Origin of the sequence: Agromyces sp. Soil535 (assembly GCF_001428255.1) — a bacterium.
Classification (GTDB): Bacteria; Actinomycetota; Actinomycetes; order Actinomycetales; family Microbacteriaceae; genus Agromyces.
Window position 1 is genome coordinate 1 of sequence record NZ_LMRW01000029.1, and the last position, 56,754, is coordinate 56,754.

Sequence of the window (56,754 nt, forward strand, 5' to 3'; positions counted from 1 at the left end):
CGCCAAGCCCGGTCGACAAATCGAACGAAGGACACCGTGGTCAATTCTTTGCCAGGGTCAGACCAGGCCCAGCGCAGCACCACGATAAGTCTTCACAGTTCTTTCCTTGCGTGGTCGGCTTGTAGGGTTTCCCGGTGATCGGTTCGACGCCGAGCGATCGCAGGTAGGCGACCAGCTGGCCCCGCACGCCGCGGCGGGACGGGTTCAGCGCCGCCCCGTTGTCGCTGAGCAGCCGCTGCGGGACACCGTGAGCGGCGACGCCCTTCTTCACGACGGCGATCGCCGCTTCGGAGGTTTCGCCCCAGGCGACGTGGGACGCGACGGCGAGGCGGGAGTGGTCGTCGATGAGCTGGAAGATGACGCACTTGCGGCCGCCGGTGAGGACGTATTCGGTCGCGTCGAGCTGCCAGCACGCGTTCGGCGCGGGATAGACGAATCGCCGGTACGAGGACCGTGGCTTCTTCCGTGGTTCGACCTTCGCAACGCCGGCGTCGCGGAAGATGCGAGACAGCGACGCCGTGGACGGCACCGGCTCCATGCCGAGCGCTCGCATCTTCTCGTGCACGCTGATCGGGCCGTGGTCGAGTCCGGACTGTTCCAGCGCGGCCCACACCGCGACSGCCTGCGCGGCGATGTCCTCGGGGAGCTTGCCGGRGCTGTGATTCGGACRTCTCGAGCGCGGCTCCAACGCTGCCGCGGGCCCCTCCATCGCGGCGCGTCGGCGGATCGCATAAAACGTCTCTCGCGAGATCCCGTGCTCCAGGCAGAACGTCGTCACCGATCCCCGCGGCGCGTCCGGCGGCCACTGCGTGATCNCTCGCCACTACTCACGGAATCACGGTTGTTTTCTCTTCCTGTGGGTACTGAGATGTTTCACCAGCGACGCCGTGGACGGCACCGGCTCCATGCCGAGCGCTCGCATCTTCTCGTGCACGCTGATCGGGCCGTGGTCGAGTCCGGACTGTTCCAGCGCGGCCCACACCGCGACGGCCTGCGCGGCGATGTCCTCGGGGAGCTTGCCGGGGCTGTGATTCGGACGTCTCGAGCGCGGCTCCAACGCTGCCGCGGGCCCCTCCATCGCGGCGCGTCGGCGGATCGCATAAAACGTCTCTCGCGAGATCCCGTGCTCCAGGCAGAACGTCGTCACCGATCCCCGCGGCGCGTCCGGCGGCCACTGCGTGATCRCGAGGCGGACACGAGGATCAACTGGCTCAACACGGCTCATCCCTCACATATAGAGGGAGAAGTGTCAGGACCAACCGACCCCGAAACGTCAGAGATCTATTGATCCGGAAACGTCAGAGATGTCCTGATAGATCGCAATTTCGACCGCGGGTCTAAAACTGATGGAGGTTGTTGACAGTTGGGTCTTCCGATTGGGAGGAAGATTCCATGTCACTACGAGAGCTCGAGCGTCGGGCGAAACACAAGCTCGCGGTGCTGCGGCACGTCGAGGAGATCAGCGGGAACGTCGCGGCGACCTGCCGCTACTACGGCATCAGCCGGCAGGTCTACTACAAATGGCGAAGACGGTACGAGGAAGAGGGCTTCGAAGGGTTGAAAGACCGGTCGAGCATCCCGCATCACCAACCCACCAGGACCGATCCTGAAGTTGTCGAGAAGATCCTCTGGCTGCGCCAGCAGTATCACTGCGGCCCGCACAAGATCTCGATGTATCTGGCCCGCTATCACGACATCACCGTCAGCCCGTCCGGGATCTGGCGCATCCTGCACAAGCTCGGCCTCAGCCGGCTGCCGGCGTCGCAGCGTTACAAGCGCACTCAGACCCGGTGGAAGCGTTACGAGAAGCAACGCCCTGGGCACCAGCTGCAGGTCGATGTGAAGTTCATCGAGCCGCTGGGTCAGACCGGACGGAAGAAGCGCTACTACCAATACACCGCGATCGATGACTGCACCCGCCTCCGGGTGCTGCGCGCCTACCCCCGAAACGACCAGAAGACCGCGATCCAGTTCATCGACCACGTCCTCTCGAAACTGCCGTTCCAGGTCGAGCAGGTCCAGACCGACAACGGTCAAGAATTCGGGCAAGCATTCCACTGGCACCTGCTCGACAAAGGCATCGGCCACGTCAAGATCCGGCCCAGGACACCCCGGCTCAATGGCAAGGTGGAGCGCTCGCACCGGATCGACTCGGAGGAGTTCTACCGGCTCCTCGAAGGCGAAGTCATCGACGACGCGAACCTCTTCGCCGAACGCCTCCAGCAATGGGAAGACCACTACAACTACGATCGACCCCACGGCGGCCTCGCAGGCCAAACACCCTACGAACGCCTCAGACAGAAAGCACGCGACCCACTGTCATAGGCCTCCGTCAGTTGCACAGTCGGAGTTCGATTTAGGCAGTGCGGCCCTCGACCAGTCGTGCCGCTGGGACGCGCTGTGTTTCGACCGGCACGTCGTACGAGATCGTGCGCAGCGGTCTGCGCCCGCCGGGAGCGTCATCCGGTCGACGCAGGCCCTGTGGACTGCGACATCCGGCTCATCGAGGAACTGCGATGTGTGATGCCGCGCTTTCCCGCGCGTCAGACGACCAGGTCAGTGCGACGAGCGCCGAATCATCGATGCGATGAGTTCATCGATCGAAACGGAGAACACCTGGATGCGCGCGTCCCCAACGCCCACGGGGATCCACAGGACGCCGCGGTGGGCGATCGCACCGCACGAGTACACGACACGCGGCACGTAGCCATCCTGCAGTGCGCCGGTCGGCTCCAGCAGCGGTGTGGTCGAGCGCGCGATCACCTGCGACGGGTCGTCGAGGTCGAGAAGGAGCGCGCCGAGCGAGTAGGTGCGCAGGGGTCCCACTCCGTGGGTGAGCACGAGCCACCCCGCATCGGTTTCGATCGGGGAACCGCAGTTGCCCAGTTGCACGAGCTCCCACAGCTCCGTTGGGCGATGCACGATTCCGAGGTCGTCCCAGATCACGCCGTCCGCCGACCGTGCGAGCGAGATGTTCTCACCGTCCGTGCGGCTGAGCGCCAGATGGTGGCCGGCGACGAGCCGGGGGAACAATGCCATGCCCTTGTTGTGAGCGCCGGTGCCGGTCAGGCGATGGACGGCGAACGAGGTCAGGTCGGGAGAGGTGATGAGCCTGGGTGCGACGTCCCTGCCGTCGTACGCCGTGTAGGTCGCGCGGTACCCGATGGTCCCATACACGTCGGTGAAGCGGACGAAGCGGGCATCCTCCATGCCATGGTCCTCTTCGGTGGAGACCGGGAGCAGCACGCGTGCACTCAGCGGCACGGATGCGGGGAAGTCGGCGCGATACGCCGATGCCGCCATGTCGCGCAACGCCTGTGTCGGCTCGCGGCTGTCGGGACGGGTGGAGAGCTCGTCCGGCAGCGTGAGCAGCGCCTGCTCGAGCTCGACGCCTGTGAACCGTTCGGGCAGGTTGCCCACGACGGCGTTCGCGAGATCGCTGAGATGACCTTCGTGCTCGAGCGCGCGACCGAAGTGGTGCCGGGACCAGTCTCCTCCCGAGATCATGGGACCGGTGATCGGCGCCGCCCTCGGCACGAACGTCCACGTGTCGTCGGCGCCGATCACGGCCTCGGCGAAACCGATCGACGAGATGTGTCCTTCGCCGATGCAGCGAAGGGCGATCGCTACCCTGAGCTGGTCGGGATCGAGATCCTCCTGGGATGGATGCACGATTGCGCTCGGGTTGCAGAGCGCGGCTCCCTCGACGGCATACTCCGCCGTGAATGCCGCACCGAGCACGAGTGCCTGAGACTCCGTCAGCATGGCGGAATCCCGGACGCGACTGCCGACCGCCCTGGCGTTGGCGAGGATGAGGTCGGCGGCATCCGCGTGTCGTTCCGCGAGATCGGCAACGACACGATCGGCGGTCTCCTGCGTGAGCCGAGGGGGGCTGTCGAGCACGCGAGCGACGATCTGCGTGACGCGCGAGTGCGACGAAGGGAGCCCGTCTCCGGGGAGGAAGAACCTGGCGACGACGCGTGAGGGATCGTATTCGAGGTGTGCCGGGTGTGCGCGGATCATCGCGAGGGCACCACCTCGAGGACGCCGAGACGCCGGGCCTGCTGGTACGTGCTCAGCGCCGCGAGCGTCGACTCGGCCCCTCGGTTCTCGTTGCGCCCGTCCGACTCCAGTCCGTCGAACCCGGCGCCCGACTCCGAGTCGAACATGGGGGTCGACGCATCGTTGTCCCCCATGAACCACGCCCAGGTCGTGGCGACGGCGTCGCGCCACGACGGGTCCTCCGTGATGTCGAACGCGCGTGCGCAGGCATCCGCGATGGCGGCCACCTCGATCGGCTGCTGGTCGAACTGGGCCGCCGTCTGCGCGGGGCCACGACCGCCGGTTCCGGTCACGGAGAGGTGTCCGCCGGCCGTCTCGATACCGACGAGGAAGCGCAGCATCCCGAGCCCGTGGCTCACGACACGAGGGCTCTCCAACGTCATCCCGGCGGCCAGCAGGGCTTCTGGGAGCACCGCATTGGCGTACCGGAGGCGAGGTTCCGGCCAGGCCCATGGGTCGTCTCGCGGGATCACGATCGTCGACACCCCGTCGAGCAGCAGCGTGTGCGCGACGAGGTCGTCCGGATGCGCGGCCAGCAGGTCGGCGGCCCCGAGCGTGGCGAACGCCATGGCCCGTCCGTGAGGCGATCTGGCGGATGCCGCACGGTGGAACGTGCTCAGTGCGCGCGAGCGCGCGGTCTCCGTCGGAGCGCGGGCGGCTGTCACGCCGAGCGCCCACAGCGCGCGACCCCACCAGTCGCCGAGGGCCGGGTCGTCGGTCCAGCCGCCGCCCGCTGCCATGCGGTTGTGCACGCGGCCGTCGGCGTCGACCGCATCCTCCAGGAACCGGAGGCACGTCTCGGCGAGGGTGCCGAGTTCGGGCGTCTGGTCCGGTTCGCGCACCATCACGATGAGCGCGCGAGCCACGTCGTCGACGCAATAGCCGTCGCCGCGGCGCGGGACGTCGAACAGCGCATGCTCGAAGATGCCGTGCTCGTCCATGAGCGCGACGAGGTGGGCGTACGACGGCGAGCGGCCCGGCATGATCACGCGGCTCGCGCCTCGGCGATCCGGTCCGCGAGCTCGCGATAGCGCTCACCGACGACCGGCCACGATGAATCGTGCGCATCGCGGAGGGCGGCTTCGTGCATCCGCCGGGCCGTCTCCTCGGTCTCCACGATCGAGCGGATCGCGGCGGCCATCGATTCCGGGTCGCCGTGACGGGCGATCAGGCCGGCCCCGCCGCCGAGCAGCTCGACCGCATGGGGGAACCCGGTCGCGACCACGGGAACCCCGGCCGCGATCGCCTCGACCAGGACCCCGGAGGTGGCCTGGTCGCGAGAATCGTAGGGCAGTAGCACGACGTCCGCCGTCGTCACCAGGTCGGCGAGCTGCGCCGCATCGAGATACCGGTCGTCCATCGTGATGGTGTCGTCGAGCCCGAGGTCGGCGATGAGCCGCTGGAGTGCCTCGCGATACCGCTCTCCTTCGAGTGCGAGCACCTTCGGATGGGTCTGCCCGGCGATGACGTACTCAACCGGGGACGCGAGCTCGCCGAGTTCGGCGATCGCGCGGATGCCCCACTCGAGGCCCTTGCCTGGCGAGATCAGCCCCCACGTCAGCACCCGCTTCGTCGAGTTGCGCCTCGGCTCGGACGCCGCATGCTGCACCGGGACTCCGTGGGGGATGACGCGGACCTTCATCGGCGTGACTCGATACGTTCTCATCAGGATGTCGCGCGCGTTCTCGGTCATCACCACGACGGCTGCGGCCGACTCGCAGACCGACTCCAGGACCGCGCGCTGATTGCGCGTCGGCGCGGAAAGTACGGTGTGCAGGACGACGATCGTCGGCGTGCCGAGCATCCGGAGCAGCGTGACGACCTCGTCGCCGTCGCGTCCGCCGTAGATGCCGTACTCGTGCTGCACGATCGCGACGTCGCACTCCTCGAGGACGCGAACCGACGCCGCGACACTGACCGCGTCGCCCGCGATGAGTTCGCGCGTCGCGGGAATGCGGCCGACGACGGTCGGAGCGGGTCGTTCGATGGGCGAGTCGAGCACCCGCACGATCGTGGCATCCCGGGTTCCGTGGCCGCCGAGGGCGCCCGCGAGGGCCTCGGTGAATGTCGCGAGCCCGCAGCGGGTGGGCGGGTAGGTGGACAGGAATCCGTAGCGGGTCATGGCGACTTTCTCTTCCGACCCGGCATCATTCGATGCCTGGTGCCTTCGAGACGTCTGCCAACGGCAACCCCCGTGGAACTGCGCCTGCGCTGCCGCGGTCCGGTTCACGCGGCCCGAGAGCAGGGCGCGCTGTGCTCCGCACCATACACCACGGCTATGCGAGACTCCCGGGGCGCTCGAGCACCGAGCGGTACACCTCGAGGTAGCCGTCGACCATTCGCTCCACATCGAAGCGCTCGCGCGCGCGCCGCCGTACGACGGTGCGATCCAGGGCGGCGGCGCGAGGGACAGCGTCGACGGCCTCGGCGACGCAGTCGACGACGAAACCGGTCAGGCCGTCCTCGACCACCTCGGGCATCGAGCCGCGCCGGTAGGCGACCACAGGTGTTCCACACGCCATCGCCTCGATGACCGAGAGGCCGAACGGCTCCGCGAAGTGGATCGGATGCAGCAGCACGGCCGCCGACGCCAGCACCTCGGTCCGCTCCGCAGGTCCCACCGATCCGCGATACACGACCCGGTCGCCGTCGATGCGCGGTTCGACCTGCTCCGCGAAGTACGCGGCATCCTGAACGATTCCGCAAATGACAAGTCTCCGTTCCGCCCGGGCGGCGATGTCGATCGCATCGGCGATGCCCTTGTCGGGGTGGATGCGGCCGAACACGACGAGATCATCGCGCGCTCTCGACGCCGTGTCGACATCCGGGGTGTCGAACTCGGTCATGTCGATGCCGTGGTGCACCGTCGCCGCGTACGTGAGCGCGGGCGAGCGGTCGGCGTCCGAGATCGAGACGAACGTCGAGCGCGCGCGCTCGTACGCCGGCAGGATCGACTCACCCGAGAAGCCGTGGATCGTCGTGACCATCGGCGCACCCCACTGGGCGTCGAAGGCGAGCGGGAGCCAGTCGAGTTGGTTGTGCACGAGGTCGAATCCCGACGAGAGGTCCATCGCATGCGCGATGTGCAGCGCCTCCCATACCCGGCCGTCCATGTCGGCGTCCTCGGCATAGCCGTGCGGTGCCACCGACTCGAGCGTCGCCGACGTCACCGAATCGGCCGTCGCGAAGAGGGTGACGTCGACGCCCCGGCGCACCAGCCCCTCGGTGAGCAGGCTCGTCACCCGCTCCCACGGGCCGTAGTGCCGCGGTGGCGTGCGCCACGCGATCGGCCCGAGCATCGCCACCTTCATCGCCCAGGCCGCTCACGTCGCGCGCAGGCGCCACTCTCGACCGTCACGGAGTCACCGGCTCGAGCACTCCTACGACCGACACGCGAGCACGACGAACCGTGTCACCGCTGAGCCAGGCCGGAGCTGTTCTCGTCACGTTGAGACACTACGCCCCATCCCCGTGTCGTCCTCCAGCCGGGCGTCGAGGGACGCTCGAGCTCTCGTTGTGACATTGACGGCGGTCACTGATATTCCCCACTTTCGCTCACCGAAATTCCCCACCCTGGGTCGCTCCGTCGCATGAGACGGGCCTCCCTCGATGCTGGTGGTCACTGACCACACACCCTTCGAGGGAGGCCCACGCGCGGTGCAGAGTGCTCCGTCCGCAACGAACCGTCCCGTTCAGTGCTGGCGGGACCGTTAGGCGTGGGCAATTGTGGGCAAACGATACGAATGCATGCGTCGGCGAACCGCGCGCCCGACGAGAAAACCCCTGGCTAGCCGGGGGTTTTCGATGTGGCTCCGACCGGCATCGATCCGGTGACCTTTCGATTTTCAGTCGAACGCTCTACCAACTGAGCTACAGAGCCTCGGGGCATCCGGCCGATTCGCATCGGCATGGGTACCTCGATAAGGAGAAAGCCCCTTCTCTCGTAAGGGAAAGGGCTTGTCGCCTGAGCGACCCTGACGGGACTTGAACCCGCGACCTCCGCCGTGACAGGGCGGCACGCTAACCAACTGCGCTACAGGGCCTCGATTGGTGTTCGTTCGAACACCGAGCTGTTCAATTGTAATGCCTTCGCGGTGACCCCAACGGGATTCGAACCCGTGCTGCCGCCGTGAAAGGGCGGTGTCCTAGGCCACTAAACGATGGGGCCGGGTGGCCGTGCTTTGGGGCATGACCGCCGACAGCCAAGCATACGGAACATCGCCCTCGATGGCAAAACGACGGCGACGGATGCCACGAGCCCCTGCCTGCGGCATCCGCCACACGCGCCGAAATGCCCGGAAAGCGCGCAGCCCGCGCCTATCGTGGGGCTGCCACTGCCCGCACGAGAGCGAGGAGCGCGGGGCGTCGAGCCCCCGTGGACGGGGAACCATGGACCGCACCACCGACCGCATGCCGACCGCCCGAGTCAGAACGACGACCCCCCGCTGGAGCCGCCGCAGGCTCGGAGGACGGCACCTGCGCGTGCGTGTGCGGCACCTGATGGCGGGCCTCTCGATCGCGACGATGGCGATCGTCGGCGCCGTGGTCGCGCCGGCGGGTGCGCAGGCCGCGACCTATCCCACGTGGGACGAGCTGCAGGCCGCCAAGGCGAACACGGCGGCGGGCGCTGCGGCGGTGGAGCAGATCACCGCGCTCATCGCCGAGCTCGAGACGAACGTGGCGGTCACGCGCGCCGAGGCGGAGCGCCGCACCGACGAACTCATGATCGCGCAGCAGAAGTTCGACGACGCGGTGGTGCGCGCGAACCAGATCCAGGCGCAGGCCGACGCGTCGGCCGCCGAGGCCGCGGCCGCCGAGCGGAACGCCGGTCAGGTCGCCGCCCAGCTCTACCGCGCCGGCTCGGGCGACGTGGGCGTGAACCTCTTCCTCGACGCGGGCAACGCGGCGGCCACCGAGGCACTGCTCGCGAAGCTCGGCAGCATGGAGAAGATGGTCGAGCGCACGTCGGGCATCTACAACCGCGCGAAGGAGAAGCAGAACGCCGCACGCTCCCTCGCCGACCAGGCCGAGGTGGCGCGGGCCGAGCGCGAGAGGCTCCGCATCGCCGCCGAGGAGGCACTGGTGGTGGCACAGGCCGCCCAGGCCGCGGCGGAGGCCGCGCTCGCCGAGTCGCAGGCGAAGAAGATCGAGCTCGAACAGCAGCTGAAGTTCCTGCAGGACACCGAGACGAAGACCGCCGCGGCGTACCAGGAGGGCGAGCGCATCCGCAAGGAAGAGGAGGAGCGTCGCCGTCAGGAGGCGCTCCGGAACGGCTCGCCCGGCGCGGTCGCGTCCTCGGGCTGGGCGCTTCCGGCCGCGGGTTGGATCACGGCGGGCTATGGTCCGCGCGGCTCGATCTGCACGGACGGCGGCTGCTCGAACTCCTTCCACTACGCGGTCGACCTCGGCACCGGATGCTCCGCGCCGATCTACGCGGCGAACAGCGGCGTCGTACGCTTCGCCGGCTGGTCGGGCACCTATGGCAACTACGTGCAGATCGACCACGGCGGCGGCGTCTGGACCGGCTACGCGCACATCCGCCCCGGCGGCACGTTCGTCGGCACCGGCGAATGGGTGGGGGCCGGCCAGAACATCGCGTCGAGCGGCACCACGGGAGCGTCGACCGGGTGCCACCTGCACTTCGAGGTGTTCGTCGGCGGCAGCCGGATCGATCCCGTCCCGTTCATGGCGGATCGGGGCGTCTCCCTTGGCTGAGCACCGCACGCGCCCCGTCTCGCGCGTGAAGCCAGTGACCGTGTTCTCGACGGTCGCGGTGGGTGCGGTCACGGCGTCGGTCGCCGCCGCGGGCGGTCCGGCGATAGCGGAGCCCGACTATCCGTCGTGGAGCGAGATCGAGCAGGCCAAGCAGAACGAGCAGACGAAGCAGGCCGAGATCAACCGGGTCGGCGAACTGCTCGCGGGCCTGCAGCAGGCAGCGGATGCCGCGGTGCAGACGTCGATGATGGCCGACGAGGCCTGGCGCATCGCAATCGGCGAACGCGACCGGGCGGCCGAGCGGGAGCGCACCCTGGGCCGGCAGGCGGACGAGGCCGACGCGGTCGCCGAGATCTCGAAGATGCGCGCGGGACTGCTCGCGGCGCACCTGGCCAGGACCGCCGGCGCCGGGCTCACCGCCGAGCTCGTCTTCTCGGGCGACGACACGGCGGCGCTGCTCCAGCAGCTCGGCATGGCGTCGAAGCTCGGCGAGCAGTCGAACGCCGTCTACGAGCAGGCCGTAGCCGACCGCAACACGGCCGACTCGCTCCGAGAGCAGGCAGCGGATGCCGCGGCGGAGCGCGAGCGGCTCGCCGCGCTCGCCGAGCAGCGCGCCGACGAGGCGCGGGCCGCCGCCGATGCGGCCAACGCCGCGGTCGCCGTGCAGGAGCAGAAGTCGACCGAGCTGTACGCGCAGCTCGCGACCCTGAAGGACACGACCGCGGAGCTCGAGCGGCAGCGCGCTGAGGGCCAGGCGAGGGAGGCGGCCGAAGCAGCGGCTGCGGCGGCTGCGGCGGCGGCTGCGGCGGCTGCGGCGGCTGCTGCCGCTGCGGCGCAACCCCCGCAGCCGGCGCCGGGCGGCGACTCCGGCGGCTCCGGCGAAGGGGACGGCGGCTCACCCGCCCCCGAATCGCCCGCGAGGCCGGACACCGGTGCGGTGGAGACCGCGATCTGGTTCGCGAGCCAGCAGCTCGGCGAGCCCTACCGCCTCGGCGGCGCCGGGCCCGACGTCTGGGACTGCTCGGGCCTCACCAAGGTGTCGTACGCGAACGCCGGCATCTCTATCGGCACGCACTCGGCGACGAACCAGTACTACACCCTGGCCGCCCGCGGCCTCGCGGTGCCGCTGTCGCAGATCCAGCGCGGGGACCTGCTGTTCTGGGGTTGGGGCGGCGACTACTACCACGTCGCGATCTACCTCGGCGGGGGCCGCATCCTCGAGGCGCCGCGCGATGGCGTCCCAGTGCGCGAGTACTTCATCTGGGGGTCGCCCTCGGCGGCCGCCCGTCCCGCCGGCTGAGCACGGCAGACGCGAGAAAGGGGCGAGCCGGATGGCTCGCCCCTTCGTCGGTGTCGGATGCCGCATGCTCGCGGCATCCGTTCCCGGTCGTCTGCAGGAAGAAGAGCGGGACACGCAGGGTCGGATGCCCCGACAGGCCGCCGGCAGGCGGGTTCTTCCTGCAGTCCGATTGATGTTCGGATAGTCCGGGCGAGCGCGTGCGTTCCTCACCCTGCGGAGGCTGGACGAATCCAGGAACGGAGCGCTGGAGGAGTGCAGGAGAAAGACTGGAGGAGTGCAGGAGGAAAAGCGGGACAGGCAGGGTCGGATGCCTCGACAGGCCGCCGGCAGGCGGGTTCTTCCTGCAGTCCGATTGATGCTCCGGGGGCGCGGCGGCGCCGCGGCGCCCCGAGACGCGAGAAAGGGGCGAGCCGGATGGCCCGCCCCTTCGTCGGCGTCGGATGCCGCGGGCTCGCGGTATCCGCTCGGCTCGCGCTCAGATCAGTAGTGACCGGGGAACGCCTCGATCGCCTTCTGGATGAGCGACTCGGCCTCGGCCACGTCCGCCCAGCCCTCGGTCTTGACCCACTTGCCAGGCTCGAGGTCCTTGTAGTGCTCGAAGAAGTGCTCGATCTCCTTGCGGGTGAACTCGGGGATGTCGGCGAGGTCCTGGATGTGGTTCCAGCGCGGGTCGCCGGCGGGCACGCCGATGATCTTGGCGTCGCCGCCGCCGTCGTCGGTCATGTTGAACACGCCCACAGGGCGCACCTTCACGCCCACGCCGGGGAGGAGCGCGTACTGGGTGAGCACGAGCACGTCGAGCGGGTCGCCATCGTCGCCGAGGGTGTTCTCGAAGAAGCCGTAGTCGGTCGGGTACGCGAACGACGTGTAGAGCACGCGGTCGAGGAACACGCGCCCCGTCTCGTGGTCGACCTCGTACTTGTTGCGGCTCCCCTTCGGGATCTCGATGATGGCGGCGTACTCGCCCATGCTGGTTCTCCTTGTCTGGAAGCTTCGGCCGCGGCCGGTGTGACGGAACCCGGCGCGATCGGCGGAATAAGGTTACTTGATGCCTTCCGAGCAGCCTTCAGCCGAGCGTCGGCCGCGACTGACGCCGCCGATCGCCGACATTCGCCGTGCGGTGCGTGCGGTGCTGCCCGACGGGGGGCTCGTGCTCGTCGCGCTCTCGGGCGGCGCCGACTCGCTCGCGCTCGCCGCGGCCACGGCGTTCGAGGCGCCGCGCGCGGGCCTCCCCGCCGGCGCGGTCATCGTCGACCACGGCCTGCAGGATGCCTCCGCCGACGCGGCCGCCGCGGCATCCGACGTCGCGAGGGCGCTCGGGCTCGACCCCGTGATCGTGCGCCGCGTCGAGGTGACGGGGGAGGGCGGGCCCGAGGCATCCGCTCGCCGGGCCCGGTACGCCGCGCTCGACGCGGTCGCGGCAGAGACGGGCGCGACGCTCGTGCTCCTCGGCCACACGCTCGACGACCAGGCCGAGACGGTGCTGCTCGGCCTCGCCCGGGGCAGCGGCACCGCGAGCCTCGCGGGCATGCCCGCCCGCACGGGCCGCTACGCACGACCGCTCCTCGGAATCCGGCGCGCGACCACCCGGCAGGCATGCCTCGACGCCGGGCTCGCGCCGTGGGACGACCCGCACAACACGGATGCCGCGTACGCACGCGTGCGGGTGCGCGACCGGGTGCTGCCCGTGCTCGAGGCCGAGCTCGGACCCGGTGTGGCCGAGGCCCTCGCGCGCACCGCCGAGCAGCTCCGCGAGGACGACGAGGCGTTCTCCAGCCAGATCGACGAGTTCATCGAGGAGGTCTGCGAGCCCGCCGAGGCGGGCATCGCCGTGTCGGTGGGCGCGCTCGCCGCGAACCCGGCGGCCCTGCGGCAGCGGATCATCCGGCACGTCGTGGCGAGCGAGTTCAGCGTCTCGCTCTCGCGCACGCAGACCCTCGAGGTGGCCCGGCTCGTGACCGACTGGCACGGGCAGGGGCCGCTCGACCTGCCGGGCGGCATCCGCGCCCGACGCGAGCACGGCCTCGTCGTCTTCTCCGCCGCCGACGCGGGTTGAGGAGCCGCGAAGCGGCGTCTCGAAGCCCGATGGGCCCACGGCGGTAGGCTCGTGGCATCCGTTCGCCCACGACACCAGGGAGCAGGCATGGACGCGCGCGAGATCGACGCCGACCTCACGGAGGTGCTCGTCACCGAAGCCGAGATCCACGCGAAGCTCGGCGAGCTCGCCCGCCGCATCGAGGCGGACTACGTGGGCAAGGACCTGCTGCTCGTCGGCGTGCTGAAGGGCGCTGTCATGGTGATGGCCGACCTCGCGCGCGAACTCAAGCCGCACGTCAACATGGACTGGATGGCCGTGTCGTCGTACGGCGCAGGCACCCAGTCGAGCGGCGTCGTGCGCATCGTGAAGGACCTCGACACCGACCTGACCGGGCGTCACGTGCTCATCGTCGAGGACATCATCGACTCGGGCCTCACGCTCAGCTGGCTGCTCGGCAACCTCGAATCCCGCGGCGCGGAGTCGGTCGAGATCTGTGCCCTGCTACGCAAGCCGGATGCCGCGAAGGTCGACGTGACCGTGAAGTACCTCGGCTTCGACATCCCGAACCAGTTCGTGGTGGGCTACGGGCTCGACTACGCCGAGCGGTATCGCAACCTGCGCGACGTCGCGATCCTCGCACCGCACGTGTACACCTGAGCTGCGGCGAGCCGAGGCCCTAGAGTCATCTCATGGGCGACGTTCGGCGCCGGAGCAGGGTGCGCGACGCTGGCGCTGCCTTCACGAGCAACTGGCGCAACCCCAACCTCCGCCGTGCCCAGCTCAGCTTCCTCGGCGCCTGGACCGCCGAGTGGGCCTTCACCGTGGCGCTCGGGATCGTCGCCTACCGCGACGGCGGCGCAGCTGCCGTCGGACTCGTCGGGCTGCTGCGCATGGTGCCGTCCGCCATCCTCGCCCCGCTGCTGTCGCCGATCGCCGACCGTGGGCGCCGGGAACGGGTGCTCATCCTGGTGTCCATCGTGCGCGGCGCTGCGACCGCCGCTGCCGCCGTGGTCGTCGCGGTCTCCGGTCCCTCGGCGGTCATCTACGCGCTCGCCGTGCTGTCGACGATCGCCGCCACCCTCTATCGCCCGGCGCACTCCGCGCTCCTGCCGTCGCTGTGCCGCACCGGGCACGAGCTCGCCAGCGCCAACATGGTGCGCGGGCTGCTCGACTCGGCGGCCACCCTCGTAGGCCCACTGCTCGCGGCGGTGCTGCTCCAGTTCACCGGGGTGGACGTCGTGTTCTGGGTCGCTGCCGGCGCCTCGTTCGTGGCGGCCGCCCTGCTCGTGCGACTGCGGTACGACGCCCCGCCGCGACCGCCCGCACCGAGCCGTCCCAACCTGGCCAGGGAGGCGGTCGAGGGTGTGCGCGCGGTCATGCAGGACCGCGACCTGACCCTCATCCTCGGCCTCGCGGCGGCGCAGGCCCTCACGCGGGGCGCGCTCACCGTGTTCTCCGTCGTGGTCGCGATCGAGCTGCTTGGCACCGGCGAGCCGGGCGTCGGCGCCCTGATGGCCGCGGTCGGGGTCGGCGCGGTGCTCGGGTCGCTCTTCGCCTCACTGCTCGTCGGCTCCGGCCGACTGGGCGCCTGGTTCGCCGTCGGGGTCGGCCTGTGGGGACTTCCGCTCACGCTCGTCGCCCTCGTCCCCCAGCAGTCGGCGGCGCTGGGCCTGCTGGCGTTCATCGGCGTGGGCAACGCCCTGGTCGATCTCGCCGGGTTCACCCTGATCGCCAGGAAGGCTCCCGACGAGGTGCTCGCACGCGTCTTCGGGGTGCTGGAGAGCCTGGTGGCCGTGTTCATCGGGATCGGCGCCGTCGTCGCGTCGTCGATGATCGCGTGGGTCGGGATCCAGAACGCGCTGATCGTGATCGGGCTGGTGTGCCCGGTGCTCGCGGTAGTGTCGTGGCGGCGACTCCGGGGCCTGGACCGATCCGTGGACGTCCTCGACGGGGACATCGGGCTGCTCCAGCGGGTGCCCATGTTCCGCACCCTGCCGCTGCCCTCCGTCGAGCAATTGGCGCGCGGCCTGGAGCCTGTCGTGGTTCCCGCAGGCAAGGCGGTGTTCACGCAGGGGGATATCGGCGACCGCTATTACGTGATCGAGTCGGGCGACGCCGACGTGGTGGGCGACGGCCGGGTCGTGGCGACGCTCGGCCCGGGGGAGGGCTTCGGCGAGATCGCGTTGCTGCGCCGTACGCGACGAACGGCCACCGTGGTGGCTCGGAGCTTGCTCCGGCTGCGGGCGCTCCGCTCGGAGCGGTTCCTTCCCGTCGTGCTCGGGTACACCGCGAGCGCTCGAGAGGCGGCGGTGGTGATCGACGACGAGCTCGACCGGTACTCGCCGAAGGAGCCGTTCGAAGAACCGCCGACGTCGTCGTGAGAGCCTTCCCGGTTGAGAACCCCAGGCTTTGGTGCGAACCTAGGGCATGGAATCCGGCCGTGCCGTCCTGCTCATTGCCGACATCGGTGGCTACACCGACTACATGAGCTCCCATCGGATGAGTCTCGCGCACGCCGAGGTCAACACCGCGCGGATGCTCGAGAAGATGATCGATGCCGCCCCCGACTTCGACCTCATCGAGATCGAGGGCGACGCGGCGTTCCTCTCCCGCCAGGCCGACGAAGGCGACAGCGACGCCGCGATCGCCGAGATCCTCCAGGCCGCCGCCTCCATGCATCGGGCCTTCCATCTCGAGCGGCAGTACGTCGCGGCGAACCTGTGCCCGTGCGCAGGGTGCAAGGGGGCGGCCGATCTCAAGCTGAAGTTCGTGGCGCACATCGGCGACGTGGCCATCCAGACCATCCGGGAGCGGATCAAGCTCGTCGGGATCGACGTCATCCTCGTCCATCGCCTGCTGAAGAACCCGGTCGGCATCCCCGAGTACGTCCTGCTCTCCGAGGAGCTCTACCGCACCGGTGAGGAATCGTTGCCCGATCCAGTGCACGAGGTATCGCCGGAACTCGAGGGCTTCGGAACCGTCCACGCATACTTCGTGGACGTCGGAGACCTCGACGGCTCGCCCCCATCGCTGCCCGCGCCGTCCTGGCCGGGACGCCTCGGGAGGACGGGCGCGGCGCTCGGTCTGGGACTGCCGTACATGATCGGCCTTCGACGCACCCGCCGTGCCGCATCCGCTCAGTGAGGCGGTATGAAGAGGGAGGCGATGACATGCGGGCTGCGCCGACGCGCAGGCCGTGCAGCAGCCCTCAGCGAACAGGGAGCCGACGCTCAGCACCGTCGAGGTAGCCTTGCAACACCATGAACATCAAGAAGATCCTGCGCGGGCCGATCATCTACATCCTGCTCGCGATCGTCGCCGTGTGGATCGGATCCAGCCTCATCACGGCCTCGGGATTCCGCGAGGTGTCGACCCAGGAGGGCCTGCAGCTCCTGAAGAACGACAAGGTCGCGTCCGTGAAGATCGTCGACGGCGAGAACCGCGTCGACCTCACCCTCGCCCAGCCCGACGACGAGCTCGGCTCGCAGGTGCAGTTCTACTACGTCACGCCGCGAGGCGCCGACGTGATCGCCGCGGTCGACGCGGCCGATCCTGAGGACGGCTTCAACGACGAGGTACCGCAGCCGAACTGGTTCCTCTCCATGCTCGGCATCCTCCTGCCGCTCGTGCTCATCGGCCTCTTCTTCTGGATCATGCTCTCGGGCATGCAGGGCGGCGGCAACCGGGTCATGCAGTTCGGCAAGTCGAAGGCGAAGCTCGTCACGAAGGAGAGCCCGAAGGTCACGTTCGACGACGTCGCCGGCGCCGACGAGGCGATCGAGGAGCTCCACGAGATCAAGGACTTCCTGAAGGAGCCCGCCAAGTTCCAGGCGGTGGGCGCTCGCATCCCCAAGGGCGTGCTGCTCTACGGCCCTCCCGGCACGGGCAAGACGCTCCTCGCGCGCGCCGTCGCTGGTGAAGCGGGCGTGCCGTTCTACTCGATCTCGGGTTCCGACTTCGTCGAGATGTTCGTCGGGGTCGGCGCCAGCCGGGTGCGCGACCTCTTCGACCAGGCCAAGCAGAACGCGCCGGCCATCATCTTCGTCGACGAGATCGACGCGGTCGGCCGCCACCGTGGTGCCGGCCTCGGCGGCGGGCACGACGAGCGCGAGCAGACCCTGAACCAGCTGCTCGTCGAGATGGACGGCTTCGACCCCAAGACGAACGTCATCATGATCGCGGCCACCAACCGCCCTGACATCCTCGACCCGGCGCTGCTGCGTCCGGGCCGGTTCGACCGCCAGATCGGCGTCGATGCGCCCGACCTCAAGGGCCGGCAGAAGATCCTCGAGGTGCACTCGAAGGGCAAGCCGCTCGCGAAGGGCGTCGAACTCGAGGTGCTCGCGCGGAAGACCCCCGGCTTCACAGGTGCCGACCTCGCGAACGTGCTCAACGAGGCCGCGCTCCTCACGGCGCGCTCGAATGCGCAGCTCATCGACAACCGCGCCCTCGACGAGGCGGTCGACCGCGTGATCGCGGGCCCGCAGCGCCGCTCGCGCGTGATGAAGGACAAGGAGAAGCTCATCACCGCCTACCACGAGGGCGGCCACGCCCTTGCCGCGGCGGCGATGAACTACACCGACCCCGTGACGAAGATCACGATCCTGCCGCGCGGCCGGGCCCTCGGCTACACGATGGTGCTGCCGCTGGAGGACAAGTACTCGGTCAGCCGCAACGAGCTGCTCGACCAGCTCACCTACGCGATGGGCGGTCGCGTGGCCGAGGAGATCGTGTTCCACGACCCGTCGACGGGCGCCTCGAACGATATCGAGAAGGCCACGTCCACCGCCCGCAAGATGGTCACCGAGTACGGCATGAGCGCGAACGTCGGTGCGGTGAAGCTCGGGCAGTCGCAGGGCGAGGTGTTCCTCGGCCGCGACATGGGCCACCAGCGCGACTACTCCGAACGGATCGCCGAGAAGGTCGACGCCGAGGTGCGCACGCTCATCGAGCAGGCGCACGACGAGGCGTGGCAGGTGCTGAACGACAACCGGGAGATCCTCGACAAGCTCGCGGGCGAGCTCATCGAGAACGAGACGCTCGACCACAAGCAGATCGCCGAGATCTTCAAGGACGTGAGGCGGCTGCCCGAACGCCCGCTCTGGCTCTCGAGCGGCAACCGCCCCGTCTCCGACCGCCCGCCGATCGCCTTCCCCACGCAGAAGGCGCCGATCGACCAGGGCGCCGTCGACGGTGGCGTCGACTCGGGTCAGACGCCGGTCGAGGAGCCGGCCGCCTCGCGCGCGCCGCGCTCGAAGCCGCGGCCCGCGACGGCCTAGCCGCCGACCGACCCGAAGAGGGGGTGCCATGGCCGGTGTCGACACCGGGCGCATCGAGCGCGCCGTGCACGAGATCCTGCTCGCCATCGGCGAGGACCCGTCGCGGCCCGGGCTCGAGCGCACCCCCCAACGCGTGGCGGAGGCGTACGCTGACTTCTTCGGCGGCCTCACGGTGGATCCGCTGAGCCACCTGGCCGACGCGGTGCCGCTCGGGGATACCGAGGCCGGCGTGCCGGCGACATCCGACGCGGTGGTCCTGCGCGACCTCGCGTTCCGGTCGGTCTGCGAGCACCACCTGCTTCCGTTCGTCGGCACGGCCCACGTCGCCTACCTTCCGCGCGACCGGGTGGTCGGCCTCGGCCGCATCCCAGCCGTCATCGAGACGCTCGCGGCGCGCCCCCAGCTGCAGGAGCGGCTCACCGAGGAGATCGCCGACGCGCTCGAAGCGGGCCTCGACCCGAAGGGCGTGCTCGTGATACTCGACGCGCAGCACCGGTGCGTGACCACGCGCGGGTCGCGCCAGGAGCGCAGCTCGACGATCACCATCGCGAGCCGCGGCGCCCTCGCCGAGCCGGCGGCGCGCAGCGAGATCATCGCCCTGATCGGGACTCCGGAACGTGGCTGACGCGGTGCCCACGCTGGTCATGGGCGTCGTCAACGTCACGCCCGACTCGTTCAGTGACGGCGGGCGCTGGTTCGACGCCGACGCGGCCATTGCGCACGGCCTGGAGCTCGTCGCCGACGGAGCCGACATGCTCGACGTGGGCGGAGAGTCCACCCGCCCGGGCGCCGCACGCGTCGAGCCCGACGAGGAGCTGCGCCGCGTCGTGCCCGTGGTGCGCGAGCTCGCTGGCCGCGGCATCCGGGTGAGCGTCGACACCATGCGCTCGGCGACCGCGCTCGCCGCCGTCGAGGCGGGCGCCGAGATCATCAACGACGTGTCTGCAGGGCTCGCGGATGCCGCGATGGCGCCGATCGTCGCCGGGACCGGCGTGCACTACGTCGCCATGCACTGGCGCGGGCACTCCGACCGCATGGACTCCCTCGCCGAGTACGCCGACGTCGCGGCCGAGGTGCGCGACGAGCTCGCCGTCCGGGTGGACGCGCTCGTCGCGGCGGGCGTCGCGCGCGAGCGGCTCATCCTCGATCCCGGGCTCGGGTTCGCCAAGCGCGGCGCGCAGAACTGGGAGCTGCTGGGGCGGCTCGACGTGCTCGCCGACCTCGGCCTGCCGATCCTCGTGGGCGCGTCGCGCAAGCGATTCCTCGGCGCACTGCTGCCCGACGACGCCGCGATGGAGGAGCGCGACCTGCCCACCGCAGTGGTCAGCGCCCTCTCGGCGCAGGCCGGCGTGTGGGGCGTGCGCGTGCACGACGTGCGGGGCACCCGTCGCGCGCTCGACGTCCTCGGAGCGTGGCAGAGTGGACGACGTGCATAGGACCCCCGACCGCATCACCCTCACCGGCGTGCGCGTCCGCGCGCACCACGGCGTCTTCGACTTCGAGCGCGAGCAGGGGCAGGAGTTCGTGATCGACGTGTCCGTGGCGGTCGACCTCGCCGCCGCGGCATCCGGAGACGACCTCGACCGCACCGTGCACTACGGCGAGCTCGCCGAGGCGGTGGTCGCCGCCGTCGAGCGCGACCCCGTCGACCTCATCGAGACCGTCGCCGAGCGGGTGGCCGGCGTGGCCCTCGCCTACCCGGCGGTCGAGGAGGTGGAGGTCACGGTGCACAAGCCAGAGGCCCCCATCTCGGTGCCGTTCGCTGATGTCGCGGTCACGATCGTGCGGAGCCGAGCATGACCCGCGCCGTCATCGCCTTCGGGGCGAACCTCGGCGATCGTGAAGCCACCATCGCCTCGGCGACGCGTGCCCTCGCCGAGACCCCCGGCGTGCAGCTCGTGGCAGTCTCGCCCGTATACGAGACGGCCGCGATCAAGCACTCCGGGGTCGACCCCGTTGCGCCCGGCTACTTGAACGGGGTCGTCATCGTCGAGACCGCCCTTGCGCCGCTCGACCTCCTCGATGTGCTGCAGGCCGTCGAGGCGGAGAACGGTCGGGTGCGCACCGAGCACTGGGGGGATCGCACGCTCGACCTCGACCTGATCGACTTCGGCGGGGTCGTCTCGGCCGACGAGCGGCTCGAGCTGCCCCACCCGCGTGCGTGGCAGCGGGCGTTCGTGCTGCAGCCGTGGCTCGACGTCGACCCCGACGCGGTGCTGCCGGGGCGGGGGACCATCGCCGAGCTCCGCCGGGTCGCCCACGACGAGGTGGTGCGACGATGAAGCGCACGCACACGTCGACCGTCATCGCGTTCGTGCTGGCGGGCATCGTGGGAGGCTACCTCGGCGACCTCGCGATCGTGTCGGCCGGCGCGAGCGCGATCGTGCCGCCGCTGTCGCTGCCGATCACGCTCACCGGCGTCGCCGTCATCGTGGTGGCACTGGCCTGGCCGGTCCGCCGTGCGGTGAAGGGAAAGTCCACGAAGCACCTAGACCCGTTCCGCGCCATGCGCACGGCGGTGCTCGCCAAGGCGTGCAGCCTCAGCGGCGCGCTGGTGTTCGGCTTCGGCCTCGGCATCACGCTCTTCCTGATCACCCGCAGCGTCGTGCCCTCCGCGGACACCATCTGGCTCGCGTTCGCCACGGCGATCGGGGCGGGCCTCCTGCTCGCCGGCGGCCTCGTCGCCGAAGCCTTCTGCACGCTCCCGCCGGACGACACCGAACCAGAGAAGGAAGAGCACGCGCATGCCTGAGACCCGTGACGACGCGGGCGGTTCCGAGCACGGCGAGACGGATGCCGCGATCATGACGCCGGCGGCCGGTTCGGCGGATGCCGCGGCCGTGACGCCGCCGGCCGCGCCGCTGGGGGATGCCGCGCCGGCGGTGCCGGCCGCGCCCGCTGCGCCCGCCGCGCCTGCCGCGCCCATCGACTCCGGCTGGATGCGAGTCTCGCCGAAGTACATCGTGGTCGAAGTGGTCGGCTCGCTCATCGGCATGGTCGTGTTCGTCGGCGTGTTCCTCGTGATGTACGCGCTCTGGGCCCAGTGGTGGGCGCTCTGGGCGGCCATCGTCATCGGAGTGGTGTCGCTCATCGGCATCGTGCTCGAGCCGCGGCGGGTGCGGTCGATCGCCTACCGCCTGCGTGAGGACGACCTGCTGTTCCGCCGGGGCATCATGTTCCAGCGCCAGGTCGCCGTGCCCTACGGCCGCATGCAGCTCGTGGACATCACGCGCGGGCCGGTGGCGCGGGCGCTCGGCCTCGCCGACCTGAAGTTCGTGACCGCCGCGGCATCCACCGCGGTCACGGTGCCCGGCCTCCCGATGGAGGAGGCCGACCGGCTGCGCGATGAGCTCGTCGCCCTCGCCGAGACCCGTCGGGCGGGGCTGTGAGCGCACCCGTGCGCCCCACGCGGGTCACGAACCTCGCCGATGGCGAGTGGCACCGGCTGCACCCGGCGAGCCCGCTGCTGCGCGGCGGCCTCGTCTTGATCGCGGTGCTCGGGTTCATCATCGCGAACCTCCGCGAGCGGCTCGTCGACATGTTCCTGGTGATCTTCGCTCCCGACTTCGGCGAGGACTTGGACGTCGAGATCGAGACGTGGCGGGGCGACTGGGCGAACGACCCCATCGGCGGCATCGTCACGCGCGGCCTCGTCGGCTGGGCGATCGCGGGCGTCGCCGTGCTCATCGTCCTGCTCATCGTCGGCTTCTGGTTGTCGTGGCGGATGCACACGTTCCGGATCACACCGGAGGCCGTCGAGGTTCGCAGCGGCATCCTGTTCCGATCGCATCGCAGCGCGCGACTCGACCGGGTCCAGGGCATCAACGTGAACCGGCCGCTGTTCGCCCGCCTCTTCGGCACGGCGAAGCTCGAGGTGTCCGTGGCCGGGCAATCTGCGAACGTGCAGCTCTCGTACCTCGGCTCGGCCCTCGCCGACGAGCTGCGCGCCGACATCCTGCGCCTCGCATCGGGTGCGCGCGCAGAGAAGGCCGCCACTGCAGCGGATGCCGCGGGCGCCGCGAAAGGCCCGGCCGGTCGCGCGCACGTCTCCGCGGTCATCGGCCAGCGCGTCGACGAGTTCCTCGCACCCGAACTCGACCCGTCGCTCGCCCCGCCCGAGTCCGTGGTGCACCTGCCGCTCGGACGCGTGATCGGCTCGACGCTCCTCGGCGGCTCGACGGTCTGGGCGATCGTGCTCGTCGCCATCATCGCGGTCGGCGTCTCGACGGGACAGCTGTGGGTGCTGTTCTCGTTCGTGCCTGCGGCGATCGGTCTCATCAGCTACGTCTGGTCGCGCATCACGAAGTCGCTCCGCTACTCGATCGCCGGAACGCCGGACGGCGTGCGGATCGGGCACGGCCTGCTCTCCACGGGCAACCAGACGATCCCGCCAGGGCGCATCCACGCCGTCGAGGCCCACCAGTGGATCCTGTGGCGCCCGTTCGGCTGGTGGTCGATCCGCATCAATGTGGCCGGGCAGTCGGTGAGCGCCGGCAACGAGGCCGCGCAGCGCACGCTCGTGCTGCCGGTGGGCACCGTCGCCGACGTGCACCGCGTGCTCGCCCTGCTGATGCCGGATGCCGCGGCCGCTGTCGACCCGTTCGTCGAGGCCGGCCTCACCGGCCGCGACGTCGCGGGCGGATACTCCCGCACCCCGCGCCGCGGCGCGTGGCTGCGCCCGTTCTCGTGGCGCCGCATCGGCTGGGCCGCCACCGACGGCGTGGCGTTGATCCGGCGTGGGTGGCTGTTGCGCCGGCTCGTCTTCGTGCCGCTCGCGCGAATGCAATCGGTCGCGGTGAGCGTGGGCCCCCTGGAGCGGATGCTCCGGCTTGCGACCGTGCGGATCCACACCGTTGCCGGGCCAGTGATCCCGACACTCCCGGCCGCGGATCGCGACGAGGCGGTCGTGCTCTTCGAGCGGCTCGCCGACGAGGCGGTCGAGCGCGCCGCCCGTGACACCTCGCACCACTGGGGGGCAGCCCCGACCCGATCGCAAGAGGGCGCCGATGCCCACTGAGCGCTCTGGACGGCTCGGGGTCGGCACGATCGGCGCCGGCCGGGTGGGCGCCGTGCTCGCGGCCGCGCTCGCGGGGGCCGGTCACGCCCTCACCGGGATCGCCGCGGTGTCCGAGGCGAGCCGCGAGCGGGCGGCGGCGATGCTGCCCGCCGTTCCCGTGCTGCCGATCCCCGAGATCGTCGAGCGCAGCGAGCTCGTGCTGCTCGCGGTGCCCGAGGCGGAGCTCGCCGCCCTCGTGTCGGGTCTCGCAGACGCTGGCGTATGGCAGCCCGGCCAGCTCGTGCTGCACACGGCCGCCCGGTTCGGCACGGGCGTGCTCGAGCCCGCGCGCCGGGCGGGGGCGATCCCGCTCGCGGTGCATCCGGCCATGTCGTTCACGGGCACGTCGATCGACCTCGCGCGGCTCCGCGGAACCTGGTTCGCCGTCACCGCACCCGGCCCCGTGCTGCCGATCGGGCAGGCGCTCGTGGTCGAGATGGGCGGCGAGCCGTTCGTCGTCGCCGAGGGCGACCGAGCCGCCTACGCGGAGGCCATAGACACGGCCGTCTCGTTCTCGAGCGCGATCGTCGACCAGGCGAGCGACCTGCTCGACGGCATCGGCGTCGGCCGTCCGGGTGCGGTGCTCGCGCCCCTCGTGCGCAGCGCCGTCGAGAACGCACTGGCGGGGCACGACACCGGGCCGCTCGTCGACGGGGCGGGTACGATCGACGGGGCCGGTACCGATCGGCCGCAGGGAGGTGGCGAGTGACCGAGGTCGCCGCGGGCACGCGCACCGTGCCGACGATCGCGGAACTCCGGGCGTTCGTCGCCGAGCGCCGCGCGGCAGGGGCGTCCATCGCGCTCGTTCCCACGATGGGTGCGCTCCATGACGGGCACCTCGCCCTCGTGCGCCGCGCGCGCGAGCTCGCCGACCTGGTGATCGTCTCGATCTTCGTGAACCCCCTGCAGTTCGGCCACGGCGAGGATCTCGAGCGCTATCCCCGCACGCTCGGGACGGATGTCGCGGCGCTCGCCGCGCTCGGCGTCGACGCCGTGTTCGCCCCGACCGTCGACGAGATGTATCCGCGCGGCCGCGAGGGCGGCACCACGGTGCACGCCGGGCCGATCGGCGACCGCTATGAGGGCGCCTCTCGCCCGGGGCACTTCGACGGCGTGCTGACGGTCGTGGCGAAGCTCTTCGGCATCGCCCGGCCCGACGTCGTCCTCTTCGGCCAGAAGGACGCGCAGCAGGTCTTCCTCGTCTCGCGCATGGTCGCCGATCTCGACCTGCCGGTGCGCATCGAGACGGTCCCGATCGTGCGGGAGCCCGACGGCCTCGCGCTGTCGAGCCGCAACCGCTTCCTCGACGAGGCCCAGCGGCAGGCGGCGCTCGTGCTCGCCGAGTCGCTCCGGGCAGCGGATGCCGCGGCGGCCGACGGTCCGTCGGAGCTGCTCGCCGAGGGCGTCGCCGCATTCGGCGACCACGACGGCGTGAGCCTCGACTACTTCGTGTGCGTCGACCCAGACACGTTCCTGCCGATCGCCGAGGACTACCGTGGGCGGGCGCTCGTGCTCGTCGCCGCGATCGTCGGCTCGACCCGGCTCATCGACAACGCGTTCGTCGAGGTCGGCCGCGACGACTGACCGCCGAAGGCCCGTCCTGCGTTCTGCGGGTTGAGGAGCGCCGGAGGCGCGTCTCGAGTTCTGCGGGTTGAGGAGCGCCGGAGGCGCGGCTCGAAACCCGGTCTGCCCCGAGCGGTCTCGAGACGCCGTTGCGCGGCTCCTCGACCCACAGTTCGCCCAGCCCTGCACAAGTAGGCTGGTGCACGCACGTTTCCGCGAACCGAGAGTGAACGATGGCCGAAACCCAGACGGATGTCGCAGCCGAGCCCACCGCCGAGGAGATCTCGGAGCAGAAGGCCGTGCGGCTCGCCAAGCGCGAGCGGCTGAACGCGGCATCCGACGACCTCGGTGCAGGCGCGTACCCCGTGCGGCTGCCGATCACGGCGACGATCCCCGAGGTGCGCGACCGCTTCGTGGGCCTCGGCGTCGACGAGGCGAGCGGCGAGCACGTGGGCCTCGCGGGCCGCGTGGTGTACTCGCGCAACACCGGCAAGCTGTGCTTCGCGACGCTGCAGTCGGGCGACGGCAGCCGCATCCAGGCGATGGTCTCGCTCGCCGAGGTGGGCGAGGAGTCGCTCGCCGAGTGGAAGGAGCTCGTCGACCTCGGCGACCACGTGTTCGTCGACGGCGAGGTGATCACGAGCCGCCGCGGGGAGCTGTCGATCATGGTGAAGGAGTGGCGCATCGCGTCGAAGGCGATCCTGCCGCTGCCGAACCTGCACAACGAGCTCTCCGAGGAGACGCGGATGCGCAGCCGCTACCTCGACCTCATCGCCCGCGACCAGGCGCGCCGCAACGTCATCGACCGAGCGAAGGTCAACGCGAGCCTCCGCCGCACGTTCGACTCGCTCGGCTTCATCGAGGTCGAGACGCCCATGCTGCAGGTGATGCACGGCGGGGCATCCGCTCGCCCCTTCACGACCCGCTCGAACGCCTTCGACACCGAGCTCTACCTGCGCATCGCGCCCGAGCTCTACCTGAAGCGCGCCGTGGTCGGCGGCATCGAGCGCGTCTACGAGATCAACCGCAACTTCCGCAACGAGGGCGCGGACTCGACGCACAGCCCCGAGTTCGCGATGCTCGAGGCGTACGAGGCCTACGGCGACTACAACTCGATCGCCGACCTCACGCAGCGACTGATCCAGGATGCCGCGATCGCGATCAGCGGCTCGCACGTGGTCACGTGGGCCGACGGCACCGAGTTCGACCTCGGCGGCGACTGGGCGCGCATCTCCATGTACGACACCCTCTCCGAGGCGGTGGGGGAGCGCATCACGGCCGAGACGCCGATGGCGCGCCTGAAGGAGCTCGCCGACGCCGAGGGCATCGAGATCGACCACCCGCTGCCCGGCAAGTACGTGGAGGAGCTCTGGGAGCACCGCGTCAAGTCCAAGCTCGAGCGCCCCACGTTCGTGATGGACTTCCCGCTCGACACGTCGCCGCTCGTGCGCGGCCACCGTTCGATCCCGGGCGTCGTCGAGAAGTGGGACCTCTACGTGCGCGGGTTCGAGCTCGCGACCGGGTACTCCGAGCTGGTCGACCCCGTCGTGCAGCGCGAGCGCTTCGTCGAACAGGCGAAGCTCGCCGCGGGCGGCGACCCCGAGGCGATGCGCCTCGACGAGGAGTTCCTCCGCGCGCTCGAGTTCGGCATGCCGCCGTCGGGCGGCATGGGCATGGGCATCGACCGACTGCTCATGGCCCTCACCGGTCTCGGCATCCGCGAGACCATCCTCTTCCCCCTCGTCAAGTGAGCGGATGCAGCGAATGAACGACTACCTCCCCAAGAAGGATCTCGAGCCCGACCCCGACCCGAAGCGCCCCTCGAACGCGCGCATCGCGATCTGGATCATCGTGGGCGCGATCGGCCTCTACCTGCTCGGCTCGGGCATCTGGGGCCTCATCACCGGCGGCTGAGCCGCACGCCGGGCTCGCCTTCCCGAAGACAGGACGACACGCCGCGCACGACGGCCACGAGCCGATCGAGCGCGATCGCGAGCGCAACAGCGCGCTCGTGTCGCGTGGGTACCGGTGGCATCGCTTCGGGTATCCACAGGTCATGGGCGACCTCGCCGGGTGCATCGCGGTGATTCGCGCGTTGCTCGCGGGCGGCGTTGCGATTCGCTCGGTGGTCTGAGAACAGGAGTGAAGAGCTACCGGATGTCTCGGGAACCTGTGCTCGGTGACGACCCGGCGCGTCGTCCTGCTTTCGAGACGACGGATGTCGTGGCGCTATGTGCCCGCTCTCGCGGCACCGCCAACCGACCAGATGAGCAGAATCCGAGGAACCCCCGTATTCTTGAAGTCCTATGGACGAATTCTGGGCGAATGCGATCTGGTCGCTCGCACCGACCGTGCTCATCGGGCTCCTCTTCTGGTTCGTGATGCGCGCGATCATCCGCGCCGACCGCGCGGAGCGCAAGGCGTACACCCGCATCGAGGCAGAGGAGCGCGCGAAGCTGGCTCGCGAACGTCCCGCCGGATGACGATCGACATCACGACGACGCAGATCACGGCCTTCATCGCCGCTGCGATCATCGTCATCGACATCATCATCCGCGTCATCGCGGTCATCGTCGTGCCGCGCAACCGCCGGCCCACCGCGGGGATGGCCTGGCTTCTCGCCATCTTCTTCATCCCCATCCTCGGGATCCTGCTGTTCCTCCTGATCGGCAATCCGAAGCTCCCCAAGCGCCGGCAAGCGAAGCAGGCCGAGGTCGACGAGTACATCCGCGAGTCGACCCACGGCATCGAGCGTGTGAGCGACAGCAGTACCTGGCCGGCCTGGTTCGACGGCATCGTGGAGCTGAACCGCAACCTCGGCGCCATTCCGCTCATCGGGTCGAACGGCGCCAGCCTGATCGGCGACTACCAGGGCTCGCTCGACGCGATGACCGAGACGATCCGCGGTGCGGAACGCTATGTGCACGCGGAGTTCTACATCTTCGCCTACGACCGCACGACGGCCCCGCTCTTCGACGCGCTCGGCGACGCCGTCGCCCGCGGGGTCGAGGTGCGGGTGCTCCTCGACCACATCGCCTCGGTGCGCGTGAAGGGGTACCGCAAGACCCTGAAGCGCCTCTCCGCCATGGGCGTGCGCTGGCAGCTCATGCTTCCGGTGCAACCGCTCAAGGGCCGGTACCAGCGCCCCGACCTGCGCAACCACCGCAAAATCCTCGTCGTCGACGGAAAGGTCGGCTTCACCGGGTCGCAGAACATCATCGACCGCTCGTACAACAAGCCCGGCAACATCCGTCGCGGCCTGAAGTGGAAGGAACTCGTCGCGCGCGTCGAGGGACCGGTCGTGTCGGGCCTCGAGGCCATCTTCGCGACCGACTGGTACCTCGAGACCGGCGACGCGCCCACGCGCGAGATCGTGCCGCTCGGGCAGCTGGGCGAGGCGCAGGACCTCGACTGCCAGGTGGTGCCGAGCGGCCCCGGGTACACGAACGAGAACAACCTCAAGCTCTTCCTCGCGCTCATGTACGCGGCTGAGAGGCGCATCATCCTCACGAGCCCGTACTTCGTGCCAGACGAGGCCATGCTCCGCGCGATCAGCGGCGCGACGCAGCGCGGGGTGCACGTTGAGCTTTTCGTCTCCGAGATGGGCGACCAGGCGCTGGTCTACCACGCGCAGCGATCGTACTACGAGGCGCTCCTGCGTGCCGGCGTGAAGATCTGGTTGTACCAAGCGCCGTACATCCTGCACTCGAAGCACTTCACCATCGACGACGACGTCGCGGTCATCGGGTCGAGCAACATGGACATCCGCTCGTTCGAGCTGAACATGGAGGTGTCGCTCCTCGTGCGCGGCGCCTCGTTCGTGCGCGAGATGCGCGCCGTCGAAGACGGCTACCGCCGCGACAGCCGTGAGCTCACCCTCGACGAGTGGATGAAGCAGCCGCTGTGGTCGACCGTGCTCGACAACCTCGCGCGGCTCACCTCGGCGTTGCAGTAGCAGCCGGCGAATGCCGTCGGCTGCGAGCGGCGCCGGCCTGGATCGATCCAGGTCGGGGTCGTCGCCGTCACGCTCGTTCGTTCAGGAACAGCTCGACCACGGGCACCATGACGTCGGGCCGTACGACGGGCAGCGTCAGTGTGAGCGTCCCCTTCGGCGGGCCTCCCATTCCGGTCGTCACCGCGCGGACGTTCGGATCGATCTCCTTGAAGCTGAGCTCCGACGCGTCGTTGAGAAGCCGCGCGTACTCCACCTTGCCGGCGAGGCCGGCCAGGTTCACGTCCTCGAGTGGCCAGGCGAACAGGTGCAGGTAGAGGCGGTCGCCGCGTTGCGTGTATCGCGCGTCGGGCGGAGGCGTGAAGGATGCCGCGCCGGCGCCGTATATCGACCTGCTGTGCAGTCGCATCCACTCGCCGATGCCCTCGAGTGAGGTCATGGCGCGCGGATCGATGTTGCCGCGCCCGGTTGGACCGACGTTGAGCAACAGGTTGCCGTCTTTCGAGACGCCATCGATGAGCATCCGAACGAGCTGGTCGACGGGCTTGTCGTTGGAGTTGTCACGGAAGTATCCCCAACTGCCGTTGAGGGTGTGGCATGCCTCCCACACGACCCGCCGGCCGTCGACCTCCATGGGCTTGTCGGGCTGATACTCCTCGGGCGTCACGAAGTCGCCCGGGATGTCGAGCCGATCGTTCACCACGATGCCGGGCTGAAGCTCCCGCGTCAGCGTGAGGAGCTCTTCAGAGCCCCAGTCCTCGGCTCCCTTGCCGCCCCACACGTCGTGGTGATCGTCGTTCTTGTACGAGAAGTCGAAGAAAAGGTAGTCGATGATGCCGTAGTTGGTCAGCAGCTCGCGTACCTGGCCGTACAGGTACTCGCGGTAGCGCCCCATGTCGCGGCCCTCGTTCTGCGCCTCGGCATCGAGGTCGTCGCGCCTGGGGTGGCGACCGTCGACGAGGAAGTCGGGGTGCGACCAGTCGATGAGGGAATGGTAGAAGCCCACCCTGAGGCCTTCCGCCCGGACCGCCTCGACGAAGGACGCGACGATATCGCGGCCGTAGGGCGTGTTGGTGGACTTGTAATCGGTGAGCGCGGTGTCCCAGAGGCAGAATCCCTCATGGTGCTTCGTCGTCAGCACGACGTACTTCATGCCCGCTTCGCGCGCGGCCCGCGCCCATTCGCGCGGATCGTAGAGGTCGGGATCGAAGTACCGCGTGTACCTCCGGTACTCCTCGAGCCGGATCTTCTCGTCGTGCATCACCCACTCGTGGCGGGCAGCGAGCGAGTACAGGCCCCAGTGCACGAACAGCCCGAATCGGTCGTGGGTGAACCAGGGAGCGTGGTCGATCGGCATCTTCGTCCTTTCAGGGGAGGAGCTCAGCGCACGAGGCGAACGGTCACGATCTGGAACGGCCACAGTGCGAGCTCGAGGCCGGCTTCGGTCGGTTCGAATCGCGGCGCGCGGCGCGCGTCGGGGGCGAGCGGGCGCTCCAGCAGATCGACCTGCTCGTATCCCACCACCTCGAACCCGGGGCGGAGGCGTGCGCTTCCCCTGCTGCCGCGCGCTTCGTAGAGGCGGGCGATCACGTCACCCGAGCGATCGGCCGCCATCATGACCGCCTCCAGGTGGATGCCCTCGCCCTCGATGTCGAGCAGCGACCACGTCGTGGCATCCGACGTCGCATCGGTGACCGTTCCGGGCACCTGCCGCACGGGCAGGTGCTGCTCGTAGCCCGCGCGCACGATCGTCTCGATGTCGGCGCCGGGCACGAGTGCGTAGTCGAAACGATGCGCGCCCAGGTCTTGCGCCGGGTCGGGCGATCGCGCTGCTCGAACGAGGCTGATCCGCAGCTCGGTCTGCACCTCTCCCGAATCGCCGACCGTGCGGGTGATGTCGTGTCCATAGCTTCCGCTGTTGCTGAGCCCGACACCGTAACCGGGCTCCTCCACGTGGACCCAGCGGTGTGCCGCGACCTCGAAGCGGGCGTCATCCCAGGAGGTGTTCACATGCGTAGCTCGGCGCACATGGCCGAACTGGATCTCAGCGCTGTGGTGCTGGGCGTGGACCACGAGCGGGAAACTGACCTTGAGGAGCTTCTCCTCCTCCTGCCAGTCCACGTCGGTGCGCAGATGCACTCGTGCGTCGTCAGCCACGAGCGAGACGCACTGTACGGCCCTCGAGCGACCGAAGGCACGGACGATGCGCACCGTGCATCGCAAGGGCGACGATTCGACGAGGTCGATCGACTCCACCGAGTCGACGTCCTTCATGCTGTTGCGGTAGTGCCCGTCGATGTCCCAGGCGTCCCAGGCGTTCGGCAGGTCCTCGTGGAGCTGCAGGAGGTTCGCCCGCTTGCCGGGGGGCACGAGCTCGCGGCCCTCGCGCACGTCGACGATCGAGTCGATGAGGCCCGCGTCGTCGAGTCGCACACGCAGGAGGCCGTTCTCCAACACGCGCGCGGAGCCGACCACCGGATGCGCGGGGGAGACGAAGCGCGCCGGAGCGAGCCCGCTTCCCGGCATCTCGACGAGCCCGGTGGGAACTCCGCTCTCGTCTTCCACGAGGGCGCGGCGGGCGTGGCCAGCGGCATTGAGCACGGCTGCCGTCACGCCGAGGGCCGATGTCGCCTCCCCGATGAGCATCTCGAGTTCCGCAAGGTTCGTGCGGTAGGCCTCTTCGTTCTCGCGATGCACCCAGGCGATGGAGGATCCGGGCAGGATGTCGTGGAACTGCTGCAGGAGCGCGCGCTTCCAGAGATGCTCGATGCGATCGTACGGATACTCCGCTCCGGTTCGCAGCGTCGCCGCGGTGGACCACAGCTCGGCCTCGCGCAGGCGAGCCTCTGAAGCGCGATTGCCGCGCTTCTCTCGTGCGTGCGACGTGAACGTGCCGCGATGCAGCTCCAGGTAGAGCTCGCCCACCCACACCGGCGCATCCGAGTACTCGGCGAGTGCCTTCTCGAAGAACGAATCGGGTGTCTCGATCTCGAGCCGAGGCGAGCCCTCCAGGTCGCGGGCGCGCCGGTAGCGCTCCATCATCTCCCGGGTCGGCCCACCGCCTCCGTCGCCATAGCCGAAGGGTATGAGCGAGCGGGTCGCTCCTCCCTTCTCGCGGAAGTTGGCGACTGCGTGATGGAGCTCCTCGGCCTCGAGGATGGAGTTGTAGGTGTCGACCGGGGGAAAGTGGGTGAAGACCCGGGTGCCGTCGATGCCCTCCCACCAGAAGGTGTGGTGCGGGAACGAGTTCGTCTGGTTCCACGACAGCTTCTGGCTGAGGAACCATTCGAGGCCCGCCGCTTTCGCCAGCTGGGGAAAGGCCGCCGAGTACCCGAAGGAATCGGGAAGCCAGACACCGCGAGTGTGCACATCGAGCGCCTCGGCGAAGAAGCGCATGCCGTACACGAGTTGGCGCGCCATTGCCTCACCACCCGGGAGGTTGCCGTCGGCCTCGACCCACATCGAACCGACCGGAATCCAGCTGCCCGCCGTGATGGCAGCGCGCATCCTGTCCCACACCTCCGGGTAGTTCTCCTGCAGCCAGACGTACTGCTGGGCCTGCGAGGCGGCGAAACGGAACTCGGGATACTGCTCCATGAGGGTCAGGACGTTCGAGAATGAGCGCGCCGTCTTGCGCTTGGTCTCGCGGATCGGCCAGAGCCATGCGCTGTCGATGTGCGCGTGCCCGATAGCCGAGATCCGGTGCGCGCTCGCATTCGCCGGTCGCGAGAGCACTTCGGCGAGTTCGGCGCGCGCGGCCGTCGCCGTGCCCACGATGTCATCGAGTGCAAGCGTGTCGAGGCTGTGCTGCAGCGCCCTCAGGATCTCGGCTCGGCGGGGCTCGGTTTCAGGCAGCTCGAGCATGAGCTGGAAGAGCACCTCGATATCGAACCGCAAGTCCCACACGTCCGGCTCGAACACCGCGAGTTCTGCAACCCGGAAGTGGTAGATGGGCGCCTCGGGCGCGGTGGCCTTGTCTCCGTAGAGTGTCGCCACGAACTCATTGACGAGGATGTCGGGATTCGCCGCCGCCTCGACGAAGAAGTGCACGGGCTCGCCGCCCTTCGCCGCTTCCGCCAGGCGGACGTAGCCGTTACGCGGATGGATGCCCTTCACGGGAACACCCTGCGGCGTGTAGACGAGGCCCTCGGCCTGGTTGCCCGGCCAGTCCCCGAGGAAGCCAGGGTCGATCAGCAGTTCGACGGTGCGGCCGTTCCAGTCGAGCGGAATCGCGCCTTGCAACTCGAACCACCAGGTGGACCACGCGCGGCCCCAGGCGGTGCCGAGCGTGAACGGCGTGTAGTCCGCGACCAGGGCCTCGGCCACCGGCACCGGCTCATCGGGAACCTTCCATGCCGCCATGCTCACCGGCTGGCGTGCGGAGTGCACGGCGGGCGTGATGCGTTCGTCGAGCACACGACGGATGCGTGCCTCCACGAGTTTCTGGTTCTGGTGCACCGGGAGCCTTTCGGGAGTCTTGGTCGGAGGGGGTCCTTCGTCGCTGACGACTCAGCGTAGGTAGGCGAGCTCGGGAAAGCTCGCAATGGCATCCTCCAGCAAGGATCCGGCGACGGCGACCGAGTCGATGAGCGGATGCAGCGCCAGGGCACGCACTCCCGCCGTGCGCGAGGAGCTGATGGCCGCCTCGATGGTGCAACGTTCGACGTACTTGGCGTTGATGACGAGTCCTCGCCCGAACTCGGGCAGTCGACTGCCGGGAATGGGCTCGGCTCCGCTCGCGCCCACGATGCACGGCACCTCGACGACGGCGTCGGCGTCGAGGTCGGCGAGTATGCCGCGGTTGCGGACGTTGAGAATGAGGCGGGCCTTCTGATCGTGCGCGATGGCTCGCATGAGCGCGATCGCGACCCTCTCATAGCCGCCCGAGACGAGGTCTTCCTCGTCGCGCTCGCCCACGCCGACCGACTCGCGGTTAGTGACCATGTAGGTGGTCTCACGGTCGAAGCGTGCCTCCTCCCAGAGCGCGAGCGCCGAGCCCTCGCCCTTGGCGACCCCGTCGTAGAACCCGGCTTGCTGCCCGAGCAGATAGCCGCCCCTCGTCTGCGCAGCGCGCTGATCGGCGTGCTTCACCTCCCGACGGTAGTAGTAGTAGTGCAGGTACTCGTTCGGAAGAGCCCCCAGCGCGCGGATCCACGGTGCGCCGAAGAGCCGCCCCTCCTCGAAGCTCTCGAGCAGGTCGTCCCGTGCCAGGAGGCGCGGGAGCACGTCCTCGCCGTCGACGACGAGGCGCTGCAGCCAGCCCAGATGATTGAGCCCGGCGTAGTCGATCTCTACGCTCGCGGAGCTTATTCCGAGTGCCCCGAGGGCGCGACGGGCGAGGCCGACCGGTGAGTCGCAGATGCCGATGACGCGGTCGCCGAGGATCCGCGACATGGCTTCCGTGACGATGCCCGCAGGGTTCGTGAAGTTGATGACCCAGGCATCCGGTGCGAGCGCGTGTACTCGTTCGGCGAGCTCGATGGCCGCCGGGATGGTGCGCAAGGCGTAGGAGATCCCCCCGAAACCGACCGTCTCCTGGCCGATCACGTCGTGACTCAGGCCGATCCGCTCATCGCACAAGCGACCTTCCATGCCGCCGACGCGCACCGCGGAGAAGATGAAGTCGGCCCCGGCCACGGCCTCGGCGAGGTCGGTGCAGAGCATGACCTCGGGTGCGTCGGGATGGTCGAGCGCCTGCTCGCGCAGCACTCTCGCGATCGCGTCGAGCCGCGGGCGGTCGGTGTCGTAGAGCCGCACCTGGGTGACCCGGCCGCGCTCGTGGTCGCGCAGCAGCGCGGAGTACACGAGCGGTACACGGAATCCGCCCCCGCCAAGAACCGTGAGCTTCATGCGATCGTCACCGTGACCCCGTTCGCCTCGAGAGCTTCCGTGATGGGCGATGAGGGCGCGCGGTCGGTGATGAGCTGGGTAAGCGAGCTCGTGGGCCGGATGCGCCCGGCACCCGTGCCGGGGAACTTGCTCGCATCCGCGAGCACGGTGGCGCGGTCGCTCGCTTCGAGCATCGCGCGCTTGATCGGGATCTGCACCATGGTGGTGTCGCGCAGGTCACCGTTCTCGGCGATTCCGCTGGTGCCGAGAAAGGCGTGATCGGCGTGCAGCTGCCGCAATGCGTCGGGGGTGAGGTGTCCGCCCAGGGAGCGATAGACACGGTCGTAGTCGCCGGGGAGCAGGATGAGCTGCACCTCACGGTCATCCCGCAGCTCGTCGAAGACGGCGATGCTCGCGGTGATCACCGTGAGGTGCCGGCCGTGCAGGAGGGTGGCGAGCTGCAGGGTCGTCGTGCCGATGTCGAGGATGATCGATTCGCCGTCGTTGATCTGCGCCGCGGCGGCTGCCGCGATGGCGTTCTTGGCCTCGCGGTTGATGAGCTCGACCTCCGCGAAGGGCGCGTCGGCGTCCACGAGAACGGCACCACCGTGGGTGCGGCGCACGAGGCCGCTGCGGTCGAGGCGATCGAGATCCCGTCGGATGGTGGCCTCGCTCGCGTCGACGGCCACGGCGAGCCGCGAGACGCTCGCGGCACGCTCCTCGCGCAGCACGTCGAGGATGGCGAATTCTCTGCTGTCTCTCATGTCCGGCGTCTTTCCATCTGTCGCGGGCGGTCGCTCTGAGCATATCCAGCATTTTCAATCAAAATCAAACACTGTCCTGAAACATCTTGCGCAAACATGATTGGCTGCGGTAAGACTTCTCCTACTGAATCGAGGGCCTCATCGGTGCTCAATGGCCAGCGACGGACGGAGGAGGAGTGCGAGACGACGACAGCGACACGATCGGCCTGCTCGCCGTGGGGCAGCTCTTCACCGACTTCGTGTACTCCGGTCTTCCGGCCGGGCCACAGCTCGGCGAGGAGATCTGGACCGATTCCTTCGGATTCGGTCCGGGCGGAATCGCCAACTTCGCGATCGCGGCAACGCGTCTCGGGATGAGCAGCAGCGTCGTCGCGGCTCTCGGCGATGACGCGATGACCGAACTGTGCAGCCGCATGCTCGCGGCGGAGGGAGTCGACCTCGGGCATTGCCGGGTCGTCGACGGCTGGTCGCTGCCGGTCACGAGCTCGCTCGGCTGGGCAGGCGATCGTGCGCTGGTCACCGGCGGAACCCCGGCACCCCTGGGCGCGGATGCACTCCTCGATGCTGGCGTGCCGGCGGCGACCACCGCTGTCGTCCACCTCGATCCCGAGCCCGCCGAGTGGCTGCCCATCGCGGCCGCCCAGGGCACCCGGGTGTACGCCGACTTGGGTTGGGACCCGAGCGGAGCCTGGAACCGCGGCATCCTCGACCAGCTCACCTCCTGTGCAGCCTTCCTGCCCAACGAGCTCGAGGCGCTCTCCTACACCGGCACGGACAGTGCCGGAAGTGCAGCGGATGCCCTCGCCGAACGTGTTCCGCTGTGCGTGGTCACACTGGGATCACTCGGCGTCATCGCGATCGACAGCACGACGGGCGAGCGGGTGGAGCGCCCGGCGCTCGACGTGCTCGCCATCGATCCGACCGGCGCCGGAGACGTCTTCGGCGCCGCACTTGCCTACGCCTCGACGAGACCGTGGACCCTCACCGAGCGAATCGACTTCGCGTGCCTCTGCGCGGGGATCACCGTCTCCCGGCCCGGCGGAGCGGCGGGAGCGCCCCGATTGTCGGAACTCGACTCCTGGCTTCGCACCCATCCGAACACGTTCGAACCCCACCGCTACGACTTCCTCGTCGAACAGGACTCGGTGGTCATCACATCAGCACCATCCAGCCAACCCGATTGAGAGTAGATGATGCCCCACACCACCCGTCGCACATTCCTCGCTGCCGGTATCGGAGGACTCGGCCTCGCCGTCCTGGCAGCCTGCGCCCCTGGCGCACCGGCCTCCACCACCACGAAGAAGCTCGCCCTCTGGATCTGGCCCAACGGCCTGAGCACCACTGTCCTCGATGGAATCAACGGCAATGTGTCCGGCAGCGGCGTTGAGATCTCCGAGATCGGCGGCGACTTCAAGCAGAAGCTGGTGGCGACGTTCATCGCCAACAGCGGACTGCCCGCCATCACCGGGGTCAAGGGCGAGGACATGCCCTACTTCCTCAGCCAGGCCGATCGGTTCATCGACCTCAACGACCTGGGCGCAGAGGACCTCCAGGCCGACTTCCTCGACTGGAAGTGGCAGCAGGCGATGACCGCCGACGGCAAGCTCGTCGGCCTGCCCATCGACATCGGGCCGACCGGATGGTATTTCCGCCGCGATGTCTTCGAGAGCGCCGGTCTGCCGAACACCCCCGAGGCCCTCGCCGAGGCGGCCGGCAACTGGGAGAACCTGTTCGCGATGGGCACCGAACTCAAGGCGGCGACCGGCGCCTCGATGCTGCTGTCCATCAGTGAGCCCTTCTCCAAGTCGATGGGGCAGAGCACGACGCAGTTCGTCAGCGAGGGCGGGGACTTCCTCGGCGAGGATGGCGCGGTCCGCGAAGCCTGGGAGCGCTCGGTCGAGGCCTTCAACCTGGGGATCACCGCGAACGTCAGCGATGGCAGCCCCGACTGGGCCGCCGGCGTGACCAACGGCACGCTGCCGTCGCTGCTCGGCGCGGCCTGGTACCAGGCCGACCTCAAGGGTGCGACCGACGGCACCTCCGGGCTGTGGGGCGTGGCCCTGACCCCGGGCGGTTCGGCCAACATCGGGGGTTCCTTCCTCTCCATCCCGTCGGCAACTTCTGCCGAGAACGCCGCGGGGGCATTCGAGGTGATGAAGTGGATCCTCGAGCCCGAGAACCAGGCACAGGGCTACGCCGACGCTGGCCTGTTCCCCTCCACGCCGGCCAGCTACGAGCTGCCGCAGCTCACCGAGGGCGACCCCTTCTTCGACGGCCAGAAGACGATCGAGGTGTTCGGGGCGGCGGCCCAAGAGGTGCCGATCTCCTACACCAGCCCGTTCGACGGACCGGTTTCAGCTCCGTACTACAACGAGCTGACCGCGATCGAGGCGACCGGCAAAGATCCCGAGCAGGCGTGGAAGGATGCGGTCTCCGCGGCCGAGGACGCGCTCGAGCAGGCCAAGCGCGGATGACCGTCGCGAGCGCTGTCCGCCGGGCCCGGCCGGCCGGGCGCGCCGTCCGCCGGGTCTGGCCCACCGGACGGCGCGCCCGGAAGTACATGCCGTACTACCTGGCAATCGCGCCGTTCTTCCTGCTCTTCCTGGCGTTCGGCCTGTTTCCCGCCGCGTACTCCCTGGTGATCTCACTGCAGAGCTGGAGCGGACTGGGTCAGCCCTCATTCGTGGGGTTGTCCAACTACGAGCAGCTGTTCGCCGACGACACCTTCTGGCTTTCGATCCGCAATACGCTCACGATCTGGGCGCTCTCCACCTTCCCCATGCTGTTCACCGCCCTCGTCGTGGCGGCGCTGCTCAACTCCGCGGTGCGGTTCAGCACCTTCTACCGGATCGCCTACTTCGTCCCGAACGTCACCTCGGTCGTCGCCATGGCGGTGCTCTTCGGTTCGCTCTTCGGCACGCAGTTCGGTCTGGTCAACGGCCTGCTCTCGGTCTTCGGGATACCCCAGGTCGCGTGGCTGTCGACCCCGTGGGCGCTCCAGGTCACGATCGCCGTGCTCATCACGTGGCAATGGACCGGATACAACGCCATCATCTTCCTCGCCGGAATGCAGGCCATCCCCGCCGAACTGTACGAGGCGGCCAAGCTCGACGGGGCGGGAATCGTTCGGAGCTTCGTGTCGATCACCCTGCCGATGCTGCGCCCCACCATCCTCTTCGTGCTCGTGGTCTCCACCATCACCGGGCTGCAGAGCTTCACCGAGGCCCAGGTGCTCACCGCCAGCGCGAGCACCGGCAACCCGAACAGCGGCGGAGCCGGCCAGGCGGGGCTGACAACGGTGCTCTACTTCTACCAGCAGGCGTTCAACTTCAACCGGTTCGGCTACGGGGCGGCCATCGCCTGGGCGGTGTTCCTGCTCGTGGTCGTCTTCGTGATCATCAACTGGAGGTTCGCGAGCGAACGCAACCGCATCAAGAAGGCAGACAGGTGAGCAGGACGGTCCTCCCAGCGCCGAAGCCCCGGAACGCCGGCGTCGTACGTCCCTCGCGTGTGGTTCTGCACCTCCTGCTCATGGCCGGTGTCGTGGTCTCGCTGTTCCCGCTGTACTGGCTGGTCGTGATGGCCAGCAACACGACCAGTGCCATCTACACCTCGCCGCCGCGCTTCGTGGTCGGCGCCGAACTGCTCGACAACCTGCAGACGGTGTTCGCCACGATCGACTTCGGCGGCTCCCTGCTGAACACGGTGATCGTCACGGTTTCGATCACCTTCGCGGTGCTGTTCTTCGACTCGATCGCCGCATTCACCTTCGCCAAGTTCCGTTTCCCCGGCCGCCAGGTGCTGTTCGTGGTGCTGTTGGTGACTTTCATGCTGCCCACCCAGCTGGCGGTGATTCCGCAGTTCATCACGATGGTCAACCTGGGCTGGGTCGGGCAGCTGCAGGCGCTCATCGTGCCAGCCGCGGCGAACGCCTTCGGCATCTTCTGGCTTCGCCAGTACATCAGTTGGCGGTACCCGACGAGCTCATCGATGCGGCGAAGATCGACGGTGCCGGGTTCTTCCGCGCCTACCTCACGGTGTGCCTCCCGCTCATCCGGCCGGGACTCGGATTCCTTGGGATGTTCACCTTCGTGGCGGCCTGGAACGACTACCTGTGGCCGCTCATCGTGCTCACCGACCCCAACGAGCTCACCCTCCAGGTCGCCTTGAGCCAGCTCAACCGGGCTCACGGCAGCGATTACTCCATGGTGATGGCCGGTGCGCTGCTCTCGGTGTTGCCGTTGCTCATCGTGTTCCTCATCGGAGCGAAGCAATTCGTCGGAGATGCAATGAAGGGCGCATTCCGCGGATGAACGGCGCCGTGCCGACAGCACGCAGCAGTCTCGAGCTGCCGCTCTCCAGCCCACTGCCGGGAATCGGCCAGATCGCACCGGCCGCCTGGCTCCCGCGGCCGACCGATCTCGACCTGGGCGGAAGCTGGCGGTTCGCACTCTGGGCGAGCGCGGCCGAAGCACCGGCCGAGCCCGCCGCGTTCCGGGAGGCCGAGGCCGGCGACATCCAGGTTCCCGGGCACTGGGTGCTGCAAGGGCATGGCGCGCCCGCCTATACGAACGTGCAGTATCCCTTCCCGGTCGACCCGCCGCATCCGCCCGATGCCAACCCGACCGCGATCTACCAGCGCACCGTCTGGATCGACCAGCTGCCCGAGCGAGCCCGGTTGCGGTTCGACGGGATCGACGGCGCGGGGACCGTGTGGTGGAACGACACGCTGCTCGGCAGCACCAGGGGCAGCAGGCTCCCCGCCGTGTTCGACCTCGACGGCGGCCTTCGACTCGGTGAGAACGTGCTCACCGTGCGGCTCTCGCAGTGGTCTGCCACGAGCTACCTCGAAGACCAGGACATGTGGTGGATGCCCGGAATCTTCCGGGCCGTCACGCTGCAACGACTCCCCGGGCACGCCATCGACGACCTGTTCGTGCACGCCGACTACGAGCACGAGTCCGGCACCGGACTGCTTCACGTCGAGGTGCGCGGAGTCGCCGATTCGGTATTCGACGTGCCGTCGCTCGGCATCGCGGAGCATCCCGTCGGCGTCGGGCTCACACTCCCCGGCATCCGTCCGTGGTCACCGGATGACCCGGTGCTGCACGAGCTCCGGGTGCGCACCGACCGCGACGAGGTCGTGCTCAAGATCGGCTTCCGACGGGTGAGCATCGACGGCGGCTCCCTCTGTGTCAACGGAACGCCGGTCAGGCTGAGCGGAGTGAACCGGCACGAACACCATCCCGACCTCGGCCGGATCGTTCCCATCGCCACCGCGCGAGCAGAACTCGAGCTCATGAAGCGGCACAACATCAACGCCGTGCGCACCTCGCACTACCCGCCCGATCCGCACTTCCTCGAACTCACCGACGAACTCGGGTTCTTCGTCATCGACGAGGGCGACTTCGAGACCCACGGGTTCGAACTGAACGACTGGCGACGCAACCCGTCCGACGACCCGATGTGGCTGCCTGCCTGCCTCGACCGTGCCGAGCGACTGGTCGAGCGCGACAAGAACCACCCCAGTGTCATCATCTGGTCCCTGGGCAACGAAGCGGGAACCGGTCGGAACCTGGCTGCGATGAGCGAATGGATCCATCGGCGGAACCCGTCACGACCGGTGCACTACGAGGGCGACCGTGACGGCGCCTACACCGACATCGGCTCGGCGATGTACCTCGCCCCAGAGGTGCTCGACGCGATCGGCGCCGGATCCCCACCGCCCGGTGCGACGCCGGGATCGCCTGCCGACTCTCCCGAGCGGCCATTCCTGCTCTGCGAGTTCGCGCACGCGATGGGCACCGGACCGGGTGGCCTGAGCGAATACCAGGCCGCCATCGACCGGTATCCGCGCATCGCGGGCGGGTTCATCTGGGAGTGGATCGAGCACGGCCTCCGCCAGCGCCTCCGCGACGGCTCCGTGCGTATCGCATACGGAGGTGACTTCGGCGAGCTCGTGCATGACGGCAACTTCGTGATCGACGGACTCGTCTCGCCCGATCGCGAGCCTCGACCGGGTCTCGCCGACGTCGCTGCGGTGTTCTCGCCGATCGGACTGGCGCTCGATACGGACGAGCTGACCGTGACCAACCGCTTTCACGGTCGCACGACCGAGGGTCTCGAGGCAACGCTCGTCATCACCGACCTCGACGCCGGTGGTGTCGCCAGCGACGAGCCGCCGGCCGGTCGACGGATCCCGGTTCCCCTGCTCGCCCCGGGCCAGTCAGCGACGGTTCCCCTTCCGGCGAAGCCGGCGTTCGACACCGGCGTCCGGCGGTTGCTCACGGTCTCGGTCGCCGAGGAGCGCGCGACCGCCTGGGCTCCGGCCGGGCACGAGATCGCGTGGGTGCAAGCCGAGCTGCCCGGTGCAGCCGCGACGTCGCGATCCGGCTCGGCGTCCTCGTCCTCGTCCTCGTCCTCCACCTCGTCGTCGGCTGCGTCCCCGGCGGCACCGACGCGTCCGACGGTACTCGGCTTCGGACGGTTCGACGCGACCGGCAGGCTGACCGGGGTCGGCGACATCCCGATTCGCGACTTCGGCCTGCGATTCTGGCGACCGCCCACCGACAACGATCTCGGATCACTGTGGGAGCAGGACGGCGACGACGAACGCAGCCAAGCGCGGCTCTGGTCGGAGGCCGGCCTCGACCGCCTCCAGGGGCGCACGACCGAATACACGGTGGCCGGCGACGAGCTGATCGTCAGCACCCGCTACGGCGTGATCAGGTCCGACCGCGGGATCGACTCGACGCTGCGTTGGAGTCGCACAGACCCCGGTGTGCTCGCGCTCGCGGTCGACGTGGCTCCGTTCGGTGACTGGAGCGTGTCGTGGCCGCGGATCGGGCTGGCCTTCCAGCTGCCGCGCGACTTCGGTGACGTGCGGTGGTTCGGGCTCGGACCCGGCGCCGCCTATCCCGACACGGGCCAGGGCGCCCGGCTCGGCTGGCACGCAATGCCGGTCGACGAACTGCAGGTGCCCAACATCCGTCCCCAGGAGAACGGCTCGCGCGGCGGCGTTCGGCGGCTCGCACTCATCGCGCCGCAGAACATCCTGCAGATCGACGGCGAAGGGCTCGCCTTCAGCGCGCGTCCATGGTCCGATGCCGCACTCGAGGCCGCTGATCACCTCGAACAGTTGCGTCCCGACGAGAGCACCCATGTGCACGTCGACTTCGGGCGGCACGGCATCGGTACCGCGGCATGCGGACCCGGCGTGTTGCCCCGGTACTGGCTGCGGCCGGCGTCGTACTCCTATGCCGTGAACTTCCGCACGCAGTCAACGCGGTAGCGGAGCGCCCACGTCCGCTTCATCCGGGAGCCTTTCGGTGCCCGCTACTTGCGGGGCTTGAGCCGCACCGTGGGCAGCTCGGGTGCCGGCAGCGGCGACCCGTCGTAGCGGGCCACCGTTCCGAAACGGCCGTCGGGGTTGTCGCGGCCGATGATGTCGGCCTGCCACTGGCGCCGGAATTCCACGATCTCGTCCTCGCTGCGACCGATGAAGTTCCACCACATCACGAGCTCCTCGCCGAACGGCACGCCGCCGAGTAGCACGACCCGCGCCGGCGTGTCGCCCGCGCTGAGCGCGAGCCGCCGCCGGCCCGGCTCGAGGTAGGCGAGCTCCGACCATTGCACGGCCGTCGGGGCATCCGCGCGCTCGGCCTCGATCGTGACGGGGCCCGCATCGACCAGCACGCCGTGCTCGAACGCGGGATCGAGCTCGAGCTCGACCGTGCCGCTCGCGGGCAGGTCGACCTGCGCGCCGAGCGGGGGTGAGAACACGGTGACGGATGCCTCGTGGCCGATGCCGAGGAGGGCACCGACGAACACGCGCACCGTGGCGTCGCCGACAATGAGGGGCACGGTATCGGCGTGCTCGAAGGTGGTGCGTCGTTCGTCAGCGAGATGCGCGCCGCCGAAGACGCCTACCGCCGGCAGAGCCGTGAGCTCACGCTCGAGGAGTGGATGCGCCAGCCGCTCCGCTCGACCGTGCTCGACAACCTCGCGCGGCTCACCTCCGCGCTGCAGTAGCGAGCGGATGCCGCGACACGCTCGGTTCGCACGACGAGCCGAGCATCCGCAGGCCGCCGAACTGGGATGACGACTCGGCCGAGGCATCCGCGACGCAGGCGAAGCCCGCCTCTTCGAGTGCGTCAACCTCCGACCTGGTCAGCGGTGAGCGGGTCGTGACAAGCCACACCCGGTCGTCGAGGACGGATGCCGGTCCGGCCGCGTGAGTGCGCAGCGGGCGTGTGTCGATGACACGCCGAGCGTCGACGAGGGGCTGGGCGCCGCCCGGCAGGCGGTCGAGGAGTTCCCGCGAGTACGCCGCGTCACCTGCATAGCGTGCGAGGCCGGCCGCGAGCCCCGTCTCGTGGTGTCGTTGCACGACGACGACCAGGTCGCCGGGCCGTGCCCGCTCTTCGACGGCCTCGGCGAGCCCGCGGAAGTCGTCCTGCCACCAGGTCGTTCGCGCGTCGGCGACGGTGCCGGTGCCGATGAGGAGCACCTGCGCGCCGATGACCACGGGGGCCAGGAGCGCACGGCGCGATCGGGTGGCCTCGGCGACTCCGGCCGCTACGACGGAAGCGTCTCGAGGCGCCGCGACCACCGTGTGCACCGAGCCCGCGACGACCAGCGCGACCCCCAGCACGGACGGTGCGATGTAGGCGGTCCGCAGCACCGGCACCGCCGTCAAGGTGATGACGAGCAGCACCGCCCACGGTGCGATCGCCATGCCGAGCGCGGTGCCGAGACGTGCGACCTCGGTGCGATCCCGATGCCTCGTCGCTGCCCGCCAGGTCATGATCGCCGCGAGTGCCGCGAGACCGCCGGTGAGAGCGTACGCGGCGAGCGCCGCCGGGTCGGCCGCGCCGGCCGATCGGTACGCGACGACGTTCGTCAGGATGCGTGCCGCGGTCGAGGCATCCGGTGCCGTGATCCAGCCCACCTGCGCGCGTTGCGTCATCGCGAGGAGTGCGAAGGGGAGCAGCGCGACCCCGGCCACGGTGGTGGCCGCCGCGAACGCGCCGAGAGCTCGCCGACCGCGCACGCCGCACAGGATCGCGACGGGCAGCACCGCGAGGAGCGCGAACAGGTGCATGAGCCCGGCGGCCACGACAGATGCCGCGTACAGCGCCCACCAACGGATGCCTCGGCGCGGCGTCGCCAGGGCGAGCTCGGCGGCGAGCACGGCGAGCGCCACGGCGAGGATCGCGAGCGCGTAGGGACGAGCCGTGGCCGCATCTGCACCGCAAGGGGATTCGTCGCGAACACGACGCCCGCGACGAGGCCCGCCGTCGTACCCCACCAGCGTCGCGCGAGGGCCGTCACTGTGAGCGCGGTCGCGACGGCGGCGAGGAGCGACGGCAGGCGCAGGCCGAGGTCGCCGGGGGCCACCGCCGCGACCGCGCCCACGATGGCGTAGTACAGCGCGAGGACGACGTCGACGTGCGTGACGGCCGACTGGAGTTCGTCGGGTGCGAGCGAGGCGAACATGCTGGTGGCCATCTCGTCGCGCGAGAGTGAGAGGCCGAGCGCACGCATGCCGCCGAGCAACGCGGTGATGAGGGCTGGCGCCGCGAAGGCTGCGACGGCCGAGGTGGTCGTGCCGACACCGGGCGGTCGGCTCGGCGCACGGGACTCGACGGCCGCCGCGCTCACTTGCGTGGCTTCAGGCGCACCGTCGGCAGTTCGGGCGCCGGCAGCGGGTTGCCATCGAAGCCGCGGACCGTGCCGAAGCGGCCGTCGGGGTTGTCGCGGCCGATGACGTCGGCCTGCCACTGCCGGCGGAAGTCGACGATGTCGTCGTGGCTGCGTCCGATGAAGTTCCACCACATCACGAGCTCCTCGCCGAACGGCACGCCGCCGAGCAGCACGACACGAACGGGCGAGGCGCCGGCGATGAGCGCGAGTCGCCGCCGGCCCGGCTCGACGTACGCGAGCTCCGACCACGCGACCTCGGTCGGGGCATCCGCACCCTCGGCCTCGATGGTCACCGGACCCGCGTCGACGAGCACGCCGTGCTCGAACGACGGCTCGAGCTCGAGCTCGACGCGGCCGCCGGCCGGGAGGTCGACCTGCGCGCCGAGGAGGGGCGAGAAGACGGTCACGTCCGCATCGGCGCCCGCGAGCGAACCGACGAACACCCGAACGGTCGCGTCGCCGACGGCGACGGGCACGGTGTCGGCGTGCTCGAAGAACGGTCCGATGTGGCGGGAGGCCTCGGGCAATGCCACCCAGAGCTGCACGCCGTGCGGCCGCTTGCTGCCCGGCGTCGACACCTCGGAGTGCGAGATGCCGCGCCCCGCGGTCATGAGGTTCACGGCGCCCGGACGCACCAGCTCGTGGCTGCCTGCGCTGTCGCGGTGCTCGATCTCGCCCTCGAAGAGCCAACTGACCGTCTGGAGCCCGGTGTGCGGATGCGGTGGCACGACCATGCCACCGGATGCCGCGACGTCGTCGGGCCCGTAGTGGTCCGCGAAGCACCAGGCGCCGATCGTCGTGCGACCGCGCTGGGGGAGGGTGCGGCGCACGTTCATGGCCCGCGGGCCGCCGAGCGGCACGTCGCGCGCGGCGAGCACCTGCACGACCGGGCCGGACGGCTCTTCGGGCGGGCACAGCAGCTCCACCGGGTCGCGCTCCAGGTTGCTCATGTCGGCATGGTACCCGCCGTACCGGGCGGCGGCGCGGCTGCAGGCGATCCGGGCGGATCCCGCCGTTTCCGGCGCGTGGCCGCTAGCATGGCGACATGGCTCCCTCCGTGCGTCTTCGCCGTGTCGGCCTCATCGCTGTGGCGCTCTCCTCGGTGTTCCTGCTCTCCGCCTGCAACCCGTCGGGCAGCGCGGCCGAGGACTTCCCGGGACTGCCGGGCGAGGAGGAGGCCGCCCCCGTCGACGTCGACCCCGAGGCGGGCGGCGACATCTCCGACGCCGCGGAGGGAGAGGCGGAGGGCGAGCCGTTCGTCGAGTCGAACGAACCCCAGGTCGCCTGGTGGGAAGAGGGCGGCCAGCTGGCGCTCGTCGTCTACGGCAGCTCCTCCTGCCCCACGGTGGGCAAGTCGATCCGCGTGCTCGAGGGGGCAGGCGAGGGCAACCGCGTCGCGATCGACCTCGTGCAGCGCCCCGAGGACGAGATCTGCACGATGGACTTCGTGCCGCACACCACGCTCTTCTGGACCCCAGTCGAAGTCACCACCGTCGAGCCCCTCATCGTCGAGGTCGCCGGCAGCGAGGTCACGATCCCGATCAAGTAGTGCGCTCCCGCGGTCGCAGGACGAACAGTTCGCCGATCTCGCACTCGAGGGCCCGGCAGATCGCCTGCAGCGTGGAGAAGCGGATGGCGCGCGCCCGGTCGTTCTTCAGCACGCTCAGGTTCACGACGGTGACACCGACGAGCTCGCTGAGGCGCGTGAGCGTCATCCCCCGGGCTTCGAGCAGCTCGTCGAGCCGGCAGTGGACGTCGGATGCCTCGTCGGACTCGGCCGGGGCCATCAGACGAGTCCTTCGGTGTCGCGACGGAGCCGGTCGCCCAGCGCGAACACGACGCCGGCCATCGCGGACACGAAGGCCAGGAAGAGGAACGGCAGCGGGTCGACCGACATCACGACGTTGTTGAAGTCGCCCTCGCTCACTCGGGCGAAGGCCCCGTTGGCCGCCATGTTGCCGAGGAACGGCACCGCCGCGAATCCGATGAGGCCGGTCACGCCGGCGACCGTCACGAGGACGGTGTTGCGACGGCCGAAGACGCGTCCTCGCATGACCGCCCAGCAGAGCAGGATCAGGCAGAGGACGACGATCACGATGGTGGCTGCGGCGAGCACCTGCTGGATGATGAGCGCCGCGAGCGATGCGCCCGGGAGTGCGGGGACGATCAGGTCCGCCCGGTCGAGCGCGACCTCCACCGTCGCGCCGCCAGCGCCGATCGGCGCCTCGGCGGCCGTGCCGGCGAACACGGCGGGCACGCGCACGTCGCGATTCGGTGCGACGTGGATGATGCGAAGCACGGATGCCACGATCGCCCACACGGCGATGACGGCTCCCGCCACGATGAAGGCCCACATCCCCGCCACGTCGGAACGGCTCGGACGGTACGTGACGGTCATGACCATGGCGCGGTGCTCCATATCGACAAACGATATTAACGAATATCGATAATCTACGACGCTTCACCGGCTCCCGTCAACTCCACCATCCGTGCGCTCCAGACGGGCTCGCGCGGGTCGAGGGCGCTGCGCCCACGGCGAACAGGGGCCCACGCGGCATCCGTAGTGTTTACGCTCGTTGTATCGACGCCCCTACCAAGCCGGCGCCGTGAGGAGTTGAGGATGTTCGAGAGATTCACCGACCGAGCCCGTCGTGTCGTTGTCTTGGCCCAGGAAGAGGCCAAGATGCTGAACCACAACTACATCGGCACCGAGCACATCCTGCTCGGCCTCATCCACGAGGGTGAGGGCGTGGCCGCCAAGGCGCTCGAGTCGCTCGGCATCTCGCTCGACGCAGTGCGCGAGCAGGTGCAGGACATCATCGGCCAGGGCCAGCAGCAGCCGACCGGGCACATCCCGTTCACGCCGCGCGCCAAGAAGGTGCTCGAGCTGAGCCTGCGCGAGGCGTTGCAGCTCGGCCACAACTACATCGGCACGGAGCACATCCTGCTCGGCCTCATCCGCGAGGGCGAGGGCGTCGCCGCCCAGGTGCTCGTCAAGCTGGGCGCCGACCTCAACCGCGTGCGCCAGCAGGTCATCCAACTCCTCTCCGGCTACCAGGGCAAGGAGCAGGTGCAGGTGGGCGCGAACGACCAGCAGCAGCCGCAGGGCGGCTCGCAGATCCTCGACCAGTTCGGTCGCAACCTCACGCAGGCCGCGCGCGAGGGGAAGCTCGACCCCGTGATCGGGCGCGAGAGGGAGATCGAGCGGGTCATGCAGATCCTCTCCCGCCGCACCAAGAACAACCCCGTGCTGATCGGCGAGCCCGGCGTCGGCAAGACCGCCGTCGTCGAGGGCCTCGCACAGGCGATCATCAAGAACGAGGTCCCCGAGACGCTGAAGGACAAGCAGCTCTACTCGCTCGACCTCGGCTCGCTCATCGCGGGTTCCCGCTACCGCGGCGACTTCGAGGAGCGCCTGAAGAAGGTCACGAAGGAGATCCGCACTCGCGGCGACATCATCGTCTTCATCGACGAGATCCACACCCTCGTGGGTGCGGGCGCCGCCGAGGGAGCGATCGATGCCGCGTCGATCCTCAAGCCGCTCCTCGCGCGCGGTGAGCTGCAGACGATCGGCGCCACGACGCTCGACGAGTACCGCAAGCACTTCGAGAAGGATGCCGCGCTCGAGCGCCGCTTCCAGCCCATCCAGGTGCAGGAGCCGTCGCTGCCCCACACGATCAACATCCTGAAGGGCCTTCGCGACCGTTACGAGGCGCACCACAAGGTGTCCATCACCGACGGCGCGCTCGTGGCCGCGGCGAACCTCGCCGACCGCTACGTCTCCGACCGCTTCCTCCCCGACAAGGCGATCGACCTGATCGACGAGGCCGGAGCGCGCCTGCGCCTCTCGATCCTCTCGAGCCCGCCCGAGCTGCGTGAATTCGACGAGAAGATCGCGGTCGTCCGCGCAGCCAAGGAGACCGCGATCGAGGAACAGGACTTCGAGAGGGCCGCGTCGCTCCGCGACGAGGAGAAGCAGCTGCTCGGTGAACGCCTCCGCCTCGAGAAGCAGTGGAAGTCGGGCGACGTGAAGACGACCGCGGTCGTCGACGAGGGTCTGATCGCCGAGGTGCTCGCGCAGGCCACCGGCATCCCCGTCTTCAAGCTCACCGAAGAGGAGTCGTCGCGACTCGTCTTCATGGAGAAGGCCCTGCACGAGCGCGTCATCGGCCAGGAGGAGGCCATCTCGGCCCTCGCCAAGACGATCCGCCGCACGCGCGCCGGTCTCAAGGACCCGAAGCGTCCCTCGGGCTCGTTCATCTTCGCCGGCCCCACGGGCGTCGGCAAGACCGAGCTCGCCAAGGCGCTCGCGGAGTTCCTCTTCGACGACGAGGCGGCGATGATCGCGCTCGACATGTCTGAGTACGGCGAGAAGCACACGGTCTCGCGCCTGTTCGGCGCACCTCCAGGGTTCGTCGGCTTCGAGGAGGGCGGCCAGCTCACCGAGAAGGTGCGTCGCAAGCCGTTCAGCGTCGTGCTCTTCGACGAGATCGAGAAGGCGCACCCCGACATCTTCAACTCGCTCCTCCAGATCCTGGAAGAGGGCCGGTTGACCGATGGCCAGGGCCGCGTGGTCGACTTCAAGAACACCGTCATCATCATGACGACGAACCTCGGCACGAGGGACATCTCGGGCGGCCCGGTGGGCTTCCAGATCGAGGGCGACCCGCGCACGGGCTACGACCTCATGCGCGGCAAGGTGAACGAGGAGCTGAAGAAGCACTTCAAGCCCGAGTTCCTGAACCGCGTCGACGAGATCATCGTGTTCCCGCAGCTGTCGAAGGAGGAGCTCCTCCAGATCGTCGACCTGTTCATCAAGCGACTCGGCGACCGCATGCTCGATCGCGACATGACGGTGGAGCTCACGCTCCCCGCGAAGGAGCGCCTCATCGAGGTCGGCTTCGACCCGGCGCTGGGCGCCCGGCCGCTGCGTCGCGCGGTGCAGCACGAGGTGGAGGACCGCCTCTCGGAGAAGATCCTGCACGGCGAGCTCAACTCGGGCGACCACGTGCTTGTCGACTTCCGCGACGGCGAGTTCGTGATCACCACGTCGCAGCGGGCGCTGCCCGTCGGCGTGGGCATCAACTCCAACGCCGCCATCGGCACGGGGCCGGTGAGCCCCGACCTCGCGGCCGCATCGGGCGAGTAACGCCGCACGGTTCGAAGAGCGGATGCCACGCGGCATCCGCTCTTCGCCGTTCTCCAGGTGTTTCACGCGTGCCCGTGCAGAATTCAGGAACGCCATGTCCAAGTCGCGCGATCAGGGCCGAAATCGGCCCGCGTTCGGCGGCGACGGCGGTTGCCGTTCCTGAATTCTGCAACGATGAACGGATGACCGACTACACACTGCGCCGCGCGCGCACGAGCGACGTGCCGAAGATCATCGCACTCGTGGAGCCGCTCGTTTCCCGACGCATTCTGCTCGGCAAGGAGCGCGTCGACCTCTACGGCTCTGTGCAGGAGTTCCGCGTCGCCGAGACCGCCGACGGCACCCTGATCGGTGCCGGTGCGCTGCACGTGATGTGGGAGGACCTCGGCGAGGTGCGCACGCTCGCCGTGGACGACGCCTGGCTGGGTCGCGGCGTCGGGCATGCCCTGCTTGAGGAACTCGAGTCCGAGGCGCGCGAGCTGGGCCTCAGCCGCCTGTTCTGCCTCACGTTCGAGGTGGGGTTCTTCGGCCGGCACGGCTTCGAGGACATGGGCGCCGAGACCGTCGACCCCGACGTGTACGCCGAGCTCGTGCGCTCGCACGACGAGGGCGTCGCCGAGTTCCTCGACCTGGCCCGCGTGAAGCAGAACACCCTCGGCAACACACGCATGCTGAAGCGCCTCTGACGGGGCATCCGGCGCGCCGCCCGGCTGCCGGGACGAATGGCATCCCGGTCGTACCCTGAGGGCATGTCGACGAATCCTGCACCGGCACGGCGGCAGCCACCGCAGGTGTACCGGCGTCGTCGGCTCATGGTGCTGCTCGGACTGGTCGCCGTGATCGTCGCGATCGTGCTCATCATCGTGCGCCCCGGCTCGAGCCAGGGCGATGAGTCGGATGCAGGCGGCGGAACCACGTCGGCGAACCCCTCCGCGACTGACGAACCCACGACGCCGCCGACCGCGATCCCCACCGAGCCCACCGCCGCCGACGGCGACGCGTGCAAGGAGAAGCACATCCTGGTCGAGGCGCTCACCGACAAGTCGGTCTACGAGACCGGTGAGCAGCCGCAACTGTCGGTGACGATCACGAACACCGGCAAGAACGTGTGCGTGCTGAATGCGGGCACGAAGGCGCAGGTCTTCACGATCACCAGCGGAGAGGAGGTCTACTGGCTCTCCACCGACTGCCAGGTCGACCCGATCGATGCGGAGGTGTCGCTCACCCCCGGCACGCCGATCTCGTCGAGCGTGCCGATCGTGTGGGACCGCACGCGGTCGAGCGCCGAAACCTGCGAGGGCCCGCGCGAGGCCGTGCCGGCGGAGGGGGCGTCGTACCACCTCTCGGTCTCGATCGACGGGTTCGCGTCGCCGACCACCAAGCAGTTCCAGCTCTACTGAGCGGGTGAGGGGGGAGCCGAGCCCCGGCGACGGGCTTTGCGGGCGTCAAGCCGGGGCCCGGTGGGTTCGTCACTGTGGGGACGCCCTCAGCCATTGTCCCCCTTTTGGCGGACAACGCGCGTGACCCGTTCGGGGGTGATTGCTGCAGATCGGGCGACGTGACCTATGCTGTCCTCACAGCCGGATCGTGAGGGTCCGAGGCGTCGACGATGACGACGGCGGCCCCGTTGACCCCACGATGCCGGCTCGAGCTCGGCCTCCTCGAACGTGCGAGGTCGCTGTGACGAGACCAGGGTCTCTTGATCACGGCCGTCGCCCGGCGCAGACTCGACCCATGAACGCCGAAGAGGAGGCGCGCGCCGTCGACGAGGTCGTCGATCGGCTCGCGGCACGGTTTCCCGACGTGTCCCGCGATCATGTCGCGGCCATCGTGGGCGAGGAGCACCTCGAGCTCGAGGGCAACCCGATCCGCGATTTCGTTCCGGTGCTCGTCGAGCACGAGGCGCGCGAGCGTCTGCGAGGCGAAGGGGCGACGCCCATCCGCATCGCCGAGGCAGCCGACGCTTCGAGCTTGCCCCCGGGCCCGGGTCCGGGTCCGAGTCCGAGTGCGGGCGAGGTGCCGATCGAGACCACGTTCAATGCTCGACTCGGATTGCTGAACGGCGGCCTGGGTGGAGGCACGTCCTAGCGACGGATAGCGCTCGGGCGCGGCATCCGCTCGTTACGCTGGAGGCATGGCGCAGCGCAAGAAGACCGGCAAGCCGAGCGAGCCGGTGGAGTTCCGTTCGCAGGCGCTCGCCGAAGCCCTCGAGCGCCAGGACATCGCGGCCGTCGCGCTCGCGCTCCGGCACGGCAACACCGTGGTGCCGCTCGTGAAGCCGGGTCCGCGCGACAAGCCGCTCGATGGCGGCGAAGTCTGGACCTACCGCGACCCGGAGACGGGCGAGGTGGCGCTGCTGCTGTTCAGCGACGCCGCGAACAAGCCCACGAACCTTCCGCCCACCGTGGGGTTGCAGAGCCCCGAGTGGCTGCGCACGTTCCTGAAGCGATATGAGTCGACGATCACGACCGTGTTCCTCGACATCGCAGGGCCCCATCCCATGCAGGCGCCGCCGGGCGAGCTGCTGCGCGCGCTCGAGGCGTAGCGAACCTCGCGGGTTGAGGAGCCCGCGCAGCGGGCGTCTCGAAACCCGATTGCCCGTGCGCCGGGTTTCGAGACGCGCCCTTCGGGCGCTCCTCAACCCGCAGAAATCCGTCAGAACGCGGCGTCGAGCTCCCGCTCGCCGCTCGAGGAGGACGCCATCATCGCCCGCTCGACGGCCGCGCGCACACTGCCGGCCTCGACGTCGAGGATCGTGGTGTAGCCGAGCCGACGCGCCTCGCTGCCGCGCTGCTTCGCCGACGTGACCGGACGCACCTCGCCGGCGAGGCTGATCTCGCCGAAGGCCGCGAGCTCGTGCGGCACCGCACGGTCGCGCATGGCCGACGCGATCGCCACCGCGATGGCGAGGTCGGCGCCGGGCTCTGCGAGTCGCACCCCGCCGACCGTCGAGACGTAGACGTCGTGCTCGCCGAGCTGGCGCAGCCCGGCCCGGCGTTCGAGCACTGCGATGATCATGGCGACGCGCGACGGATCGACGCCGTTCACGACGCGCCGCGGCTGCGGCGCCTTCGTGGTGACGACGAGGGCCTGAATCTCGACGGGCAGTGCCCTACGGCCCTCGAGGGCGACCGTGACGCAGGTGCCGCTCACCGCATTGCGTGAACGGCTGAGGAAGAGACCGGAGGGGTCGGGCACCTCGGCGATGCCGTCCCCGGTCATCTCGAAGCATCCGACCTCGTCGGTGGGACCGAAGCGGTTCTTGAGCGCTCGCACGAAGCGGAGGGCCGTCTGCCGGTCACCCTCGAACTGGCACACCACGTCGACGAGGTGCTCGAGCAGCCGCGGCCCGGCGATCGAGCCGTCTTTCGTGACGTGACCCACGAGGAGCACGGGCAGCTGCCGGTCCTTCGCCACGCGGATGAGCGTCGATGCGACCTCGCGCACCTGGCTCGGCTGGCCGGGCAGCCCGTCGGAGAGGGAGCTCGACACGGTCTGCACCGAGTCGACGATGAGGAGCTCGGGGGCAACCTGGTCGACCTGCCCGAGGATGGTCGCGAGGTCGGTCTCGGCGGCGAGGTAGAGCTCGTCGTGCAGGGCGCCGGTGCGGCCGGCGCGGAGGCGCACCTGGGCCGTGGACTCCTCGGCGCTCACGTAGAGCACCCGACGCCCGGTGGCAGCGACACGTACGGCGACCTCGAGCAGGAGCGTCGACTTGCCGACGCCCGGCTCGCCGGAGAGCAGGATGGCCGCGCCGGCGACGATGCCGCCGCCGAGCACGCGGTCGAACTCGCCGATGCCGCTCGCACGATGCGCGGCGTGCTCGACGTCGACCTGGCCGATCGGTCGCGCGGCGCGCGCCAAGCTCGGCACGACCGCCTGCAGCGAGCGGACGATGCCGGTCTGCTCTGCGGCGTCGACGACGGTGCCCCATTGCTGGCATTCTGCGCAACGACCGACCCACTTCACCGTGCTCCAACCGCATTCGGTGCACCGGAATGCGGACGTGGGGCGGGCCATGTCCCGAGACTAGCCTCGGCCCCCGACATCCGACGCCGCGACATCCTGTGCCGTGACATCCGGTGCCGTGAGGTCGGCTGTCGTGACCTCCGGGACCATGAAACGTTCGACGAGCTGGGCCGCGAGCGACGGACCGAACGCGTCGGCCCAGACCCGGTAGCCGTGGTCGTTGGGGTGGAAGAGGTCGATCGCGAACTGGGTGAGGATGCCGGAGATGCCCTGGTGCTTCGTCGTGGCGTGCAACGGCACGACGGTGAGGCCGTGCTCGGCGGCGACTCGGCGCACGATGCGGTTCGCCACGGCGACCCTGCGCTCGTTGTGCGGGAAGTAGAAGAACGGCAGGTCGGCCACGAGGGCGTGCTGCGGGAGCGCCGCGTAGGTGGTGCGGATGCCGCGCTCGAACGCCGCGGGATCCCATCCCGCGATGTCGTTCGCGCCGATCGCGACCGTCATGATGTCAGGCCGGAGCTTCACGAACCGGGGGAGCTGGTCCTGCACGGCGAGGTCGACGGTGGCGCCCGAGACGCTGAGGTTCACGACGCGCACGGTGCATCCGGTGACCGAGCGGATCTCATCGGCGAGCACGCCCACGTAGCTGCGGTCGGGGCGGCTCGCCCCGATGCCCTGCGCGGCGCTGTCGCCGATCGCGACGTACAGCAACTCGCCCTCGAGCTTCGCGTGGTCGCGCCACCACTTCGAGTGCACCGGCAGTGTCTCGTTCAGCACGAGCGAGTTCGCGGCGAGGCGAGCACGGAAGCGGCGCCAGCCGACGGGTGCCGCGATGCCCGTCGCCGCGAGGGCGGCGACCACGATCGACACGCGGAGGACTCGGCTCGACATCACCACGCCGCCGACGGTATGGGAGCACGCTGAACGGCCGCTGAACGCCGGATGGGGCATCCGCTCGTTTTGGCCGACGCTCCGAAGTCGTCTAAGATCGTCCTCGGTACCGTGTCCGAGCGGCCGAAGGTGCAACTCTCGAAAAGTTGTGTGGGTGAAAGCCCACCGTGGGTTCAAATCCCACCGGTACCGCCATGAAAAACCTCTGTTGATCAGGGGTTTTTCTACGTTCACGGTGCGATCCGTGGCAATTGGCAACAACTCGGCAGTTCCGAATCGCAACTGGCGTGATCGACGCCGTGCCAACGTGACGACGGTGCCCACGGTAGCCCCCACAACTGTGGGGCGACGAGACCCGAGGAGTTGCGCGTGAGCCGGCGCGAACGGGCGACGCGGCGAAACTCGCGCTGGAGTCTCGCGACGAGGTTCTCTCGCCGACGCCAAGGGAATGTGTACACGCTGAAAGGAGTGTCTATGACGGGGAAGTCGGCGACCGGTGTTGGCTCAGCAATAGTCGGCTGCCATAGTTGCTGTACTCGCGCATGGTTCATATCTCTGGTCAGAGGCGAGCAACGTCGCCCGCAACTGGCTGCTCAGACACGGCGTTGATCGTCCTCAGCGAGAACGGGCGCATCCGCCAGTGGAACACCTTTTTTGAGCGACCGAAACGAGAGACGGCCGCGGCTGACCTATTGAACGGAAGGCCCGACGAGCTGAGGAGAGGACAATGACCGACCCGATCGGGCTGATCAGTCTCGCCGGTGGGCCAGTCATTCGGGGTGTGAAGCGCTTCCTTCTCGAGGTTCGTGTGGTGCGGAAAGTTCGATCGGAGCTCGGCACGGCCGGGTATCGAATCGATAGCATCGGGCTGCGCCGCGTGATGTATGCGCCGGGCTTCGCGGAGAACCTGGCACGCATCCCCAGAGACGGCGATGAGTTGCACCAGGCACTCGCGATCCTCATCAATCCCACCGACCGCGGCGGCGTGAACCTGCTGCGGGAGCGCCTCACCCGTGCGTTTGCAATCCGCCTTCCCGGCAGTACGCCCGCGTCGCAGTTCCGCGAGAACCAAGCATCGTCACGGCACGAGCAGCTTCTGGACGGGAATCAGGAGATCATCGCCACGATCGAGCGGGTCGGCAAAGGCATCGACACAGGTGCCCGTGACGACACCGTGTTCGAGTACCGACTCACCGAAATGCACCCGAGCCGTGCGCGCGAGCTACGCGAGCTCCGCGAGGTCTGGCCGGCCACCGCCGAAGTCGTCGGCGCGCTTGCGACCAGTGCCGACCGCGTAGCTCTGCTTCGTCGCTGGGCGAGCAACCCGCCGCCATCGCTGGCCCATGGTCCCGGCGAGTTGCTCGGTGTCATTTCGGACATCGCCGCCGACCTTCCCGAGGTCGCGGATCAGGAACTGGCGATCGCGTTCGTGGAACTAGCCCTCGCAAAGAGGGCCGAGCCACGCGGATACTGGTTGATCCG

51 protein-coding genes, 4 tRNA genes and 2 pseudogenes (1 of these 57 only partly in view) are annotated in these 56,754 nt (G+C 69.3%); 35 read left to right on the top strand and 22 right to left on the bottom strand.

Annotated elements, in window-relative coordinates; genetic code table 11:
- Positions 1–97 precede the first annotated feature (97 nt).
- Positions 98–778 (bottom strand): annotated as a pseudogene (locus ASG80_RS21675) (DDE-type integrase/transposase/recombinase); the annotation flags it as partial.
- A 93-nt stretch (positions 779–871) separates the two neighbouring features.
- Positions 872–1,147: pseudogene (locus tag ASG80_RS24255) on the bottom strand (IS481 family transposase); the annotation flags it as partial.
- Between the two features lie 245 nt (positions 1,148–1,392).
- Between ASG80_RS24255 and ASG80_RS21685 the strand changes: the two are divergent.
- Complete coding sequence (locus ASG80_RS21685; RefSeq protein ID WP_056734698.1) at positions 1,393–2,325, top strand: IS481 family transposase; 933 nt, start codon at positions 1,393–1,395, stop codon at positions 2,323–2,325.
- Between the two features lie 231 nt (positions 2,326–2,556).
- Here the strand turns inward: ASG80_RS21685 and ASG80_RS21690 are convergent, their stop codons facing one another.
- From ASG80_RS21690 to ASG80_RS21720, 7 genes are all read right to left on the bottom strand, one after another.
- A complete protein-coding gene (locus ASG80_RS21690) occupies positions 2,557–4,023 on the bottom strand; it encodes a glycosylase (protein ID WP_056734700.1) in 1,467 nt (488 codons plus the stop codon).
- A complete protein-coding gene (locus ASG80_RS21695) occupies positions 4,020–5,045 on the bottom strand; it encodes a hypothetical protein (protein WP_056735024.1) in 1,026 nt (341 codons plus the stop codon). Before ASG80_RS21695 ends, ASG80_RS21690 begins: the two co-directional genes overlap by 4 nt.
- A 2-nt stretch (positions 5,046–5,047) precedes the next feature.
- The gene (locus ASG80_RS21700) at positions 5,048–6,184 is read right to left on the bottom strand and encodes a glycosyltransferase (RefSeq protein WP_056734702.1); all 1,137 of its coding nucleotides are present in this window, start codon (positions 6,182–6,184) and stop codon (positions 5,048–5,050) included.
- A gap of 154 nt (positions 6,185–6,338) precedes the next feature.
- Complete coding sequence (locus tag ASG80_RS21705) at positions 6,339–7,361, bottom strand: glycosyltransferase family 4 protein (protein WP_235508440.1); 1,023 nt, start codon at positions 7,359–7,361, stop codon at positions 6,339–6,341.
- A 508-nt stretch (positions 7,362–7,869) separates the two neighbouring features.
- Positions 7,870–7,942 (bottom strand) — tRNA-Phe (locus ASG80_RS21710).
- An 89-nt stretch (positions 7,943–8,031) separates the two neighbouring features.
- Positions 8,032–8,105, bottom strand: a tRNA-Asp gene (locus ASG80_RS21715).
- 52 nt (positions 8,106–8,157) lie between these two features.
- Positions 8,158–8,230: transfer RNA gene (locus tag ASG80_RS21720), tRNA-Glu, on the bottom strand.
- Between the two features lie 221 nt (positions 8,231–8,451).
- Here ASG80_RS21720 and ASG80_RS21725 point away from each other — a divergent pair.
- Both ASG80_RS21725 and ASG80_RS21730 read left to right on the top strand, forming a co-directional pair.
- On the top strand, positions 8,452–9,777 hold the full coding sequence (locus ASG80_RS21725) for a M23 family metallopeptidase (RefSeq protein ID WP_056734706.1): 1,326 nt from the start codon (positions 8,452–8,454) through the stop codon (positions 9,775–9,777).
- A complete protein-coding gene (locus ASG80_RS21730; RefSeq protein WP_056734708.1) occupies positions 9,770–11,077 on the top strand; it encodes a C40 family peptidase in 1,308 nt (435 codons plus the stop codon). Before ASG80_RS21725 ends, ASG80_RS21730 begins: the two co-directional genes overlap by 8 nt.
- A 480-nt stretch (positions 11,078–11,557) precedes the next feature.
- Here the strand turns inward: ASG80_RS21730 and ppa are convergent, their stop codons facing one another.
- The gene (gene ppa, locus ASG80_RS21735; protein ID WP_056734710.1) at positions 11,558–12,046 is read right to left on the bottom strand and encodes an inorganic diphosphatase; all 489 of its coding nucleotides are present in this window, start codon (positions 12,044–12,046) and stop codon (positions 11,558–11,560) included.
- Between the two features lie 79 nt (positions 12,047–12,125).
- On the opposite strand from ppa, the gene tilS reads away from it, so the two are divergent.
- The 18 genes from tilS (at position 12,126) to cls (ending at position 28,968) form a co-directional block, all read left to right on the top strand.
- Positions 12,126–13,133 (top strand): tRNA lysidine(34) synthetase TilS, encoded by a 1,008-nt coding sequence (gene tilS, locus ASG80_RS21740; RefSeq protein WP_056734712.1) that lies wholly within the window; start codon positions 12,126–12,128, stop codon positions 13,131–13,133.
- A gap of 87 nt (positions 13,134–13,220) precedes the next feature.
- Complete coding sequence (gene hpt, locus ASG80_RS21745; protein ID WP_056734713.1) at positions 13,221–13,772, top strand: hypoxanthine phosphoribosyltransferase; 552 nt, start codon at positions 13,221–13,223, stop codon at positions 13,770–13,772.
- A 32-nt stretch (positions 13,773–13,804) separates the two neighbouring features.
- The gene (locus tag ASG80_RS21750; protein WP_056734714.1) at positions 13,805–15,496 is read left to right on the top strand and encodes an MFS transporter; all 1,692 of its coding nucleotides are present in this window, start codon (positions 13,805–13,807) and stop codon (positions 15,494–15,496) included.
- Positions 15,497–15,599: 103 nt separating this feature from the next.
- The gene (locus ASG80_RS21755) at positions 15,600–16,259 is read left to right on the top strand and encodes a DUF2652 domain-containing protein (RefSeq protein ID WP_235508441.1); all 660 of its coding nucleotides are present in this window, start codon (positions 15,600–15,602) and stop codon (positions 16,257–16,259) included.
- A 116-nt stretch (positions 16,260–16,375) separates the two neighbouring features.
- Positions 16,376–18,394, top strand: a complete 2,019-nt coding sequence (gene ftsH, locus ASG80_RS21760) for an ATP-dependent zinc metalloprotease FtsH (protein ID WP_056734717.1) — start codon at positions 16,376–16,378, stop codon at positions 18,392–18,394.
- Between the two features lie 28 nt (positions 18,395–18,422).
- Positions 18,423–19,019 (top strand): GTP cyclohydrolase I, encoded by a 597-nt coding sequence (gene folE / locus ASG80_RS21765; RefSeq protein WP_056734719.1) that lies wholly within the window; start codon positions 18,423–18,425, stop codon positions 19,017–19,019.
- A gap of 19 nt (positions 19,020–19,038) precedes the next feature.
- A complete protein-coding gene (gene folP, locus ASG80_RS24260; RefSeq protein WP_056735026.1) occupies positions 19,039–19,830 on the top strand; it encodes a dihydropteroate synthase in 792 nt (263 codons plus the stop codon).
- The gene (folB, locus tag ASG80_RS24265) at positions 19,823–20,194 is read left to right on the top strand and encodes a dihydroneopterin aldolase (protein ID WP_200952658.1); all 372 of its coding nucleotides are present in this window, start codon (positions 19,823–19,825) and stop codon (positions 20,192–20,194) included. The genes folP and folB overlap by 8 nt, the downstream gene beginning before the upstream one ends.
- Entirely contained in the window at positions 20,191–20,676 is a 486-nt protein-coding gene (folK, locus tag ASG80_RS21780; protein WP_056734723.1) for a 2-amino-4-hydroxy-6-hydroxymethyldihydropteridine diphosphokinase, read from the top strand. Before folB ends, folK begins: the two co-directional genes overlap by 4 nt.
- Entirely contained in the window at positions 20,673–21,146 is a 474-nt protein-coding gene (locus ASG80_RS21785) for a DUF3180 domain-containing protein (RefSeq protein WP_056734725.1), read from the top strand. Before folK ends, ASG80_RS21785 begins: the two co-directional genes overlap by 4 nt.
- 187 nt (positions 21,147–21,333) lie before the next feature.
- Entirely contained in the window at positions 21,334–21,783 is a 450-nt protein-coding gene (locus tag ASG80_RS21790) for a PH domain-containing protein (protein ID WP_056735028.1), read from the top strand.
- Positions 21,780–23,411 (top strand): PH domain-containing protein, encoded by a 1,632-nt coding sequence (locus ASG80_RS21795; RefSeq protein WP_056734727.1) that lies wholly within the window; start codon positions 21,780–21,782, stop codon positions 23,409–23,411. Before ASG80_RS21790 ends, ASG80_RS21795 begins: the two co-directional genes overlap by 4 nt.
- Positions 23,401–24,159, top strand: coding sequence for a Rossmann-like and DUF2520 domain-containing protein (locus tag ASG80_RS21800; RefSeq protein WP_082590874.1), 759 nt, complete (start codon positions 23,401–23,403; stop codon positions 24,157–24,159). Before ASG80_RS21795 ends, ASG80_RS21800 begins: the two co-directional genes overlap by 11 nt.
- Positions 24,156–25,034, top strand: a complete 879-nt coding sequence (gene panC, locus ASG80_RS23820) for a pantoate--beta-alanine ligase (RefSeq protein ID WP_056734730.1) — start codon at positions 24,156–24,158, stop codon at positions 25,032–25,034. The genes ASG80_RS21800 and panC overlap by 4 nt, the downstream gene beginning before the upstream one ends.
- Before the next feature lie 212 nt (positions 25,035–25,246).
- Positions 25,247–26,764, top strand: coding sequence for a lysine--tRNA ligase (lysS, locus tag ASG80_RS21810; RefSeq protein ID WP_056734732.1), 1,518 nt, complete (start codon positions 25,247–25,249; stop codon positions 26,762–26,764).
- 4 nt (positions 26,765–26,768) lie between these two features.
- Positions 26,769–26,927, top strand: coding sequence for a hypothetical protein (locus ASG80_RS23825; protein ID WP_156402021.1), 159 nt, complete (start codon positions 26,769–26,771; stop codon positions 26,925–26,927).
- A 392-nt stretch (positions 26,928–27,319) separates the two neighbouring features.
- Positions 27,320–27,496: a hypothetical protein gene (locus ASG80_RS24045; protein WP_164470570.1), complete on the top strand. Its 177-nt coding sequence runs from the start codon at positions 27,320–27,322 to the stop codon at positions 27,494–27,496.
- Positions 27,493–28,968 (top strand): cardiolipin synthase, encoded by a 1,476-nt coding sequence (cls, locus tag ASG80_RS21815; protein ID WP_056734733.1) that lies wholly within the window; start codon positions 27,493–27,495, stop codon positions 28,966–28,968. The genes ASG80_RS24045 and cls overlap by 4 nt, the downstream gene beginning before the upstream one ends.
- A 67-nt stretch (positions 28,969–29,035) precedes the next feature.
- Here the strand turns inward: cls and ASG80_RS21820 are convergent, their stop codons facing one another.
- From ASG80_RS21820 to ASG80_RS21835, 4 genes are read right to left on the bottom strand one after another with little or no spacing between them, the layout of a single operon-like run.
- The gene (locus ASG80_RS21820) at positions 29,036–30,322 is read right to left on the bottom strand and encodes an alpha-L-fucosidase (protein ID WP_056734735.1); all 1,287 of its coding nucleotides are present in this window, start codon (positions 30,320–30,322) and stop codon (positions 29,036–29,038) included.
- 23 nt (positions 30,323–30,345) lie between these two features.
- Positions 30,346–33,423 carry a glycoside hydrolase family 38 C-terminal domain-containing protein gene (locus ASG80_RS21825; RefSeq protein ID WP_056734736.1) on the bottom strand — a complete coding sequence of 1,026 codons (3,078 nt, stop codon included), beginning with the start codon at positions 33,421–33,423 and terminating at the stop codon, positions 30,346–30,348.
- Positions 33,424–33,474: 51 nt separating this feature from the next.
- Positions 33,475–34,815: a 6-phospho-beta-glucosidase gene (locus tag ASG80_RS21830; RefSeq protein ID WP_056734738.1), complete on the bottom strand. Its 1,341-nt coding sequence runs from the start codon at positions 34,813–34,815 to the stop codon at positions 33,475–33,477.
- Positions 34,812–35,558, bottom strand: coding sequence for a DeoR/GlpR family DNA-binding transcription regulator (locus tag ASG80_RS21835; RefSeq protein WP_056734740.1), 747 nt, complete (start codon positions 35,556–35,558; stop codon positions 34,812–34,814). The genes ASG80_RS21830 and ASG80_RS21835 overlap by 4 nt, the downstream gene beginning before the upstream one ends.
- Positions 35,559–35,734: 176 nt before the next feature.
- Between ASG80_RS21835 and ASG80_RS21840 the strand changes: the two genes are divergently transcribed.
- From ASG80_RS21840 to ASG80_RS21850, 3 genes are read left to right on the top strand one after another with little or no spacing between them, the layout of a single operon-like run.
- Positions 35,735–36,742, top strand: coding sequence for a carbohydrate kinase family protein (locus tag ASG80_RS21840; protein ID WP_056734742.1), 1,008 nt, complete (start codon positions 35,735–35,737; stop codon positions 36,740–36,742).
- 9 nt (positions 36,743–36,751) lie between these two features.
- Positions 36,752–38,032: an ABC transporter substrate-binding protein gene (locus ASG80_RS21845; RefSeq protein ID WP_162256666.1), complete on the top strand. Its 1,281-nt coding sequence runs from the start codon at positions 36,752–36,754 to the stop codon at positions 38,030–38,032.
- Complete coding sequence (locus ASG80_RS21850; protein ID WP_200952659.1) at positions 38,029–39,009, top strand: carbohydrate ABC transporter permease; 981 nt, start codon at positions 38,029–38,031, stop codon at positions 39,007–39,009. Before ASG80_RS21845 ends, ASG80_RS21850 begins: the two co-directional genes overlap by 4 nt.
- Positions 39,010–39,163: 154 nt before the next feature.
- Here the strand turns inward: ASG80_RS21850 and ASG80_RS24655 are convergent, their stop codons facing one another.
- Positions 39,164–39,499 (bottom strand): hypothetical protein, encoded by a 336-nt coding sequence (locus tag ASG80_RS24655; RefSeq protein ID WP_235508442.1) that lies wholly within the window; start codon positions 39,497–39,499, stop codon positions 39,164–39,166.
- Positions 39,500–39,523: 24 nt separating this feature from the next.
- Here ASG80_RS24655 and ASG80_RS24660 point away from each other — a divergent pair, with 24 nt between their 5' ends.
- On the top strand, positions 39,524–39,871 hold the full coding sequence (locus ASG80_RS24660; protein ID WP_235508443.1) for a carbohydrate ABC transporter permease: 348 nt from the start codon (positions 39,524–39,526) through the stop codon (positions 39,869–39,871).
- Positions 39,868–42,849, top strand: a complete 2,982-nt coding sequence (locus ASG80_RS21860) for a glycoside hydrolase family 2 TIM barrel-domain containing protein (protein WP_056734747.1) — start codon at positions 39,868–39,870, stop codon at positions 42,847–42,849. The genes ASG80_RS24660 and ASG80_RS21860 overlap by 4 nt, the downstream gene beginning before the upstream one ends.
- 44 nt (positions 42,850–42,893) lie before the next feature.
- On the opposite strand, the gene ASG80_RS21865 is transcribed toward ASG80_RS21860, so the two are convergent.
- Positions 42,894–43,421, bottom strand: coding sequence for a pirin-like C-terminal cupin domain-containing protein (locus ASG80_RS21865; RefSeq protein ID WP_056734749.1), 528 nt, complete (start codon positions 43,419–43,421; stop codon positions 42,894–42,896).
- Between the two features lie 9 nt (positions 43,422–43,430).
- On the opposite strand from ASG80_RS21865, the gene ASG80_RS24665 reads away from it, so the two are divergent.
- Positions 43,431–43,589: a hypothetical protein gene (locus tag ASG80_RS24665; protein ID WP_235508453.1), complete on the top strand. Its 159-nt coding sequence runs from the start codon at positions 43,431–43,433 to the stop codon at positions 43,587–43,589.
- On the opposite strand, the gene ASG80_RS21870 is transcribed toward ASG80_RS24665, so the two are convergent.
- Both ASG80_RS21870 and ASG80_RS21875 read right to left on the bottom strand, forming a co-directional pair.
- On the bottom strand, positions 43,570–44,763 hold the full coding sequence (locus ASG80_RS21870; protein ID WP_056734751.1) for a hypothetical protein: 1,194 nt from the start codon (positions 44,761–44,763) through the stop codon (positions 43,570–43,572). The two genes, ASG80_RS24665 and ASG80_RS21870, sit on opposite strands and share 20 nt — an antisense overlap.
- Before the next feature lie 454 nt (positions 44,764–45,217).
- Positions 45,218–46,213, bottom strand: coding sequence for a pirin family protein (locus tag ASG80_RS21875; protein ID WP_056734753.1), 996 nt, complete (start codon positions 46,211–46,213; stop codon positions 45,218–45,220).
- 95 nt (positions 46,214–46,308) lie between these two features.
- Here ASG80_RS21875 and ASG80_RS21880 point away from each other — a divergent pair, with 95 nt between their 5' ends.
- Positions 46,309–46,812 carry a hypothetical protein gene (locus ASG80_RS21880; protein WP_056734756.1) on the top strand — a complete coding sequence of 168 codons (504 nt, stop codon included), beginning with the start codon at positions 46,309–46,311 and terminating at the stop codon, positions 46,810–46,812.
- Here the strand turns inward: ASG80_RS21880 and ASG80_RS21885 are convergent.
- Positions 46,805–47,050, bottom strand: a complete 246-nt coding sequence (locus ASG80_RS21885) for a helix-turn-helix transcriptional regulator (protein ID WP_056734758.1) — start codon at positions 47,048–47,050, stop codon at positions 46,805–46,807. The two genes, ASG80_RS21880 and ASG80_RS21885, sit on opposite strands and share 8 nt — an antisense overlap.
- Positions 47,050–47,682: a hypothetical protein gene (locus ASG80_RS21890; protein WP_056734760.1), complete on the bottom strand. Its 633-nt coding sequence runs from the start codon at positions 47,680–47,682 to the stop codon at positions 47,050–47,052. Before ASG80_RS21890 ends, ASG80_RS21885 begins: the two co-directional genes overlap by 1 nt.
- 201 nt (positions 47,683–47,883) lie before the next feature.
- Here ASG80_RS21890 and ASG80_RS21895 point away from each other — a divergent pair, with 201 nt between their 5' ends.
- From ASG80_RS21895 to ASG80_RS21915, 5 genes are all read left to right on the top strand, one after another.
- Positions 47,884–50,412, top strand: coding sequence for an ATP-dependent Clp protease ATP-binding subunit (locus ASG80_RS21895; protein WP_056734762.1), 2,529 nt, complete (start codon positions 47,884–47,886; stop codon positions 50,410–50,412).
- 182 nt (positions 50,413–50,594) lie between these two features.
- Positions 50,595–51,098, top strand: coding sequence for an amino-acid N-acetyltransferase (locus tag ASG80_RS21900; RefSeq protein WP_056734764.1), 504 nt, complete (start codon positions 50,595–50,597; stop codon positions 51,096–51,098).
- Between the two features lie 63 nt (positions 51,099–51,161).
- Positions 51,162–51,812, top strand: coding sequence for a hypothetical protein (locus tag ASG80_RS21905; RefSeq protein WP_056734766.1), 651 nt, complete (start codon positions 51,162–51,164; stop codon positions 51,810–51,812).
- Between the two features lie 334 nt (positions 51,813–52,146).
- Entirely contained in the window at positions 52,147–52,500 is a 354-nt protein-coding gene (locus tag ASG80_RS24270; RefSeq protein ID WP_200952660.1) for a three-helix bundle dimerization domain-containing protein, read from the top strand.
- A gap of 46 nt (positions 52,501–52,546) precedes the next feature.
- Positions 52,547–52,957 carry a hypothetical protein gene (locus tag ASG80_RS21915; RefSeq protein WP_056734768.1) on the top strand — a complete coding sequence of 137 codons (411 nt, stop codon included), beginning with the start codon at positions 52,547–52,549 and terminating at the stop codon, positions 52,955–52,957.
- Positions 52,958–53,067: 110 nt separating this feature from the next.
- Here the strand turns inward: ASG80_RS21915 and radA are convergent, their stop codons facing one another.
- Both radA and ASG80_RS21925 read right to left on the bottom strand, forming a co-directional pair.
- On the bottom strand, positions 53,068–54,432 hold the full coding sequence (gene radA, locus ASG80_RS21920; RefSeq protein ID WP_056734770.1) for a DNA repair protein RadA: 1,365 nt from the start codon (positions 54,430–54,432) through the stop codon (positions 53,068–53,070).
- Between the two features lie 9 nt (positions 54,433–54,441).
- Positions 54,442–55,272, bottom strand: a complete 831-nt coding sequence (locus tag ASG80_RS21925) for an SGNH/GDSL hydrolase family protein (protein WP_082590916.1) — start codon at positions 55,270–55,272, stop codon at positions 54,442–54,444.
- 105 nt (positions 55,273–55,377) lie between these two features.
- Between ASG80_RS21925 and ASG80_RS21930 the strand changes: the two genes are divergently transcribed.
- Together ASG80_RS21930 and ASG80_RS21935 are read left to right on the top strand one after the other, a co-directional pair.
- Positions 55,378–55,467 (top strand) — tRNA-Ser (locus ASG80_RS21930).
- Between the two features lie 532 nt (positions 55,468–55,999).
- Positions 56,000–56,754, top strand: partial view of a hypothetical protein gene (locus ASG80_RS21935; protein ID WP_056734772.1) — the 5' portion only. Its footprint extends 2,860 nt past the window's final position; 755 of the gene's 3,615 nt are visible here — the first part of the coding sequence; the start codon lies at positions 56,000–56,002; its stop codon lies off the right edge, out of view.

Bases quoted from the DNA above. Each gene is read 5' to 3' on its own strand.
- ASG80_RS21685 (WP_056734698.1), top strand. From the start codon at position 1,393: ATGTCACTACGAGAGCTCGAGCGTCGGGCGAAACACAAGCTCGCGGTG.
- ASG80_RS21690 (WP_056734700.1), bottom strand. From the start codon at position 4,023: ATGATCCGCGCACACCCGGCACACCTCGAATACGATCCCTCACGCGTC.
- ASG80_RS21695 (WP_056735024.1), bottom strand. From the start codon at position 5,045: ATGCCGGGCCGCTCGCCGTCGTACGCCCACCTCGTCGCGCTCATGGAC.
- ASG80_RS21700 (WP_056734702.1), bottom strand. From the start codon at position 6,184: ATGACCCGCTACGGATTCCTGTCCACCTACCCGCCCACCCGCTGCGGG.
- ASG80_RS21705 (WP_235508440.1), bottom strand. From the start codon at position 7,361: ATGCTCGGGCCGATCGCGTGGCGCACGCCACCGCGGCACTACGGCCCG.
- ASG80_RS21725 (WP_056734706.1), top strand. From the start codon at position 8,452: ATGGACCGCACCACCGACCGCATGCCGACCGCCCGAGTCAGAACGACG.
- ppa (WP_056734710.1), bottom strand. From the start codon at position 12,046: ATGGGCGAGTACGCCGCCATCATCGAGATCCCGAAGGGGAGCCGCAAC.
- tilS (WP_056734712.1), top strand. From the start codon at position 12,126: ATGCCTTCCGAGCAGCCTTCAGCCGAGCGTCGGCCGCGACTGACGCCG.
- hpt (WP_056734713.1), top strand. From the start codon at position 13,221: ATGGACGCGCGCGAGATCGACGCCGACCTCACGGAGGTGCTCGTCACC.
- ASG80_RS21750 (WP_056734714.1), top strand. From the start codon at position 13,805: ATGGGCGACGTTCGGCGCCGGAGCAGGGTGCGCGACGCTGGCGCTGCC.
- ASG80_RS21755 (WP_235508441.1), top strand. From the start codon at position 15,600: ATGAGCTCCCATCGGATGAGTCTCGCGCACGCCGAGGTCAACACCGCG.
- ftsH (WP_056734717.1), top strand. From the start codon at position 16,376: ATGAACATCAAGAAGATCCTGCGCGGGCCGATCATCTACATCCTGCTC.
- folE (WP_056734719.1), top strand. From the start codon at position 18,423: ATGGCCGGTGTCGACACCGGGCGCATCGAGCGCGCCGTGCACGAGATC.
- folP (WP_056735026.1), top strand. From the start codon at position 19,039: ATGGGCGTCGTCAACGTCACGCCCGACTCGTTCAGTGACGGCGGGCGC.
- folK (WP_056734723.1), top strand. From the start codon at position 20,191: ATGACCCGCGCCGTCATCGCCTTCGGGGCGAACCTCGGCGATCGTGAA.
- ASG80_RS21785 (WP_056734725.1), top strand. From the start codon at position 20,673: ATGAAGCGCACGCACACGTCGACCGTCATCGCGTTCGTGCTGGCGGGC.
- ASG80_RS21790 (WP_056735028.1), top strand. From the start codon at position 21,334: ATGCGAGTCTCGCCGAAGTACATCGTGGTCGAAGTGGTCGGCTCGCTC.
- ASG80_RS21800 (WP_082590874.1), top strand. From the start codon at position 23,401: ATGCCCACTGAGCGCTCTGGACGGCTCGGGGTCGGCACGATCGGCGCC.
- lysS (WP_056734732.1), top strand. From the start codon at position 25,247: ATGGCCGAAACCCAGACGGATGTCGCAGCCGAGCCCACCGCCGAGGAG.
- ASG80_RS23825 (WP_156402021.1), top strand. From the start codon at position 26,769: ATGCAGCGAATGAACGACTACCTCCCCAAGAAGGATCTCGAGCCCGAC.
- ASG80_RS24045 (WP_164470570.1), top strand. From the start codon at position 27,320: ATGGACGAATTCTGGGCGAATGCGATCTGGTCGCTCGCACCGACCGTG.
- cls (WP_056734733.1), top strand. From the start codon at position 27,493: ATGACGATCGACATCACGACGACGCAGATCACGGCCTTCATCGCCGCT.
- ASG80_RS21820 (WP_056734735.1), bottom strand. From the start codon at position 30,322: ATGCCGATCGACCACGCTCCCTGGTTCACCCACGACCGATTCGGGCTG.
- ASG80_RS21830 (WP_056734738.1), bottom strand. From the start codon at position 34,815: ATGAAGCTCACGGTTCTTGGCGGGGGCGGATTCCGTGTACCGCTCGTG.
- ASG80_RS21835 (WP_056734740.1), bottom strand. From the start codon at position 35,558: ATGAGAGACAGCAGAGAATTCGCCATCCTCGACGTGCTGCGCGAGGAG.
- ASG80_RS21845 (WP_162256666.1), top strand. From the start codon at position 36,752: ATGCCCCACACCACCCGTCGCACATTCCTCGCTGCCGGTATCGGAGGA.
- ASG80_RS21850 (WP_200952659.1), top strand. From the start codon at position 38,029: ATGACCGTCGCGAGCGCTGTCCGCCGGGCCCGGCCGGCCGGGCGCGCC.
- ASG80_RS24655 (WP_235508442.1), bottom strand. From the start codon at position 39,499: ATGCCGAAGGCGTTCGCCGCGGCTGGCACGATGAGCGCCTGCAGCTGC.
- ASG80_RS21860 (WP_056734747.1), top strand. From the start codon at position 39,868: ATGAACGGCGCCGTGCCGACAGCACGCAGCAGTCTCGAGCTGCCGCTC.
- ASG80_RS21875 (WP_056734753.1), bottom strand. From the start codon at position 46,213: ATGAGCAACCTGGAGCGCGACCCGGTGGAGCTGCTGTGCCCGCCCGAA.
- ASG80_RS21880 (WP_056734756.1), top strand. From the start codon at position 46,309: ATGGCTCCCTCCGTGCGTCTTCGCCGTGTCGGCCTCATCGCTGTGGCG.
- ASG80_RS21885 (WP_056734758.1), bottom strand. From the start codon at position 47,050: ATGGCCCCGGCCGAGTCCGACGAGGCATCCGACGTCCACTGCCGGCTC.
- ASG80_RS21890 (WP_056734760.1), bottom strand. From the start codon at position 47,682: ATGGAGCACCGCGCCATGGTCATGACCGTCACGTACCGTCCGAGCCGT.
- ASG80_RS21895 (WP_056734762.1), top strand. From the start codon at position 47,884: ATGTTCGAGAGATTCACCGACCGAGCCCGTCGTGTCGTTGTCTTGGCC.
- ASG80_RS21900 (WP_056734764.1), top strand. From the start codon at position 50,595: ATGACCGACTACACACTGCGCCGCGCGCGCACGAGCGACGTGCCGAAG.
- ASG80_RS21905 (WP_056734766.1), top strand. From the start codon at position 51,162: ATGTCGACGAATCCTGCACCGGCACGGCGGCAGCCACCGCAGGTGTAC.
- ASG80_RS24270 (WP_200952660.1), top strand. From the start codon at position 52,147: ATGAACGCCGAAGAGGAGGCGCGCGCCGTCGACGAGGTCGTCGATCGG.
- ASG80_RS21915 (WP_056734768.1), top strand. From the start codon at position 52,547: ATGGCGCAGCGCAAGAAGACCGGCAAGCCGAGCGAGCCGGTGGAGTTC.
- radA (WP_056734770.1), bottom strand. From the start codon at position 54,432: ATGGCCCGCCCCACGTCCGCATTCCGGTGCACCGAATGCGGTTGGAGC.
- ASG80_RS21925 (WP_082590916.1), bottom strand. From the start codon at position 55,272: ATGTCGAGCCGAGTCCTCCGCGTGTCGATCGTGGTCGCCGCCCTCGCG.